This is a genomic window from Tatumella terrea, assembly GCF_039523755.1.
Classification (GTDB): domain Bacteria; phylum Pseudomonadota; class Gammaproteobacteria; order Enterobacterales; family Enterobacteriaceae; genus Tatumella; species Tatumella terrea.
On record NZ_BAAAFX010000002.1, the window covers coordinates 402,286 to 459,956 of the forward strand.

A 57,671-nucleotide genomic window follows, 5' to 3' on the forward strand; every position below is an offset into this window, starting at 1 on the left:
GTCAGCGTGAGAAACTGGGAGGTTATCTGCCAAGCCGTCAGGAGACGTTCACTGACAAACTGGAGATCCCGGCACTCGACGAATTTAAATCGTTGCTGGATGAGCAGAGCAAAGAAATTTCCACCACCATTGCCTTTGTGCGTGCGCTGAATGTGATGCTGAAAAATGCATCGATTAAAGATCGTCTGGTGCCGATCCTCGCCGATGAAGCGCGTACCTTTGGTATGGAAGGTCTGTTCCGTCAGATTGGTATCTACAGCCCGAACGGTCAGCAGTACACACCGCAGGACCGCGAGCAGGTGGCTTACTACAAAGAAGACGAGAAAGGCCAGATCCTGCAGGAAGGGATCAACGAACTGGGGGCCGGGGCATCCTGGTTAGCCGCGGCGACATCGTACAGTACTAACAACCTGCCGATGATCCCGTTCTATATCTATTACTCCATGTTTGGTTTCCAGCGTATCGGTGATCTCTGCTGGGCCGCCGGTGATCAGCAAGCCCGTGGCTTCCTGGTAGGCGGAACGTCCGGACGTACCACGCTTAACGGTGAAGGTCTGCAGCATGAAGATGGCCATAGCCATATTCAGTCACTGACTATTCCTAACTGTATCTCTTATGACCCGGCCTACGCGTATGAAGTCGCGGTAATTATGCATGACGGCCTGGAGCGGATGTACGGCGACGCTCAGGAAAATGTGTATTACTACATTACGACCCTGAACGAAAACTACCATATGCCGGCGATGCCGGAAGGTGCGGAAGAAGGTATCCGTAAAGGGATCTACAAACTGGATACCCTGCAAGGCAGCAAAGGTAAAGTCCAGTTACTGGGCTCCGGTTCTATCCTGCGCCATGTCCGTGAAGCCGCAGAGATCCTGTCCAAAGAGTACGGTGTTGGCTCCGATGTTTACAGTGTGACATCCTTTACCGAGCTGGCCCGTGATGGTCAGGACTGTGAGCGCTGGAACATGCTGCATCCTACCGAAGAGCCTCGCGTGCCTTATATTGCTCAGGTCATGAGTGAGGCCCCGGCCGTCGCGTCGACCGATTATATGAAACTGTTTGCTGAGCAGGTTCGTAACTATATCCCTGCCAGTGATTATCGTGTGCTGGGTACGGATGGCTTTGGTCGCTCTGACAGCCGTGAAAATCTGCGTCATCATTTTGAAGTCGATGCTTCGTATGTGGTGGTTGCTGCTCTGGGTGAACTGGCTAAACGCGGTGAGATTGATAAAAACGTGGTCGCTGAGGCGATACGTAAATTTGATATCCATGCTGATAAAGTCAATCCGCGTCTGGCGTAAGAGGTAATTATTGATGGCAATTGAAATCAACGTTCCGGATATCGGCACCGATGAAGTCGAAGTGACGGAAATCCTGGTCAAAGTGGGTGATAAGGTTGACGCCGAGCAGTCACTGATCACGGTTGAAGGGGACAAGGCATCGATGGAGGTGCCTTCACCTCAGGCCGGTGTTATCAAAGAAATTAAAATCGCCACCGGCGATAAAGTGGCTACCGGCTCGCTGATTATGATCTTCGAGGCGGCGGAAACCGAAGCCCCGGCCGCGAAAGCGGCGGACACTGCGCAGCCGCAAGCCGCAGCTGCCCCGGCAACCGGCACCCGTGAAGTCAATGTTCCGGATATCGGCGGTGATGAAGTGGAAGTCACCGAAATTCTGGTGAAAGCCGGAGACACGGTTGAGGCTGAGCAGTCTCTGCTGACTGTCGAAGGTGATAAGGCTTCCATGGAAGTGCCTGCACCTTTTGCCGGTAAAGTGAAAGAGATCAAAGTGACGACCGGCGATAAAGTCAGCACCGGGTCGCTTATCATGGTCTTTGAAACGTCGGAAGGCGACGCAGCGCCGGCAGCAGAAAATGCTGCCCCTGCTGCAGCTCCGGCAGCCCCGGCCAGTGAAGAGAAGACTCTGCAGGTGCCGGATATCGGCGGTGATGAAGTCGAAGTGACCGAAATCCTGGTGAAGGTCGGTGATAAGGTTGAAAACGAACAATCACTGATCACCGTTGAAGGTGATAAAGCCTCCATGGAAGTTCCGGCACCGTGTGCCGGTACGGTTAAATCCATCAGCATTTCCGTCGGCGATAAAGTCAGCACCGGCACACCGATGATGGTGTTTGAAATTGCCGGCAGTGCGCCGGCAGCTACCCCGGCGTCAGCGCCTCAGGCAGCCCCGGCCCCTGCCGCAGAAAAAGCTCCTGCACCGGCGCAGAATACGGCTAAGCCTGCGGCGACCCCGGCGAAGAGTGACTTTGCCGAAAATGAGGCGTATGTCCATGCCACCCCGGTGATCCGTCGTCTGGCCCGTGAGTTCGGGGTTAACCTGGCGAAAGTTAAAGGGACCGGCCGTAAAAACCGTATTCTGCGAGAAGATGTGCAGGCGTACGTGAAAGAGGCCGTGAAGCGTGCAGAGAACCCTGCCTCCGGTGCGACAGCGCTTCCGGGGATGCTGCCATGGCCGAAGGTAGACTTCAGCAAGTTTGGTGACATCGAAGAAGTCGAACTGGGACGTATTCAGAAACTGTCCGGCGCTAACCTGAGCCGTAACTGGATGATGATCCCGCACGTCACGCATTTCGATGAAGCAGATATCACTGAACTGGAAGCGTTCCGTAAGCAACAGAATGTGGATGCTGAAAAGCAGAAACTGGACGTAAAAATCACGCCGGTCGTGTTTATCATGAAAGCCGTGGCGAAAGCGCTGGAAGCCTTCCCGCGTTTCAATAGTTCGATTTCTGAAGATGCGCAACGTTTAACGCTGAAAAAATATATTAATATCGGGGTCGCGGTCGATACCCCTAACGGGCTGGTGGTTCCGGTATTCCGTGACGTGAACAAAAAAGGCATTATTGAGTTATCCCGCGAGCTGATGGATATCTCGAAAAAAGCCCGTAACGGAAAACTCACCTCCGGGGATATGCAGGGCGGATGCTTCACCATCTCCAGCCTTGGCGGACTGGGAACCACGTCGTTCACACCGATTGTGAATGCGCCGGAAGTGGCTATCCTGGGCGTTTCAAAATCGGCGATGAAACCGGTCTGGAACGGTAAGGAATTTGCACCGCGCCTGATGTTGCCGTTGTCGTTATCGTTTGACCATCGGGTGATCGATGGTGCCGATGGTGCGCGGTTTATCACTTATATTAATCAGGTACTGTCAGACATTCGTCGTCTGATTATGTAAGACAGGTGAGGCCGGTGATAACCGGCCTCATTCCTGTACCGAACGTATCAAGGTGTTTGCATTGGGCATGATGCATCCTGCCGGAAGAGAGTTTACGGCGTTAACGACCGTCACCGCAGGTGACATTGCCGGACACAAAGCCGTTTGCAGTTCGTTAACAATTATGTAAACTCTTGCGCTAAATACGTCGGGTGGTTTGCGGACGTTATCCATGATAACAACTGACGTCGGACTGCCGGACAGTCAAATAAGAGGTCATGATGAGTACAGAGATTAAAACCCAGGTCGTGGTACTTGGTGCAGGTCCTGCAGGCTACTCCGCCGCTTTTCGTTGTGCTGACTTAGGACTGGAAACGGTTCTGGTTGAACGCTACAGCACCCTCGGCGGTGTTTGTCTGAACGTAGGTTGTATCCCTTCCAAGGCGTTACTGCACGTCGCTAAAGTTATCGAAGAAGCTAAAGCCCTTGAAGCTCACGGTATCGTGTTCGGTCAGCCGAAAACAGATATCGACAAAGTCCGTACCTGGAAAGAGAAAGTCATCACTCAGCTGACCGGCGGACTTGCCGGAATGGCAAAAGGCCGTAACGTTAAAGTCGTGAACGGTTTCGGTAAATTTACCGGAGCGAATACGCTGCAGGTTGAAGGCGAAAACGGGACAACAACCATCAGTTTCGATAATGCTATTATTGCAGCAGGTTCCCGTCCGGTACAGTTACCGTTTATCCCGCATGAAGATCCCCGTGTCTGGGACTCTACCGATGCGCTGGCGTTGAAAGAAGTGCCTGAGCGTCTGCTGATCATGGGCGGAGGGATTATCGGTCTGGAAATGGGAACCGTGTATCATGCACTGGGCTCAAAGATTGATGTGGTCGAGATGTTTGATCAGGTGATTCCGGCGGCGGATAAAGATGTGGTCAAAGCCTTCACCCGTCGGATCAGTAAGCAGTTTACGCTGATGCTGGAAACCAAAGTGACCGCGGTTGAAGCCAAAGAAGATGGTATTTATGTCTCGATGGAAGGCAAAAATGCCCCTGCGGAAGCCCAGCGTTATGATGCCGTTCTGGTCGCCATCGGTCGTCTGCCTAACGGTAAGAGCCTGGATGCCGGTAAGGCCGGGGTTGAAGTGGATGATCGTGGCTTCATTCAGGTAGATAAGCAGCTGCGCACCAATGTGCCGCATATCTTCGCTATCGGGGATATCGTGGGTCAGCCAATGCTGGCACACAAGGGTGTCCATGAAGGGCATGTGGCGGCTGAAGTGATCTCCGGGAAGAAACACTATTTCGATCCTAAGGTGATCCCGTCTATCGCGTATACCGAACCGGAAGTTGCCTGGGTTGGTCTGACCGAAAAAGAAGCCAAAGAAAAAGGCATCAGTTACGAAGTCTCTACCTTCCCATGGGCGGCTTCAGGCAGGGCCATTGCGTCTGACTGTGCAGACGGGATGACCAAGCTGATTTTCGATAAAGAATCACACCGTATTATCGGTGGTGCAATTGTCGGCACCAATGGCGGTGAATTGCTGGGCGAAATCGGCCTGGCGATTGAGATGGGATGTGATGCGGAAGATATTGCGCTGACCATTCATGCTCACCCGACCTTACATGAGTCTGTCGGCCTGGCCGCTGAGATTTATGAAGGCAGTATCACCGACTTACCTAACCCTAAAGCGAAGAAAAAGTAACAGGGAAAGGCAGTAAAAAACGGCTCCTCAGGAGCCGTTTTTTTATGGAGTCATACCGTTACCGGGTTAAAACCACTGACCAAAACGGCGGCAGTAAAACTGTTTCACCGACTGACTCAGCAGGCAGTACCCGATCAGGATCAGCAATAACCAGGGGAAATAGCTGAGGGGTAAAGGCTGTAACCTGAAGGTGGCTGCCAGCGGTGAATACGGCAGGGCGATCCCGGCCACCACCACGGCCAGTGTACTTAACAGTACCGGCCAGCGGGCACAGCTCTGCAGGAACGGGATTTTGCGGGTCCGCAGCATATGCACGACCAGGGTCTGTGACAGCAGACCTTCCACAAACCAGCCGGACTGGAACAACGATTGTGCGGCTTCACTGTGTGCAGAAAAGACGTACCACATGACTGCAAAGGTAGCCACATCAAATACCGATGAAATGGGGCCCATCACCAGCATAAAACGCCCGATATTTCCGGCATCCCATTTCCGGGGTTGGGCGACAAACTCTTCATCCATGCTATCCCAGGGTAACAGCATCTGAGACACGTCATAGATCAGGTTCTGCAGCAGCAACTGAATGGCCAGCATGGGCATAAACGGAATAAAGGCGCTGGCAATCAGGACCGAGAAGACGTTGCCGAAATTAGAACTGGCCGTGATATTCAGATACTTAATGATATTCCCAAAGGTCTGGCGACCGATACGGACGCCGTGTTCCAGCACCTGCAGGTCTTTTTCCAGCAAAATAATATCCGCTGCATTCTGTGCAATCTGAGTCGCATTATCCACGGAGATCCCGACATCGGCGGCATGCAGGGCCGCGGCATCATTGATACCATCACCGAGAAAGCCGACGGTATGACCGGACTGTTGCAGCAGTGTCACTATCCGTGTTTTATCCGACGGAGTCAGCCGCGCAAAAATAGTGTGGCTGGCCAGTTGCTGTTTCAGTGACTCATCGTCCAGGGCCGCGATATCCGGTCCCTGTAACGGGACACCGGCAGACAGACGCAGGTCACGGCAAATTTTTGCGGTCACTTCGGCATTATCGCCGGTCAGAACTTTGACCTGAACCCCGCGGGCTTTCAGTGAAGCCAAAGCGCTTTCCGCTCCCTGTTTCACCGGGTCAAGGAAACACAGGATCCCGCACAGTGTCAGATCACATTCATCGTCGTGCCGTAAACGCCGCAGGGAATTTTCTGCAGACAGGGTTTTACTGCCCATCAGAAGCACGCGATAACCCTGGCGGTTTTTCTCTGCCACATATTCCCGGTAATGCTGCAGATGCTCAGAGGTAAGGCTGACCTCTTCTTTACCGGAAAGGACGCGTGTGCAGCGGGCAAGCATCTCTTCGCTGGCCCCTTTGCAGATGAGCTGCTGTCTGCCATGGTCGTCGTAAACCGACACAGAAAGACAACGGCGGGTAAAGTCGAACGGTAATTCATCGGCTTTACGAATATGCAGCAACCGGCGTGCTATCCCCTGCTGAGTGGCATAGTCATTGATGGCACGATCCATCGGATTATTGATGCCCTGCTGCAGGTAACTGTTCAGCCATGCCATTTCAGCCACGCGGATATCGTCGAAGCCATCCGCGGTGAGCGCACCGGCAAGGATAATATTGTCATCGGTCAGGGTGCCGGTTTTATCGGTGCAAAGAATATCCATAGCCCCCAGGTTCTGAATGGCATTGATACGTTTCACCACGACTTTTCTGGACGCCAGAGCCATGGCACCCTTGGCCAGATTCGTACTGACGATCATCGGCAGCATTTCGGGGGTCAGGCCAACGGCTACGGCCAGGGAAAAGAACAGCGCCTCTGTCCATTCACCTTTGGTCAGCCCGTTAATCAGAAAGACAACCGGCACCATCAACAGCATAAAGCGGATCAGCAACCAACTGACACTGTTGACCCCTTTATCAAAGGCCGTTTTCGGGGCCGCACCGGAAATCTTCCCGGCCAGTGATCCGTACCAGGTGTCTTCACCCGTGGCGACGACGACGGCGGTGGCGGAACCGCTGAGAACACTGGTACTCATCAGGGCTATCGCTGGCTGATGCAGGAGTGCCTGTTCGCTGATCTCAGCCTGTGACGCTTCGGCATGAACCCGGGCGTGTTTTTCAACCGGGAGCGTTTCACCGGTCAGGACGGACTGATTCAGTTGCAGTGAACTGCTTTCCAGCAAACGCAGATCAGCCGGAACGATGTCCCCGGCGCTAAGCATGACGATGTCGCCGGGCACGATTTCGTGGCGGGGCACAGACAGTACGACAGCGTGATGCTGCTCATCCTGCCGGCGGACATTCACCGTCACTTCTACCAGAGAATTCAGTGCATCTGCCGCTTTGTTGGTCCGGAATTCCTGTACGAAACGGAGCAGGGTACTGAACAGGATCATGCAACTCATAATAATGACGCTGGTCAGATCCGGTTTTTCACCGGCACGAACAGGGATCCAGTAATCCGTGACAAAGCTGACGATAGCCAGCGCCAGCAGCACATAAATAAAAGGATTGTTGAAGGCCTGCAGCCATTGAATAAGGGCCGGCGGTGCTTTTTTTACCGCAATTTCGTTTGGACCAAACTGTGCCTGACGGTCAGCCACCTGTTCAGCGGTTAATCCCTGACTGCCGGCATCGAGTGACGCCAGTGTGGCTTCTGTGCTGGTCGTAATATGGTGGCTGATCAGCCATTCCGGGGTCTGCGGCTGCGGTTTTTCCTGCAGCAGCGGGCGGGTATTTATAATCTGTGTCATCTCAATAGTATCCGCTTTGTGGCTGCCGGCGCGGGGTTACCGGGCGCAGGACAGCAAAAAAAGTGAGATACGTTGCAGCATTGAGGGTCAGGCAGGCGTCCCCCTGCAACGTATATAACGTTGCCTGGTCGGGTCATCGTCCATCTGTGGCTCCTTCATTCAAGAATCCAGGGAAAATCTCTGTGCAAACCGGCACAGTGACGGCTGATACGATTAAAGGGGTAAACCCGGAGGAAAGAGTGCGTGGGTGAACATTTCTGATACCTCGTCTGCGATAAAATAAAGACAGGCGTGGCTCTTCGCGCGCTGTCTGCCAAAGGGGCAGACAAGCAATCTATCTGCCCTTGTACGTTCGGTAACTGTTCAAGGGATAATCCTGTATAAAAAAGGCAGATAAAATATAAGGTTTTTAGCGGATAAGGTAAACCCGCAACTTAAACCACAGTTCAACCGGCGATTTTTATATTGCCTGGAAGGGGCCTGAACCGGCGGCCAGCGTCGGGAAAGGGGTGATTTTTTTTCTTTATGTTTCAGTATGAAGAGTGATAGTTTAATTAATGTATTAGATTTCAGTCGATTAGCATTATGTACGGGCAGTCCTGTTGATTTACAAGAATGTTGACTTTTTGTAAACAGATTAACAACGGATCAGGATACTGATATGCTGCCCAAGCGGACCCGCGCTTTTAATCTCTGCGATAATACTTTTTACATGCAGAGCCATAGTGCCGGAAGCCAATACAATGTGAGTGAGGAGAACGTCGTGCTAGATGAATACCGTAAGCACGTTGCCGAACGTGCTGCTATGGGCATTGTCCCTAAGCCATTAGATGCGCCCCAGACCGCAGCACTGGTTGAACTGCTGAAAACTCCGCCGCAAGGTGAAGAAGAATTTCTGATAGATCTGCTGATAAATCGTGTTCCCCCTGGTGTTGATGAAGCCGCCTATGTAAAAGCCGGGTTCCTCGCGGCTATCGTTAAGGGGGAAGCCACTTCCCCGCTGGTTACGCCTGAAAAAGCGGTAGAGCTGCTGGGCACCATGCAGGGTGGATATAATATCCATCCGTTAATCGATGCGCTGGATGATGACACACTGGCGGCCGGTGCGGCAAAAGCCCTGTCCCATACCCTGCTGATGTTCGATAATTTTTACGATGTTGAAGAAAAAGCCAAAGCAGGCAATCCCTTTGCACAGCAGGTACTGAAGTCGTGGGCGGATGCCGAATGGTTCCTGTCACGTCCTGAGCTGGCGGAGAAGATCACGCTGACCGTGTTTAAAGTGACCGGTGAAACCAATACCGATGATCTTTCTCCGGCGCCGGATGCCTGGTCTCGTCCTGATATTCCGTTGCATGCGCTGGCGATGCTGAAAATTGCCCGTGACGGCATTACCCCGGACGATGCCGGAAATGTCGGCCCGATTAAACAAATTGAAGCATTACAGGCTAAAGGCTTTCCGCTGGTCTATACCGGGGATGTGGTCGGTACCGGTTCTTCCCGTAAATCAGCCACCAACTCTGTCCTGTGGTTTATGGGGGAAGATATCCCTTATGTGCCGAATAAGAAGGGCGGCGGTGTGGTTCTGGGCGGAAAAATTGCGCCGATTTTCTTTAATACCATGGAAGATGCCGGTGCCTTACCGATAGAAGTGGATGTCAGTAACCTGAATATGGGGGATGTCATCGATATTTATCCTTATAAGGGAGAAGTCCGCCGCCATGAGGATAATGAACTACTGGAAACCTTTGCGCTGAAAACCGATGTCCTGCTGGATGAGGTTCGCGCCGGCGGACGTATCCCGCTGATCATTGGCCGTGGTCTGACGGCCCGCGCCCGTGAGGCACTTGCTTTGCCGCACAGCGATGTCTTCCGTAAAGCGAAAGATGTGGTGAAAAGTGAGCGTGGTTTCTCGCTGGCCCAGAAAATGGTTGGCCGGGCCTGTGGCGTCGCCGGTATTCGCCCTGGTGAATACTGTGAGCCAAAAATGACCTCTGTCGGTTCTCAGGACACGACCGGGCCGATGACCCGTGATGAACTGAAGGATCTTGCCTGCCTCGGCTTCTCTGCGGATTTAGTGATGCAGTCATTTTGTCATACGGCGGCCTATCCTAAACCGGTGGACGTACAGATGCAGCACACGCTCCCGGACTTCATTATGAACCGTGGCGGGGTCTCTCTGCGCCCGGGCGACGGTATCATCCACAGCTGGCTGAACCGTATGCTGTTACCGGATACGGTCGGTACCGGCGGGGACTCTCATACCCGCTTCCCTATCGGTATTTCCTTCCCGGCCGGGTCCGGACTGGTCGCATTTGCCGCGGCCACCGGCGTGATGCCGCTGGATATGCCGGAATCTGTGCTGGTGCGGTTCAGCGGTAAGATGCAGCCCGGGATCACCCTGCGTGATCTGGTACATGCCATCCCGTTGTATGCGATCAAACAGGGGCTGCTGACGGTCGAGAAGAAAGGTAAAAAGAATATCTTCTCCGGCCGTATTCTGGAGATCGAAGGCTTACCGGATCTGAAAGCGGAACAGGCTTTCGAACTTTCGGATGCTTCAGCGGAGCGTTCTGCGGCAGGTTGTACGATCAAACTGGATAAAGCGCCGATCATTGAATATCTCAATTCCAATATTGTGCTGCTGAAATGGATGATTGCGGAAGGCTATGGCGATCGTCGTACCCTCGAACGCCGTATTCAGGGCATGGAAAAATGGCTGGCGGATCCGCAGTTACTCGAAGCGGACGCGGATGCAGAATATGCGGCGGTGATCGATATCCCATTGCATGAGATCACTCAGCCTATCCTGTGTGCGCCGAATGATCCGGATGATGCCCGCTGGTTATCAGATGTGCAGGGCGAGGAAATTGATGAGGTCTTTATCGGATCCTGTATGACCAATATCGGCCACTTCCGTGCCGCCGGTAAATTACTGGATAGCCATAAAGGACAGTTGCCTACCCGATTGTGGGTAGCGCCGCCAACCAAAATGGATGCCGCTCAGCTGACGGAAGAAGGCTATTACAGTGTCTTTGGTAAGAGTGGTGCCAGGGTTGAAATTCCGGGATGTTCGCTCTGTATGGGGAACCAGGCCCGTGTGGCCGACGGCGTGACGGTAGTATCGACGTCGACCCGTAACTTCCCGAACCGCTTAGGCAATGGTGCGAACGTTTATCTGGCTTCTGCTGAGCTCGCCGCTGTGGCCGCTCTGACAGGCAAACTGCCCACGCCGGAGGAATATCAGCATTTCATGGCAGAGGTGGATAAAACCGCCAGCGATACCTACCGTTACCTGAATTTTGACCACCTGCCCGAATATACTGACAAAGCGAAAGACGTTATTTTTCAGACCAGCGTCTGATTACTGTTAATATAGTCTCAGGCAAAAAAGCACAGCGCAGGCTGTGCTTTTTTTATCCCTGTTCCGTGGCCGTGCTGGCATGGACTACGGAACAGGAGGTCTGTGTCATAGTCTGCCTGCGGCAGCGATAGGTGTTAACAGCAGTGATCTGATGACCTGCTCATCAGAATCGTCAGGAGTCAGTTATGGAATACCAGTTTGTTCATGATGTTACCGGCAATGTGATTGTGCGCATGTCGATGGACCATGAGGCGGTCGGTCACTGGTTTAATGATGAAGTCCGGGGAGACCTGGCTTTACTCGACGAGGTCCGTGAAGGTGCCCGTTCGGTGAAAGGGACCACCCGTCAATGGAGCCGCACAGGAAAAGAATACACGTTGTGGATTGATGATGAAGAAGTGATGATCAGTGCCAATATGCTGTCTTTCGATACCGATGAACCGGAAGAAGGGATGAGCTATTACGACCAGGAATCACTGGCCTTTTGTGGCGTTGAAGACTTCTTCCTGCTGGTGGATGCCTACCAGAAGTTTATTGAGCGCCGTTAACCGGTCTCAGGCCCGGGGCCGCGACCCGGCAGGGCGTTATCACACGGGCGTTCAGGTATCAGGACTGTTACAGGCAGGGCGTTACCACACGGGCGTCCGGGGCACAGAACCTGTTACAGGCAGGGCGTTGCCGTACGGTCATCCGGGTCACAGAACCTGTTACCGGCAGGGCGTTATCACACGGGCGTTCAGGTATCAGGACGGTTACAGGCAGGGCGTTACCGCACGGGCGTCCGGGGCACAGAACCTGTTACAGCAGGGCGTTGCCGTACGGTCATCCGGGTCACAGAACCTGTTACAGGCAGGGCGTTACCACACGGTCGTCCGGGTCACCGGAAGACGACAGGCAGGAGTGCAGGAAAAGACCGGCAATAGTGTGCCGGTCAGTGAGCGTTTATTTCTGATTTACCGCCGGAATATTGCGGCCATAATAAATTTCACGCATCTCTTTCCATAACAGTTCAGTGATCCGCTGGTGTTCTCCGGGGGCTAAATCTTCCGGGCGGGTATTGAACAGGTAGTGTTTCAGGTCAAACTCTTTCAGCAGCATTTTGGTATGAAAGATGTTTTCCTGATAGACATTCACATCCATCATGTCGTACATCGATTTCATATTGCCTGACATAAAATTCTGAATCGAATTGATTTCATGGTCGATGAAATGTTTTACCCCGTTAATATCGCGGGTGAATCCCCGGACACGGTAGTCGATGGTGACGATATCGGATTCCAGTTGGTGGATCAGGTAGTTCAGGGCATTCAGCGGGGAAATCACACCACAGGTCGACACCTCAATATCCGCGCGGAAAGTGCAGAGACCGCCTTCGGGATGGCTTTCCGGGTAGGTGTGTACGCAGATATGACTTTTATCGAGATGTGCCACTATCGCGTCCGGTAGCGGGCCGGGATGCTCTGAAGTGTCGATATCGTCAGGATTAACCGGTTCTTCACTCACCAGGATAGTGACGCTGGCCCCCTGGGGCTCATAGTCCTGGCGGGCGATGTTCAGGACATTCGCCCCGATAATCGAACAGGTTTCCGTCAGAATTTCGGTCAGTCGGTTAGCATTATATTGCTCGTCGATATATGCGATGTAGCCGTCACGTTCTTCTTTTGTGTTCGCGTAGCAAATATCATAGATACAAAAACTCAGGCTTTTCGTCAGATTGTTGAAGCCATGTAGTTTTAGCTTTTGCAATTTAGTCCACCTCCTTTAGGGATCGTTGCGGATCACTCTGCTGCCAGAGCATCCAGTAAATACTGTGGTAAGGCAAAACTGCCCTGATGGATCGCCGGCGTATAATAACGGCAGGTGATGCCGGACTCCTCAATGCGCTGAGTGAGCGTCTCATGAGTAAGCGTGCGCAGTGACTCGTTATTACTCGCCCAGGCAAAGGTCATAATCCCGCCGTAATAGGTCGGAACTGCGGCCTGGTAAAAGCTGACATCAGAGAAATAAGGGCGCAGGCGACGATGACTGTTGACCGCTTCTTCCTGCTGCAGGAAACAGACGCCGTTCTGCGCGACGAAGATCCCGCCTTCATTCAGGCAACGCTGGCAGCCTTCGTAGAAATCGGAGGTGAAGAGGCTTTCACCGGGACCTATCGGATCCGTACAGTCAGAAATGATCACATCAAACTTCTGGTCCGTCTGATTCACGAAGTTAACACCGTCGTCGATCACCAGCGTAAAGCGGGGATCATCGTAGGCACCCGCACTGTGATTCGGCAGATACTCACGGCAGAAGGTCACGACCCCGGCATCAATTTCGACCATAGTGATACGTTCCACGCCAGGATGACGGGCGACCTCACGTAACATTCCGCCATCACCGCCGCCGATAATCAGCACACTGCGGGCTTCGCCATGGGCGAACAGCGGGACATGGGTCAGCATCTCATGGTAGATAAACTCATCACGTTCGGTGGTTTGTACCACACCATCCAGCGCCATAACTCTGCCGAAGGCACTGTTTTCAAAAATCACTAAATCCTGGTGTTCGGTCTTATCCCGATAAAGTTCTTTATCGACGGTAAAGTATTGCCCGAACCCGTCATGCAATGTTTCATGCCATTTATCGTGCTGTGACACGTGATAACTCCCCTCTGGTACCGGATGATAAAAATGAACGGGTGATGATAACGAAGTCCCGGCAGTGATGCACGGCATCAGCCTCCGGATTACTTATTCACATAAGCGAGCAGACTGAGTGATTTATCGGCCAGCGATTGGCATTTCTGAGTCCGGGGCACGGCAATCCCACTCAGGTCTTCATAGCTTGATTCGCCACGTTGCTGCATATTCATCTGATTATAGTTAGTTAAATCCCAGCGATTCTGGCGGGCGAAAAAAATAAGGGCATTTCTGATCTGATTATCGGGAATATCCTGATAGCCACAGTCATTTTTCAGGTAAATAAAGACGGCCGTTAAGTCAGCCATATCTTCTGCCTGAGATTCATCGAGTGCAAAGCTGGTGCCGGTGACACTCAGTAAAGCGGTCAGCAGCAGCAGCCTGAAGATTTTAGTCATTGGGGTTCTCTGGTCGCTATCATGTCATCCACGTTAGCATAGTTGCTGTCAGTATGACGATTATTTTGACCGGCCCGAAAGGGCGTGAGCCTTGACCTTCCCGCAGGGATAAGGTTTATGCTTATCAAATGCTTTTTTCGTCTAAGGAAATTCCGTTATGCAGCGTCGAGATTTTCTGAAGCTGACTACCGCGTGTGCAGCGGCAGGCTTACTCCCGGTCTGGAGCCGTTCTCTGATGGCTGCAACCAGACCTCTGTTGCCCGTCCCCCCCCAACTGACCCCGGATATCCGCCAGCGGATACGGTTAACGGCGATGACCGGGATGACCCGCTGGCAGGGCCGGGAAGTCCCTACCTGGGGCTATAATGGCAGCCTGCTGGGCCCGGTACTGCGTCTGCGCCGTCAGCAGCAGGTCACTATCGACATTAATAACACGTTACCGATGGCTACCACCCTCCACTGGCATGGACTGAAAGTCGGAGGCGAGGTGGATGGCGGACCGCAGGAAGTGATCCCGGCGGGAGGGCGGCGGGAAGTGACCTTTACGCCGGACCAGCAAGCCGCAACCTGCTGGTATCATCCGCATTACCACGGTCATACCGGTTTTCAGGTCGCGAAAGGACTGGCAGGAATGCTTATCATTGACGATGATGAAATTGACCTGTTACGTCTGCCGATTGAGTGGGGAGTGGATGATATTCCGCTGATATTCCAGGACAAACAACTGACGGTCGAGGGTACGCAGATTGACTATCAGCTGGATATTATGCGGGCTGCGGTCGGCTGGTTTGGCAATATGATGCTGACTAACGGGGTCAGCTACCCGCAGCATGCGGTGCCTCGTGGCTGGGTACGTTTCAGGATGCTTAACGGCTGTAACGCGCGCAGCCTTATTCTCAGTACCAGTGATCAACGTCCACTCTATGTTATCGCCAGCGATGGGGGATTACTGGCTCAGCCCGTCAAGGTGGATAGCCTGGAGATGATCCCGGGCGAACGCTTTGAAGTGATGGTCGATACCAGTGACGGTAAAGCGTTTGACTTAGTGACGTTGCCGACAGAGCAGGCTGGCATGGTCCTTGCCCCGTTTGACCAGCCGTTACCGGTGCTGAATGTGTTGCCGATACGCATCGCTGGTAGCAGCACGCTACCGGATACCCTCTCGGTGATGCCATCGCTGCCCGCGCAGGAGAGTCTGGCAGGAATGACTAAAAGAACCTTGCAGTTATCCATGGATAAGCAGCTGGACCAGCAGGGGATGGCGGCACTGATTAACCGCTACGGGCATAAAGCGATGGGCGGCATGTCGATGGGGGAAACCACGTCGCCAGACAACAGTATGGCGGGGATGGCGATGCCACATCAGTCGATGTCTTCTCAGGCGACAGGCAGCGGGATGGATAAGATGCCGGGAATGTCGGGTATGACGATGGAGGCACATCCTGCGAAAAGTTCCGGTAAAGCGTATGATTTTCATCAGGGAAATAAAATCAATGGTAAAGCCTTTGATATGAATCACCCGGCTTTTGATGTGCCGCTTCAGACGACAGAGGTCTGGCGTATCAGTGGACAGGGCGACATGATGCTGCATCCTTTCCATGTCCATGGCACTCAGTTCAGGATCCTGTCGGAAAACGGACTGCCGGTCGCGGCACATCGTCAGGGATGGAAGGATATTGTCCGGGTGGAGGGGGGCGTCAGTGAAATTCTGGTGAACTTTACCCATACGGCCAGCCAGAACCAGGCCTATATGGCCCACTGTCATCTGCTGGAACATGAAGATACCGGCATGATGCTCGGCTTCACGGTCAGCCGGACCTGATATCCATAGCCGCAGTGTCCCTCAGCCCCGCCGGCCCCGGCGGGGCTGAGGGCGGCCACCGGCCTGATTTCAGGGACTTAATCGGTTCTCAGGCTATCGTGTGGTGGCAGGTCTGTGCGATAATCCCCGCCATGATCTGCGGATCATGACTGTATTAATCCCCGCCATTGATGAGGTTAAGCTGAGTAAAATCAGTGAGATATATATTATGAAACACACCGTAGAAGTGATGATTTCTGAAGAGGAAATCAGACAGCGTATTACAGCTCTGGGCCAGCAAATCTCTGCAGATTACCGTGATCGCGGCAATGATATTGTGCTGGTCGGACTGTTACGTGGATCATTTATGTTTATGGCCGATTTGTGCCGGGCAATAGACGTTTCTCACGAAGTCGATTTTATTACGGCCTCAAGTTATGGCAATGGTATGTCGAGTACCCGGGATGTCAAAATCATTAAAGATCTTGATGAAGATATCCGGGGCAAAGATGTACTGATTGTTGAAGATATTATCGATTCCGGTAACACCCTGAGCAAAGTGCGTGAGATTTTACGCCTGTGTGAGCCAAAATCTCTGGCTATCTGTACGCTGCTGGATAAGCCTGAGCGCCGGGAAGTGAATGTGGATGTCGAGTATGTCGGCTTCGCTATCCCGGACGAGTTTGTTGTGGGCTACGGTATTGATTACGCTCAGCGTTATCGTCATCTGCCTTATGTCGGCAAAGTGGTGATTCTGGAACCCTGAATCCGGCGTATCAATAGCACGATCTTTCAGGCCGGTTAATCCGGCCTGATTTATACTAAGCACACTTTATCACCGATGCTGTCGTTACTGACAAGGCGTAACCGATCTGTCTGCGTTTATCAGGGACTTTGCCGGTCTTCACCGTCTTTCAGACAGCCACTGCCGTCATCCGCCAGATTCGCACGGTTTAGCCGGTCTTAACGGACGGTTCAGATCTCAGGCGTCAGCAGTCATTCGCGGAACCCCCGACGAAATCGCGGTAAAAATTAACTTTAATTCCTTTATTATCTCAGGATGGAACAGGTATGACGTATGCACTGGAAATCTCCGGGCTGACTAAAACCTATGGTGAGGCGGTCCATGCCCTGAAAGGGCTGGATCTGACTGTCAGGGCCGGAGATTTTTACGCCTTACTGGGCCCGAACGGTGCCGGTAAATCAACCACGATTGGTATCATCAGTTCCCTGGTGAACAAAACCTCCGGACAGGTGAAAGTGTTTGGCTATGACCTGGAAAATGACAAGGTCAACGCCAAGCGCCAGTTAGGCCTGGTACCGCAGGAGTTCAATTTTAACCCTTTCGAAACCGTGCTGCGGATTGTTGTCAGCCAGGCAGGGTATTATGGTGTTGAACGTAAAGAGGCGCTGAACCGGGCGGAGAAATACCTGCGTCAGCTGGACCTTTGGGAAAAACGTGATCAGCGGGCAAGAATGTTGTCCGGCGGAATGAAGCGTCGCCTGATGATAGCCCGTGCGCTGATGCATGAGCCTAAGCTCTTAATTCTTGATGAGCCGACGGCCGGGGTCGATATCGAGCTTCGTCGTTCCATGTGGACCTTTCTGAAAACGCTGAACGAGCAGGGGACGACGATTATTCTGACGACCCACTACCTTGAAGAGGCCGAGATGCTATGCCGCAATATCGGCATTATTCAGCGGGGAGAGCTGGTAGAAAATACGTCGATGAAAGCCCTGCTCGGCAAGCTGAAGTCAGAAACCTTTATTCTTGACCTTTCGCCGGACAGTCCGCGTCCGGTCCTTGACGGATTCACTGCTCAGCTGGTGGATGCCTCGACCCTGGAAGTCGAAGTATTGCGGGAGCAGGGGCTGAATGATGTCTTCAGTCAGCTGACATCTCAGGGGATTTCGGTATTGAGTATGCGTAATAAAGCCAACCGTCTGGAAGAGCTCTTCGTCAGTCTGGTTAATGGTTCTGCGGAGGGAAGTTCATGACGCATTTATATTGGGTCGCGTTAAAGAGTATCTGGGGCAAAGAGATCCATCGTTTTATGCGGATCTGGATACAGACACTGGTGCCACCGGTGATCACCATGACGCTCTATTTTATTATTTTCGGAAACCTGATTGGTTCCCGAATCGGTGATATGCATGGCTTCAGTTATATGCAGTTCATCGTGCCGGGACTGATTATGATGTCGGTGATCACCAACTCCTATTCCAATGTGGCCTCTTCTTTTTTCAGTGCAAAATTTCAGCGCAATATTGAAGAATTGCTGGTCGCGCCGGTGCCGACTCATATCATTATTGCCGGCTATGTCGGTGGCGGCGTGGCGCGGGGGATCTGTGTCGGGATTCTGGTCACGGCGATTTCACTGTGCTTTGTCCCGTTCCATGTCTATTTCTGGCCGATGGTCGCGTTAACCATCGTCCTGACATCGGTACTGTTTTCGCTGGCCGGGCTGCTGAATGCGGTCTTTGCCCGTTCGTTCGATGATATCAGCCTGATCCCGACGTTCGTGCTGACACCGCTGACCTATCTGGGCGGCGTGTTTTATTCGCTGTCTCTGCTGCCGCCGGTCTGGCAGGTGATTTCCAAACTGAACCCTATCGTCTACATGATCAGCGGGTTCCGTTATGGCTTCCTGGGGATCAGTGACGTTCCGGTCGCGTTAACCATTACTATTCTGCTGGTCTTTATCGCGGCGTTCTATACCCTGGTCTGGACACTGATCCAGCGCGGCAGAGGCTTACGTAGCTGATCTCCGCACCCCGCCACCGGTCGGTGGCGGGGAAACTTTCCCGCCTGTCACGTCACCCTAAACCTCAAGCCTGCGATAAAGCCACACATTGATTATCAATCAGTCTGGCATGACCCAGCCAGGCGGCCATCAGGATCACCGCATTGCGGCTTTCAGATGTCAGCGGATGCAGCGTCTCGCTGTCGCAAATCGCAATATTATCCGGGGTAAACCCATAGTCACGGAGCTGTGATCCCGCCTCCGCGATAAGTGTGCTGATATCGCTCTCTCCGGCCGTCAGCCGGTCAGCGAGAGTGTTCATCACCCGGCTCAGGTAAGGGGCTGTCTTACGCTCTTTCGGGGTCAGATAGCCATTACGTGAACTTAACGCCAGGTTATCCGCGGCACGTACGGTAGGCACGCCGATAATCTCTATCGGATAGCCCAGGTCCGCCACCATTTTACGGATGACGAGTAACTGCTGAAAATCTTTCTCACCGAAACAGGCGATATCCGGCCGCACCATATTAAACAGCTTACTGACAATGGTCGTGACGCCCCTGAAATGGCCAGGCCGGCTGGCCCCTTCAAGCAAACCGGAAAGCCCGGGGACCTCGACAAAGGTCTGCTCGCCGGTCCCCTGAGGATAAATAGCACTGACCCCGGGCACAAACAGAATATCGGTCTGGTATTGTTCCAGCTTTTCGCTGTCTTCACGCAAGGTCCGTGGATAACGGGACAAATCCTCAGGCCGATCAAATTGCATCGGGTTCACAAAAATGGAGGCGACGACGATATCGGCCTGTGCTCTGGCGGTTGAGATCAGCTGCAAATGCCCGTCATGCAGGTTTCCCATCGTCGGCACCAGGGCAATGCGCAGATTTTTTCGTCGCAGACGGCTGATTTCTTCCTGTAAGGCTGCCGGTGTTTCAATAATAAGCACGCTATTCTTCCTTTCTTATTGAAATAATTACTGGAAACAATGTTCCGTTGCGGGATAACGGCCTTCCGCGACCTGACGTTTGTAAAGCGCAACGGCAGTGCGGATATCCCCGGTGTCGGCAAGGAAGTTTTTGCTGAATTTCGGGGGCTTACCGGCGGTGATCCCTAAGGCATCATGCATGACCAGAATCTGTCCGTCGGTGCCGGGGCCGGCGCCGATCCCGATCACCGGGATGGATAATTCTCCGGTGATCTGCCGGGCCAGCGATGCCGGTACGCATTCGAGCACCAGCAGTTGCGCGCCAGCCCGTTCCAGTGCCAGTGCATCACTGAGCAACGTGTCTGCGGCCGCCTGCTCGCGGCCCTGAACCTTGTAGCCGCCAAAAATATTTACCGATTGGGGCGTCAGTCCCAGATGTCCACAGACCGGCACTGCCCGCTCGGTCAGACAGCGTACGGTCTCACTCAGCCAGGCGCCTCCTTCCAGTTTCACCATATTCGCCCCGGCGCGCATCAGCTGAGAGGCGTTCTCACAGGATTGTTGCGGGGTGGCATAGCTCATAAAGGGAAGGTCTGACATCAGCAGCGCCGCGGGGGCGCCTTTACGCACCATCGCGGTGTGATAAGCAATATCAGCCACGGTGACAGGTAATGTTGAATCATGTCCCTGAAGGGTCATTCCCAGAGAATCCCCGACCAGCAGAACAGGGATCGCCTGTTCCGCGAAAAGGTGAGCAAAGCTATAGTCGTAGGCTGTCAGTGCGGCAAATTTCTCTCCTGACTGCTTCCATTTTCTGAGATCCTGAATGGTAACAGATTGCAAAGTAACCTCTTGTCATCATTTTTTTGATGAGTGAGTTTACCGTAATGCCGTGAGAGGGGGAATGCCCCCTGCAGGGATAAGTTACCAGAGGGTAATGTCGCGGGTGTCCAGCGGGGTCAGTAACTCACTGACCAGACGGCCATCAGGAAGACGGCAGTCCGGGGCGATTTCGTTCAGAGGAAGCAGCATAAATGCTCGCCGGTGCATATCATAATGCGGAACCGTTAAACGCGGAGTATCGATAACCTGCTGACCAAATAATAAGATATCGAGGTCCAGCGTGCGTGGCCCCCAGCGCTCATCTTTGCGGACACGACCTTGTTCCAGCTCAATACGCTGGGTGTGATCAAGTAAACCGGCAGCGTCCAGAGAGGTCTCAAGGGCAATCACGGCATTCAGATAATCCGGCTGATCGGCGGGCCCGTAAGGCGGAGTACGGTACAGGGAGGAGGTCGCGACACGCCGGCTGCCGGGAATGGCATCCAGCGCGTTCAGTGCGGCCTGCACCTGGTGCAGAGGGTCCGCAAGATTACTACCCAGCGCAATGTAGACCCGTGTCATGATTCAGCTCTTCCGTGCGGCAGGCTGACGGCGGCGGGAGCGGTTATGCCGGCGGCGCTGCGTAGGATCCGTGCCCAGATTCTGGATCATAGAGGCCTGACGCGGAGGCGGAGCCGACTGGAACTCACCCCACCACTGGGCCAGACGTTCCAGCTCAGCATTGTTTTCGACTTCAGCCCGCAGCAGCAGTAAATCGTAAGCGGCGCGGAATTTCGGATGCTCCATCAGCTTCCAGGCGCGCTTGCCGTGCCTGCGGGGTAAACGGAGCTGCAGTGACCAGATATCACGGATCAGGCTGGTAATGCGTTTCGGGATGGCGATAGCGCGGCACGCTTCATCCAGCGTATCGTTCATGGCCAGGGCAAAGGCCTCGTACCATGGCAAACCACTTTCCTGAGCAATCTGTTGCGCCCGTTCAGACTGCGGATACCAGAGCATGGCCGCAAACAGGAATGCCGGATTGACCCGCATATCATTATGAATGCGCGTATCGGTATTTTTCAGCACCTGAACGATCATACGTTCCATTGCACTGTCTTCCTGAGCGGTCAGATACTGTGTAATGGTCGGGAACAGGGGCTGGAAGAGCTGGTATTGTTTGAGCAGAGCATAGGTCTGCTCGCCATAACCGGCCTGCAGCAGCTTCAGAGACTCTTCAAATAGCCGTGCGGAAGGAATATCTTTCAGCAGGATCGCCAGTCGCGTAATCGGCTCTGCGGTCTGCGGGTCGATAGACATATTCAGTTTCGCCGCGAAACGGACCACGCGAAGCATGCGCACCGGGTCTTCGCGATAACGGGTTTCCGGATCGCCAATCAGGCGGATAATGCCCTGCTGCAAATCCTGCAGGCCGCCGACATAATCACGGACCGTGAAGTCGGCCACGCTGTAGTAGAGGCTATTGATGGTCAGGTCACGGCGCTGGGCATCATCTTCAATCGAGCCAAAAATATTGTCCCGCAGCAGCATCCCGTTCTGACCGCGCTGAGACTGGTTACGATCCTCTGTGGTATCGGTCGCGGTTTCCAGCGCATGATGGCCGCGGAAGGTGGCAACCTCGATAACCTCAGGGCCGAACATGACATGAGCCAGACGGAAGCGTCTGCCGACCAGGCGGCAGTTACGGAACAGCTTGCGCATCTGCTCAGGGGTGGCATTGGTGGTAATGTCGAAATCTTTCGGTTTTTTACCCAGCAGAAGATCCCGGACACCGCCGCCAACCAGATAGGCTTCAAAGCCTGCTTTGTTTAAGCGATACAATACCTTCAGCGCATTTTCGCTGATGTCGCGACGGGAGATATTGTGCTGATCGCGTGGAATGACAGTCATCAGATTTTGGTCTTTTTTCTCTGCGGGCGCGTCTTCTTCACGAAGGAGAACTTTCCGGCAGAAATTCGCTACTCGGGTAAAAATGGTACACCTCGACAGTGGCATAAATTAAGTGGTGCTCAAAACAGCGGCTAATCATAGCCTGTTGTGAGCTGTTTGAGAATGCTGTTCGGTTATCCGGCCGGGATTAAAACATCATTCACCGGAATTTTCTCTGGATCCCATTGTATTATTGCCTGTTTTAACAGCTCATCCCGCGAAAGATCCCGCCAGGGCTGAGCTAACGGCTGCCCTAAAAACTGTAAAGCGCGGGCTAATACCGGCCGCGGATCGTCTGCCGGTAACGACGGCGCATGGTTCTGCTTGGATAATTTTCCTCCGTCAGGCGAGATAACCAGTGGCAGATGCATATAATCGGGCACCGGCCAGCCCAGTTGTTGATACAAACTGATTTGCCTGACGGTCGGTTCAATCAGGTCTGCGCCCCGTACGATTTCTGTCACGCCCTGATAGTGGTCATCCACTACCACGGCGAGGTTATAGGCAAATAACCCGTCACGCCGATGAATAATAAAGTCTTCGGCGGCCAGTGACGGATGCGCAACAATGTCGCCCCGCAGACGGTCGGTAAAAGAGAAAACCGGGTGTTGCTGAAAAAAACGCAGGGCGGCCTGCCCGGCAGGCAGATTCAGGTGGCGGCAATGTCCGTCATAATAGCCTCCGTTCTGACGGATTCGGCGGCGGCTGCAGTGACAGAAATAACTTTGGTGGTGTGAAATGAGCTGCTGAAGAATATCAAGATACGCCTCTGTCCGGCGGGATTGCCAGAGTACGTCGCCGTCCCAGTGCAGACCATAATGGTCGAGTTGCTTCAGGATGGTATCGGCGGCCCCTTCCGTTTCACGGGGGGGATCAATGTCTTCGATACGTACCCACCAGGTGCCGTGTTGTGCACGGGCGCTAAGATAGCTGCCGAGGGCGGCAATCAGCGAGCCGAAATGCAAGGGGCCGGAAGGTGAGGGGGCAAAGCGCCCGATACAGGAATTTTTCAACATCATCAGCAGGAATGACCGGGCAACACTTCCGCAATGGCGGTGCCGCCCGGCTGAGTAAGCTCAGGACCGGAATTAACCAGCCATTTGCTTTTCACGGATTTCGGCCAGCGTCTTACAATCGATACATAAATCGGCTGTCGGACGGGCCTCAAGACGACGGATGCCAATCTCTACACCGCAGGATTCACAGTAACCGAAATCGTCATCTTCGACTTTTTTCAGTGTCTTCTCGATTTTTTTAATCAGTTTACGTTCACGGTCACGGTTACGCAGTTCCAGACTGAACTCTTCTTCCTGAGCGGCCCGGTCAACCGGATCCGGGAAGTTCGCCGCTTCGTCCTGCATATGTGTGACAGTACGGTCGACTTCATCCCTGAGTTGATTACGCCAGGCTTCAAGAATTTTTCTGAAGTGAGTCAGCTGGGCTTCGTTCATATACTCTTCGCCCGGTTTCCCTTGATATGGCTCCACCCCAGCGATGGCGAGGATACTCAGGGACGATGTTTTACGGTTTTGCCCTTCTTGCATGCTGTTTCTCCTGGATAACACGCACTATCGATTCCCATTGAGGGAAAAAAACAGGCCGCTATAAATAGCAGAAGCTATCCCTATTGGCAATTACTGATATTGTGTCTTGTTACTCACTTGTCAATAAGTTTGACATCAAAACACAGAATTATCTTTGCAATACACACGATTGCAGCCTTTTACTGTCCGAAAGCGATAGAAAATTCTATTTTAGTATCGGCAGATGTCAGCGATGCTTTATAGACCAGAATTTCAACCCCGGCTACCCTGGCTTGATCAAGAAGTGCTGCATAGCGGGGATCAATGTGTCGTGCGACGTTTATTTGCTCAATTCCGCTATGTAAGACAGCAAAAAAAAGGACGGCCCGCTGACCTGAAGCCGCAATTGCCATTAATTCGCGTAAATGCTTTTGTCCGCGAACCGTGACGGCATCGGGAAAATATCCTTTTCCCTCCTCCAGCAGCGTGACCGATTTTACCTCAACGTAGCAATCCGCGACCCCCGGTGCCCGGAGCAGGAAATCTATCCGGCTACCTTCTGCGCCGTATTTCACTTCACGTTTACAGTCACGGTAACCCGCCAGTTCAGAGATCACGCCGCCGGTAAAGGCTTCGTAAAAAAGGGAATTAGCCCGCAATGTGTTGACGCAAATCCAATCGCCGGCAGCGGTTTCGGTCAGTTCCCAGCTATGAGGATACTTCCGGGTTTTGCTGTCGGAGGTGGAATACCATACGGTATCTCCGGGCGTTGCACAGCCGGTCATTGCGCCGGTATTGGCACAGTGAAGCGTAAACACGTCTCCTTGCGGGGTCTCCACATCGGCCAGAAAACGTTTATAACGCTTAATTAAACGGGCAGATTTCAGTGCGGGAATGAACTGCATAATGAAAATCTCTTTATGGAATAGTATCGGTCAGTAAAGGAAAACGAGCCACACAACGTGCAGCCCGCTTCCGGCCGCTGCCGGGGATGGCCATCAGGGAGAAGTCTGTTATCCGGGTGTGCCACGAAAATCCCGGCGCAGGCAGTTTCACCGGCTGAAAAGCCTGATGGATGAGCCGCACATGCGGATGAAAAGGCAGGGACGGCTGCGGGCACCCCTGGCGAGCCGCCCGTGCACGCAGCAGGGCCGCCAGCTGTAATAGTCCTGAGGGGGCGGAACGGCTCCCCAGCCAGATATGCCCTGACCGGGGCCAGTGGCCGGCATCGTTTAGCGTCAGGGTAAAGGCAGGTTGCCGGATACGGGCGGCCTGCTGTTGCAGATGTTCAACGGAGGACTCACTGATCTCCCCGAGCCAGGCCAGTGTCATCATCAGCCCGGCCGCAGGCAGCGGACGCCCGTAATCCGCCGGAAAATGCTCTGCCCGCCAGGCGACCAGAGAACGTTGCAGCCCCGCGGGCAACGTGAGGGCAAAAAAATATTGGGGTCCGGTCATCTCTGCGCCCTCAGAAAGAACAGCTAAGTTGCTGCTCACCGTCAGCATCGCTGACGGTGAGCAGGCGGGCAAAGGTGAGGATGATTTCGTTGAGTGTTATCATGCCGGCAATATTACCATAGCTTGTGCGGAGTTTTCGTTGCAGTCATTACCGGTCAGTGAAGTACTGGATGAATTGTCTGAAGCGCTGGAGCGCGCGCCTCAGGTCTTACTGATAGCGCCGCCAGGCGCGGGGAAGTCGACCTGGTTACCCCTGCAACTGCTTGAGAAAGTGCAGGGCGAAGGGCGGATTATTCTGCTGGAACCCCGTCGTCTGGCGGCCAGGAGTGTCGCCCGTCGTCTGGCAGAGACGCTGGGTGAAGTTCCCGGCCAGACCATTGGTTACCGCATGCGCGGGGAAAGCAGGACAGGGCCGCAGACACGACTGGAGGTGGTGACCGAGGGTATTCTGACGCGCATGTTACAGCAGGATCCCGAGCTGAATGGGGTGTCGCTGGTGATCCTTGACGAATTCCATGAACGCAGCTTGCAGGCTGACCTGTCATTAGCATTATTGCTGGATGTGCAGCAGAGCCTGCGGGATGACCTGAAAATCTTATTAATGTCTGCCACGCTCGACCATCAGCGACTGACCGGGTTGCTCCCCGACGCCCCGGTCATTATTTCCGGCGGACGGAGTTTTCCTGTAGAGCGGCGATTTATTTCATTGTCTGCCAGACTGCCTTTTGCACAGGCCGTTGCCCGCGAGACCGCACAGATAATGAACGAACATCCGGGGTCGTTATTGCTGTTTCTGCCGGGAGAAAAAGAGATTCTGGCAGTAAAGGAAGCGCTGAGTGGCCGTCTGAGTGATGACACCGGCCTCTTTCCTTTATATGGCGCGATGGGGCTGGCCGCTCAGCAGCAAGCAATCGCCCCGTCAGCCCCGGGGCTACGGAAAGTGGTGCTGGCGACCAATATTGCCGAGACCAGCCTGACCATTGAAGGGATTACCCTGGTCGTTGATTCGTGCCTGGAACGATCCGTCCGCTTCGACAGTAAAAGCGGACTGAGTATTTTACAAACACAGCGCATCAGTCAGTCCTCCATGGTGCAGCGGGCCGGACGTGCAGGCCGGCTGGCGCCAGGCATTTGCTGGCATTTAATCAGTCAGGAACAGGCGGAACGGGCGGCTGCGACCGCAGATGCGGAAATTCTGCACAGTGACCTTAGCGGACTGATGCTGGATGTACTGACCTGGGGGTGTTCGCAGGTCTCTCAGCTGCAATGGCTGGATTGCCCGCCGGAAAAACACGGTCAGGCAGCACTGCAGGTACTGGAACAGCTGGGGGCGGTCAATGACCGGCATCAGTTAACTGCCCGCGGGCGGCAGATGGCGGGGGCCGGGACCGACCCGCGACTGGCGGCTTTGCTCAGCGCAGGGATGCACTCGCCGGAGGCGATGGCAACAGCCAGTCTGCTGGTAGCGATTCTGGAAGATCCTCCCCGACGGCATGACGGGGATCTTATGTCGCTCTTTCTGCACCCGCAGGAGAGCTGGCGCCTTCGTGCAAAAGCGTTACAGAAAAAAAGCGGGCTGGCCGCAGCGCAGCCAGAAGATGGCAGAGTCGCGGAGTTACTGATGGCCGGGTTTGCCGACCAGTTAGCACGGCAGCGAGGTCAGAGCGGACGCTACCTGCTGGCCAAAGGTATCGGGGCCAGCACCCTGAACGACTCTCCGCTGGTCAGGCATGAATGGCTTATCGTTTTACATTTATCGCTGAATGCACAGGCATCAGAGGCCCGTATCCGTCTGGCGCTGCCGGTGGATATTACCGCGTTACAGGCCAGCTATCCCGGGCTTGCAAAAGAGCGGGATGAAGTGGAATGGGATGAAGAAAAAGGGATATTGCGGGTGCACCGCCGGAAGGCTATCGGGGCGTTGATCCTGAGCTCCAGGCCCGGGGAACGTCCGGAGGCGGCACTGCTTCATCAGGCGATGCTGCGCTGGGTCAGAGCGAAAGGGCTGAAGGTATTACCCTGGTCACCGGCGTCTGAACAGTTGCGGGCCAGGCTGGCCTGTGCAGCAGAATGGTTGCCACAGGAGGACTGGCCGGCAATGGAAGACGAAGCATTGCTGGATAGCCTGGAAACCTGGCTGTTGCCGGAAATGAGTGCAGTGACCGATGCCCGTTCGTTTAATACTATTAATATTTCATCAGCTTTATTACATTTAATCACATGGTCACAACGTCAGCGACTGGATAGTGAGCTACCAACTCATTACACTGTGCCGACGGGGAGTCGGTTATTGATCCGCTATACTGTCGGGCAATCACCGGTACTGGCTGTCCGCATACAGGAAATGTATGGTGAAGCTACCACCCCGGTGATCGCCGGAGGCCGTATACCTCTGGTGCTGGAACTGTTATCACCCGCAATGCGTCCGTTGCAAATTACCCGGGATTTAGCGGGGTTCTGGCAGGGAGCCTGGCGTGAAGTGCAGAAGGAAATGAAAGGGCGTTATCCGAAACACCCGTGGCCGGACGATCCGGCGACGGCGATGCCGACGCGACGGAGTAAAAAGTTTTCCCCCGGTCATTGATGATCCGGTCTCTCTTTCAGAGGGTTCCGGCATGTAATCCGCCGGGATCGGGATTAAAGTAACGCGCATGCTAAGGCTATGCCTGGAGAGTAAAATTCATGTCTGGGAACGATCGCGAACCGATCGGGCGAAAAGGAAAAACGCCTCGTCAACCGGAAAAAAAACGCCCTCGTGCGAAAAGTAAAAATTCAAAAGCGTATGATGATCATGAGATCAGTGGTTACGAGGAGGAAGTGGCTTTGGCACGTAAAGGAAAGAAGAAACCACCGATGAAGAAAAGGCGCTGGCTGGGATGGCTGATTAAGCTGTTCCTGTTAGGTGCCATTGTGCTTGCCGCCTGGGGCGTCTATCTCGATTCTGAAATCCGTCATCGTGTCGATGGCCAGGTTTGGCAGCTGCCGGCGGCCGTGTACGGACGGGTGGTCAGCCTTGAACCGGGAATGAGTTTTGACCGTAAAGGCATGCTCGAACTACTGGAAGGGACGCAGTACCGTCAGGTCACGCGCATTACCCGGCCGGGTGAGTTTACGGTAAAAGGAAATACCATCGACTTACTGCGCCGTCCTTTTGATTTCCCGGACGGGAAAGAAGGGCAGATCAACGCACAAATGACGTTCAGTAACGGTGAGCTGAGCGAAATCAAAAACCTGGATACCGGGCGTGATTTCGGGTATTTCCGGCTGGATCCGCGTCTGATTACCATGCTGCAATCCCCGAACGGTGAACAGCGGTTATTTGTGCCGCGCTCAGGGTTCCCGAATCAGCTGGTGGATACACTGATTGCGACGGAAGATCGTCACTTCTATGAACATGATGGTATCAGTCTGTATTCGATTGGTCGTGCATTTGTCGCCAACATCACTGCCGGTCGTGCCGTCCAGGGCGGAAGTACACTGACTCAGCAGCTGGTGAAAAACCTGTTCCTGACCAACAAACGCACCCTGTGGCGTAAAGTCCGTGAAGCCTATATGGCAATCATTATGGATTCACGTTACAGCAAAGATCGTATTCTGGAACTGTACCTGAATGAAGTGTATCTCGGACAGGCCGGTAACGATCAGATCCGTGGTTTCCCGCTGGCGAGCCTCTATTACTTTGGGCGCCCGGTTGATGAACTGAGCCTGGATCAGCAGGCACTGCTGGTCGGCATGGTGAAAGGTGCGTCACTGTACAACCCGTGGCGTAATCCGAAACTGGCGCTGGAGCGTCGAAATGTCGTCCTGCGTTTACTGCAGCAGCAAAAGTACATTGATGAAGATCTGTATAACAGTCTGTCAGCCCGTCCGCTCGGGGTACAACCGAAAGGGGGAGTCATTACACCTCAGCCGGCCTTTATGCAGATGGTCCGTAATGAACTGCAGCAAAAACTGGGCGATAAGGTTAAAGATCTTTCCGGCGTGAAGATTTTCACCACTCTGGACCCGATCTCGCAGGATGCGGCGGAAAAAGCGGTCATTGACGGGATCCCGCAGCTGAAAAAACTGCACGGATTGAAAGATCTGGAAACGGCGATGGTGGTGGTTGACCGGAACACCGGTGAAGTCCGTGCCATGGTTGGCGGCGCTGATCCGCAGTTTGCCGGTTATAACCGTGCGATGCAGGCACGACGCTCTATAGGTTCTCTGGCCAAACCGGCGACGTATCTGACCGCCCTGGCTCAGCCTCAGACCTATCGTCTGAACAGCTGGATTGCTGACCAGCCACTGTCGCTGAAACAGCCGAACGGCCAGATCTGGAGTCCGGAAAACGATGACCACCGTTTCAGCGGTAAGGTGTTACTGGTCGATGCACTGACTCACTCCATGAACGTCCCGACCGTTAACCTCGGTATGTCTCTGGGGCTTGGTAATGTCGTGGATACCTGGGAGAAACTCGGGGTAGGTAAAGATCAGCTCACCGCGGTCCCGGCCATGTTGCTGGGTGCACTTAACCTGACACCGGTTGAAGTGGCACAGGCTTTCCAGTCCATCGCCAGTGGTGGTAACCGTGCAACACTGTCCGCAGTACGCTCTGTGATCTCTGAAGACGGGAAAGTGCTGTACCAGAGTTATCCTCAGGCACAGCGGGTGGAGCCACCGGAAGCGGCTTACCTGACGCTGTATGCGATGCAGCAGGTGGTTAACCGCGGCACCGCACATGCATTGGGTGCACAATACCCGACGATGCATCTGGCGGGTAAAACCGGGACGACCAACAACATGGTGGACAGCTGGTTTACCGGTATCGATGGTAAAGAAGTGACAGTGACCTGGGTCGGTCGCGATAACAACCAGCCAACGAAACTGTGGGGTTCCAGTGGGGCATTACAGATCTATCGTCGTTACCTGGCTAACCAGCCACCGACGCCGCTTGATCTGACACCGCCGGATGATGTGACCACGATGAATATTGACTCGGCGGGTAACTTCATCTGTGGCAGCGGCAGTACTACCTGGCGTTCACTGCCGGTCTGGGCCTCTGATCCGAATGCGCTATGTCAGCAACAGCAACAGCAGCAACAACAGCAGCAGCAGTTGCAGCAACAGCAGCAACAGGAACAGCAGGACAGCAGCGGTAACGGTGTTGCCGGCTGGATTAAGGATATGTTCGGGCAGTAACCGACAGTAGTTATGCACAAAAAGGCGCTCCGGCGCCTTTTTTTATGGGCCGATGATTGAGGCCTGTGCCGCGTCAGACAGTCCGTGACGGTAATCGCTGTCAGAAGGGATGCTAACCGCCACTGTGCTATCCGTGGCTGTGGTTCAGGATGTCACCTGATCACCTGCCCCTTAATTCTGGCGGGGTCGACGAGGCCCGTACTGAACCTTTCGCCGGCGCTCTGCGGCCATCCGGTAGTTGTTCGTCTTCAGCGAAATACCGCGGAAAGCCACCCCGGCAACCTTATCCCCGCTCCGGCCTGATCACCGCCCGTAATCACTGATATTCACCTGTCGCAGAGCAACAAAGCAATAGACACTGAGAGGAAAAGGGGGCCAGGGAAAATCCACCGGCGCTGAGGCCAGAATGTCCGGGAGGTGAGCGAAAGACTGGCGGAGGCGGTCGGGCGAACTCAACCCGGGACGGGGAGTCCCCTTCAGATCTTCAGCCAAACGCTCTCTCAAAGAGAGGAAGCCGGTCAGAACTACCTTTCAGGTAAGGCTACTGCCGGTCAGACCTTCTGGGAACCACTGCTCTGAGATAAAGAGAGGAAGCCGGTCAGGACTACTTTTCAGGCAAGGTTACTGCCGGTCAGACCGAAGGATTTCCGCTCAGAGTCCGGCAGCATCAGAGAATAAAAAAGGCGCACAGGCGCCTTTTCGTGTCCTGAAACGGATTACAACCGGGCAAAGCAACGACGGGCTGCATCGATGGTCTTCTGAATATCTTCCGGACTGTGTGCCAGAGACATAAACCCGGCTTCGAACGCTGACGGTGCAAAATAGATCCCTTCTTCCAGCATCAGATGGAAGAATTTCTTAAAGCGTTCAGTGTCACACTGGCAGACGTCCTGGTAACAGGTGACGGAAGGTAATGTAGTAAAGAAGATACCGAACATTCCGCCGACATGGTTGATCACCAGCGGGATATTTTCTTCCTGCGCGGCATGCAGCAGGCCTTCGGCCAGGCGATCGGTCAGTTCGGTGAGGGTAGAATGTGTCCCGGGTTGTGCCACCTGACTCAGACAGGCAAAACCGGCAGCCATCGCTAACGGGTTACCTGAAAGCGTTCCGGCCTGATATACCGGGCCGGTCGGTGCCAGCGCTTCCATCACTTCACGGCGTCCGCCAAAGGCACCGACAGGCATGCCACCACCGATAATCTTACCAAGACAGGTCAGGTCCGGTGTGACGTCATAATAAGCCTGCGCGCCACCCAGCGCGACCCTGAAACCGGTCATCACTTCATCGATGATCAGTAATGCGCCGTTCTCATCACAAATTTCCCGCAGCCCCTGCAGGAATCCTTCCGCAGGTGGAATACAGTTCATGTTCCCGGCCACCGGTTCGACGATAATGCAGGCGATTTCCTGCGGGTACTGCCGGAAGGCTTCCCTTACCGACTCCAGGTCGTTATAGGTACAGGTCAGGGTATGACGAGCGAAATCTGCAGGCACCCCCGGAGAATTCGGCTGTCCGAGCGTCAGCGCGCCCGACCCGGCTTTTACCAGCAGGTGGTCGGCATGACCATGGTAGCAGCCTTCAAACTTGACTATCTTATCGCGACCGGTATAGCCACGGGCCAGACGGATAGCACTCATGGTCGCTTCGGTGCCTGAGTTCACCATCCGGACCATATCCATCGATGGCACCAGTTCACAGACCAGTTCCGCCATCCGGACTTCCATTTCGGTCGGCGCACCAAAGCTCAGACCGCGGCCTGCAGCTTCAATCACCGCATTGCGGATACCGGGGTTGTTATGGCCCAGCACCATCGGCCCCCATGAACCGACGTAGTCGATGTAGGCTTTGCCGTCTGCGTCATATAAATAGGCCCCTTCGGCGTGTTCGATAAATAAAGGGGTGCCGCCAACGCCGGTAAATGCCCGCACAGGGGAATTTACGCCGCCCGGGATAAGACGTTGTGCCTCATGGTATAGGTGTTCAGACTTGCTCATCGCATCGGTTCCTGTTGTCGCTGAATAATTACAGCGGATAGTTTACGGGAACACCCTTGCGCCGCGAAAGTCCCGGGTATTGTATTGCTACATTTAAGCACCAAAAAAACGTATTAAACGGTATACTGCTGCGATGGTCGCTTATTCATCAGACGGATATGGACAATATACCTTCTTCAACTGAGCAATTACCGGTTATCCCCTTACGCAGAATCGATTATTTACGACTGCTGTTACGTAAAGACAAGACTCCCGTTGCCATACTTATCCTTGCCGCACTGGTCGGGATCCTCGCGGGCCTGGTCGGAGTCGCCTTCGATAAAGCCATCAGTGCGGTACAGCACTATCGTCTGGAAACTCTCCGTGAGCTTCCGTGGGGGATCTCGTTTATTGCCTCGGTGGTGATTTCGGCGTTGCTGGCGATATGGGGGTTCTGGCTGGTCAAACGCTTTGCGCCTGAAGCGGGCGGGTCAGGGATCCCGGAAATCGAAGGGGCGATGGAAGAATTACGGCCGGTGCGCTGGTGGCGGGTCGTCCCGGTGAAATTTCTCGGCGGTATGGGGACCTTAGGGGCCGGTATGGTTCTGGGCCGGGAAGGACCGACAGTACAAATGGGCGGTAATCTCGGGCGGATGGTACTGGATATCTTCCGTATGAAAGGGAATGAAGCCCGGCACACATTGCTGGCGACCGGTGCCGCCGCGGGGCTGACCGCTGCTTTTAACGCCCCGCTGGCGGGAATTTTGTTTATTCTCGAAGAGATGAGACTGCAGTTCCGCTACAGTCTGATTTCGATAAAAGCCGTTTTTATCGGGGTGATCATGGCCTGTATCATCTTCCGTATTTTTAATGGCGAGAGTGCGGTATTGAACGTCGGCAGGCTGACGAATGCTCCCCTCAATACCCTCTGGCTCTATCTGATCGCCGGTATCATTTTTGGTATTCTGGGGGTTATTTTCAATCAGCTTATCTTCACCCTGCAGGACATGTTTGCCCGTCTGCACGGAGGAGAAATGAAAAATATTCTTCTGATGGGGGCGATTATCGGGGGTTCCTGCGGCTTACTGACGCTTTGTTTCCCCGCCATGACCGGAGGAGGACTGACGCTGATCCCCCAGGCCTTCAGCGGGCATTATGGCTATGCCATGCTGTTAACTATCTTTTTATTACGGATGGCGACAACGCTGATCAGTTTCTGCTCCGGGGCTCCCGGGGGGATTTTTGCACCGATGCTGTCTCTGGGCACCTTATTGGGCACCGTTCTGGGCATGACCGCCGCTGCATTATTCCCGGAATATCATCTGCAGACAGGGACCTTTGCCATCGCCGGGATGGGAGCCTTGTTTGCGGCTTCTGTCAGGGCACCATTAACCGGCATCGTGCTGGTGCTGGAGATGACCGGTAATTATCAGCTGATCTTACCGATGATTATCACTTGTCTGGGGGCCACCCTGATCGCTCAGTTTCTGGGAGGTAAGCCCATTTATTCGACACTTCTGGCGAGAACACTGACCCGCCAGTCAGCAGAGCATGGACAGGCTTCGGCACAGACGGTCAAGCAGAGTGCTTGATTGCAGAAATTTGCTGACAGATAATGGGGACATTGCGGCCTTTTCCGGCCCTGAAGTTTACTGGAGTAAGATATGAGCGATGCTATTGCAGCAGTACCGTTAGAATTTACCGAAGCTGCGGCGAATAAAGTGAAATTTTTGATCGCTGACGAAGACAATCCGGAACTCAAATTACGGGTGTATATTACCGGTGGTGGTTGCAGCGGATTTCAGTATGGTTTTACCTTCGATGATAAAATCAACGACGGCGATATGACCATCGAAAAACAGGGCGTTTCACTGGTGGTTGACCCGATGAGCCTGCAATATCTGGTCGGGGGATGTGTGGATTATACCGAGGGGCTGGAAGGTTCCCGGTTCATCGTGACTAACCCGAATGCTAAAACCACCTGTGGTTGTGGTTCGTCTTTCAGTATCTGATCCAAAATTCCGCGGGAGCCATAGTCTCCTGCGGTTTAGCCCGCCTGCACCGCCATTACTGCCTTCACAGACTCGCTGCCATTATTACCTTCATTGCCTTCACAGCCTTCACCCCGGGTCTTTCCGAGACACGCTCTAATCGCCGGAAGGGACAAAAGCCTCCCATGCTAATGCCGGGGTTATTTCCAAAGGAAAGGATAACGCTGTCAGTTTTTTCTGTGAAAGATGAGTTTTTGTAAAGTTTTTGGCCCGTGAGACGACGAGCGTATGGACTGAAACAGGTCACTGCGGGATGTCCGCTGCTTCAGAAAAAAAGACCGGATGAGGCATAAACAGAACCGGCAGCGGTTGCCGGTTCATGGACGCTATCAGCCGTTTGCGGCCAGACGTGCCACCAGGTCTTCCACCATCAGAGAAGACTGTTGTGCGGCGACATTCAGGAACTCGTCAAAGCTGAGGTGAGATTCCTGATCAGCTACATCAGAAATGGCCCGAACCACAACGAACGGCACATTAAACTGATGGCAGACATGACCAATAGCCGTGGCTTCCATTTCAACGCCGATAGCGTTCGGGAATGTCTCACGGATATATGCCAGCGGTTCAGCACCATTAATAAACGCATCGCCACTGACAATCAGCCCACTGACAGCGTGCAGTTTCAGCGCAGCGATACTCTGTTCGGCCGCGGCTCTCAGGCCGGCATCAGCGATGAAACCTTCAGGACAACCTGCCATCTGACCCGGCGCGTAACCAAAAGCAGTCACATCGACGTCATGGTAGCGAACTTCATCGGAAACGACGATATCACCGACCTTCAGAGACGGCGCCAGGCCGCCCGCAGAACCGGTATTGATGACGACATCTGGCTGGCATAACTGCAGAAGCAGAGTGGTGCCCAGGGCGGCTGACGTTTTACCGATACCGGATTTCAGCAAAGCCACTTCGTTACCGTTCAGCGTCCCTGTATAGATTTCGCAGCCTGCGATAGAGAGGGTTTTTCTGTCTTCAATTTTATCACGCAGCAGAGTCACTTCCTGCTCCATGGCGCCAATAATTCCTACTTTCATAGCCTGTCTCACCAATGTTATAGAATTCATCTTCATGAATGGCGTAGTCTATCATGGCATTACAGGGAAATATTATCGAATCGTACCGGAGCTGAAATGGAGATTAACTTTAAGCGCAGGATCAGTGTCAGCAGGCCCTATATGGCAGGTCATCCTCCGGAAGGGGAGGTGCAGATCACCCGATTTTTTGAGAGTGACCGGGGGCGGATTATCCATTCGGCGGCTTTGCGACGATTACAGCAGAAGACCCAGGTATTTCCTCTGGAACGCAATGCCGCGGTACGCTCAAGGCTGACGCACTCTCTGGAAGTCCAGCAGACCGGGCGCTACATCGTGCGGGAAATTCTGCAGCGTCTGAAGCAACAACCCGGGGGGCTAAGTGCCTGCGGATTGGATGAATTTGAGCGGGGATGTGAAAGCCTGGTCGAGATGGCTTGCCTGCTGCACGATGTCGGTAACCCCCCTTTCGGGCATTTCGGGGAAGCCGCAATCAATGACTGGTTCAATGCCCATCTGACGGAAATTCTTGGGGGAGCATTGCCCGCCGGCGACGGATTATCGCCGGACACAGAGCGCCTGCAACAGGATATCCATCAGGATCTGGCTCATTTTGAAGGGAATGCCCAGGCCATCCGTCTGGTACATACTTTGCTGCAACTGAACCTCAGTTACTCGCAGGTGGCCTGTATTCTGAAATACACCGCCCCGGCATGGTGGCACGGAGAGAAACCTGACGCTTTTTCCGTGCTGATGAAGAAGCCGGGGTTTTATCTGTCAGAGCAGAAGTATGTCTCTGAATTACGCGCAGCCACCGGTATGGACGAGTATCACCGATTTCCTCTGACATACATCATGGAAGCGGCGGATGACATTTCCTACTGTATTGCTGACCTGGATGATGCGGTTGAAAAGGCTATTTTCAGTGTCGATAATCTGTACCGCTATCTGCAGGAGGCCTGGGGCGAGGTTCAGCCGGACGATCTCTTCAGCCGCACCATTGGTGATGCCTGGAACGTTGCACACTCAGGCAAACGTCGCAGTCAGAGTGACCAGTTTTTTATGTCTCTGCGGGTCAATGTGCACCGGGTGCTGGTTTCTCTGGCCGTGAAGCGATTTATTACGCATCTGCCTGCGATTTTTAACGGCAATTTTAATCATGCCTTGCTGGAAGATGGGGGTGAAGCCGGACGTCTGCTCGCTGTGTTCAAACAGGTGGCCCGTAAGCATGTCTTTAATCATTCTGAAGTCGAACAACTGGAATTACAGGGCTACCGTGTGATTCAGGGGCTGCTCGATGCTTATAAATCGATGATGCTGCTCAGTGCCGATAATTTTACTCAGCTGGCGGAAAATGATGAATTACCGGGGCATCCGATAGAAACCCGGTTATTTCATCGCCTTTCCGATAAGCATATTAAAGCGTATCTGAACCATATGGCGTCACTTTCCGGGGTTTCAGCGCAGGAGTGGCAGTTATGGGAGCTATATTACCGGTTACGTCTGGTACAGGATTATATCAGCGGGATGACCGATCTTTTTGCCTGGGAAGAGTACCGCCGTTTAATGGCCGTTGATTTTGTCTGAGTTTTGTAAATCGCGGGAATATTTATTTACTTTTAACAAATGCTTTCCGATGAACTTACGGGTAAATAATAACTCTCAACAGATGACTACAGCAATGGTCCGAATAGCAAATACTACAGAGAGCCAGAACATGAAAAAAACCACTTTAGCATTAAGTGCACTCGCATTGAGCCTTGGAATGGCATTTGCGCCCATGACTGCTTCTGCGGCGGAATCTGCATCTTCATCCAGTCAGCAACTCCCGAGTCTGGCTCCGATGCTTCAGAAGGTGATGCCTTCGGTAGTCAGCATCAGTGTTGAGGGAACAGCACCGGTGAAAGCTTCCCAAAACAGTCAGCAGCTTCAGCAATTTTTTGGTGATATGTCACCGTTCTGTCAGGACGGTTCACCCTTCCAGAATTCACCGATTTGTCAGGCACCAGGTGCCGGCGGGGGGACCCCTCAGGAACAGCAGTTCCGTGCACTGGGTTCCGGTGTCATTATCAATGCCGATAAAGGCTATGTCGTCACCAACAATCACGTAGTGGAAAATGCTTCATCTATCCAGGTTCAGCTGAGCGATGGCCGTCGTTTTGAGGCTAAAGTGATTGGCAAAGATCCCCGCACGGATATTGCCCTGATTCAGTTGAAAGATGCTAAAAATCTGACGGCGATTAAGATTGCCGACTCCGATAATCTGCAGGTCGGTGATTATACCGTTGCTATCGGTAACCCTTACGGTCTGGGTGAAACCGTGACCTCCGGGATTGTCTCTGCACTGGGCCGGAGTGGTCTGAACGTCGAAAACTATGAAAACTTTATTCAGACGGATGCCGCCATTAACCGGGGGAACTCCGGTGGGGCATTGGTTAACCTGAACGGTGAACTGATCGGAATTAATACCGCGATCCTGGCGCCGGACGGAGGCAATATCGGTATCGGCTTTGCCATTCCTTCAAACATGGTGAAAAACCTGACGTCACAGATGATCGAGTACGGTCAGGTTAAGCGTGGCGAACTGGGGATCATGGGTACCGAGCTGAACTCTGAAATCGCGCAGGCGATGAAAGTGAATGCGCAACGCGGTGCCTTTGTCAGCCAGGTACTGCCAAACACCTCGGCGGCGAAAGCTGGTATTAAAGCCGGAGATGTGATTATTTCTCTGAATGGCAAACCGCTGACCAGTTTTGCCGCCCTGCGGGCCGATGTCGGCACGATGCCGGTGGGCAGTAAAGTGGAACTGGGTATATTACGCGATGGCAAACCTGTTTCTGTCAGCGTGGTCATTCAGCAGAGTACTCAGGATAAAGTCCCGTCAGCCACTATCTATACCGGCATTGAAGGGGCGGAACTGAGCAATTATGACGCTGCGGGACAAAAAGGTGTCCGTATCGACAGTGTGAAACCAGGCACCCATGCGGCAGCGATCGGGCTGAAAAAAGGCGATATTATTCTGGGTGTGAATCAGCAGAATATCAGTAACCTCGGCGAACTGCGTAAAATTCTGGACAGTAAACCGGCGGTACTGGCGCTGAACGTGAAACGCGGTGACAACAACCTGTACTTACTGGCACAGTAAGCGGTCATCCGCAGGTAAAAAAAGCCGGTCAGCGTCCTGACCGGCTTTTTTATGCCTTAACCCGGCCAATTATTTACGGGTCAGTTTTTCCAGATCGGCTTCAATCTCAGAAATTTTATTTGATACCACCAGTTCCAGATGACGTAAGTCATCAAGAATTTTCACCTTCAGGTCGATATCTTCCTGTTCCTGATGGCAGATCTGATCCAGTTCGTCGATAACGTATCTCAGGTTAGGGCTGATTTCCTGAACTTCCCTGAAGCCCTGTGCCGTCTGATCAGAAACGATAGTTTTTCGCTGGCGCGGGTATTTAAACTTAACGCTCTTGGCAAAAAACTCGCCTTTATCCTTACGGAAATAGATCTTCAGGATGTCGTTATTCGCCTCCTGACGAAGGCTGTAACGGTCAACTTCTTCAGGATGGGTGATCCCCAGACTCTTCAGATTATCGTACATAGCAGTTTTCCTCTTCAGGGGACGTTGCCCGCTCAACGCAGGCATTATTAGCGCGACATCGCCGTCTCATCATGACACTGTCTGAAACCGTCAGGATGGCAGTCCTGCACCGTCTGCCGGTAGCCTTATGTACATGTCACTCCGCACACAGCATAGGGAAGATGACCGGCAGCCCCGGGATCCCCGCGGCTGCCGGTCAGGCGATTAGTCGATGGTACGCAGTAATTCGTTAATACCGACTTTGCCCAGGGTTTTCGCATCCACTTTCTTCACGATAACCGCGCAGTAAAGGCTGTATTTACCATCTTTAGACGGCAGGTTACCGGAAACAACGACGGAACCGGCCGGTACGCGACCGTAGTGAACTTCGCCGGTTTCACGGTCATAGATTTTGGTGCTCTGACCAATGTAGACGCCCATAGAAATGACCGCGCCTTCTTCGACGATAACACCTTCAACGATCTCTGAGCGGGCGCCGATAAAGCAGTTATCTTCGATGATGGTCGGGTTTGCCTGCAGGGGTTCGAGGACACCACCGATACCGACGCCACCGGACAGGTGCACGTTTTTACCGATCTGCGCGCAGGAGCCTACGGTCGCCCAGGTATCCACCATCGTACCTTCATCGACGTATGCACCGATGTTGACGTAGGATGGCATCAGTACGGTGTTACGGGCGATAAATGCTCCCTGGCGAACGGCCGCCGGAGGAACAACACGGAACCCTTCCTGACGGAAACGGGCTTCGTCATAACCTGCAAATTTCATCGGGACTTTATCGTAGAAGCGGGTTTCCGCGCCTTCAATAACTTCGTTATCGTGAATACGGAACGATAACAGGACTGCTTTTTTCAGCCATTGATGAGTGACCCATTCACCGTTAATTTTCTCGGCAACACGTACTTTACCACTGTCAATCAGGGAGATGACCTCGGTGATCGCATCGCGGGTTTCAGCATCTACGCTGGCCGGAGTAATTTCGGTACGCCGTTCAAATGCGGCTTCGATGATTTTCTGTAAATGTTGCATTCTTTTTTCCTGCATCAATGGTTTGGTAAAAACTAACTGCCCGATGATTTCCGGTTACACGTTGTTTCTGTAACCCGTTAAGACCATAGGGGAAAAGGGCAGTCCGAAGGTTCGCTGCCCTCAGGGTGAATTACCCTTTATCGTTTGGATTCAGTGCTTCTGTCAACCGTTGTTGTAAACTATCGCGCATTTTATCATTCAGTGCCCGGCGTTCATCGTTGGCCAGGATGAATAAATCTTCGACCCTTTCACCGATGGTACTGATCCTTGCGCCATGCAACGAAATCCCCAAATCGGCGAACACGCCCCCGATTTGTGCCAGTAACCCGGGATAATCAAGAGCGACCAGCTCCAGGTAGGTGCGCTGGTTGGTATGCGCCGCCAGGAAGCGTATTTCGGTGTCGACCGTAAAGTGACGCAAGCGGGGGGACAGACGACGCGGGCGGGGCGGCGTCCATTCCGGCTGAGAAAGCGCCTGAACCAGTCCATGAATGATAGCCTCATGGCGATCGGGGGCCAGCGGACTGCCATCCGGCTCCAGAACGATAAACGTATCCATCGCCATGCCATCACGGTTAGTAAAGATCTGCGCGTCATGCACACTCAGGTTTCGCCGGTCCAGTTCCCCGGCGACGGTCGCAAAGAGATAAGCACGATCCGGGCTCCAGATGAAAATCTCGGTGCCCCCGCGGGAAGCCTGTGGATGGATCAGGACCAGAGGCTGGTCCAGCGTATGCTTTAGCAGATGGCGGGCATGCCAGGCCAGCTGCTGGGCGGTATGACGCAGAAAGTAGTCAGCCCGGCAGCGGTTCCAGATTTTATGCAGGCGGGTTTCATCAATATTGTCCATACGTAAAAGCGCCAACGCCTGCAGGCGATTATGGCGTACCCGTTCCCGTAAGTCCGGACTGCTGTCCATGCCACGATGGAGCTGTTTCTCGGTGGCAAAGTAAAGCTCCCGCAACAGACTCTGTTTCCAGCTGTTCCAGAGGCTTTCGTTGGTGGCGCAGATATCCGCGACCGTCAGACAGATAAGCAACCGTAGTTGTTTTTCATTCTGCATTACCGAGGCAAATTCCCGTATCACCGCGGGGTCCTGAATATCTCTGCGCTGTGCAGTGACTGACATCAGCAGATGGTGCCTGACCAGCCAGGAAATCAGCTGGGCATCACGGGAATTTAAGCCGTGTAACCTGGCAAATTCAATGACATCTTCGGCCCCGAGGATGGAGTGATCTCCCCCGCGTCCCTTTGCGATATCATGAAACAGCGCTGCAATTAACAGGATTTCCGGGTGGATCAGGCGCTGCCAGATATCCACACACAGGGGATGCTTTTCACGGGTCGATTCGCTGGCAAAACTTTCCAGCTTTTGTAATACACGCAGGGTGTGCTCATCGACGGTGTAGGCGTGAAACAGGTCAAACTGCATCTGGCCGACTATTAGGTTCCATTGAGGTAAATAGGCGGTCAGTACACCGTGATGGTGCATCGGCACTAAGGCCCGGCTGACCGCACCCGGATGACGTAAAATATCCATAAACCGCTGCCGTGCTTCCGGGATCTCACATAATGAATAATCCAGAGACTGCAGTGCGTGCCGTAATAAACGCAATGTGGCGGAATAAATGCCGTGGATATTTTTATTGCGAACGATAACGCTGAACAAGCGAATAATGGAGGCGGGCTGTGTGATAAACAGTTCATCATCACGGAGATCGATCAGATGGCCGCGCAACTGAAAGTCATCATCGAGGGGGAGCGGTTTCCCGGTGGCGGGCAGAGCCAGAATAGCCTCATCGAATAACTGCAGGAGCATTTCATTCAGCTCACCGATGTGGCGGGTGACGCGGTAGAAATCTTTCATCATTTTTTCTACCGGCACATTGCCTTCGCCCTGATAATTCAGACGTTGTGCGACTGCCAGCTGTCGGTCAAACAGCAGACGGTTATCATACCGGGGAAGGGTCAGATGCAAGGCAAAGCGGATACGCCATAAAAAATCCTGACACTGATTCAGTTCATCGCGCTCTTCCGCGGTGAGAAACCCGAATCCCACCATTTCGTCCAGCGAGGTGGCACCGAAATGACGACGGGCAACCCATAACAGGGTATGGATATCACGCAGGCCGCCCGGGCTGCTTTTAATATCCGGCTCCAGATTATAGCTGGTGCCGTGATAGCGAAGGTGCCTTGCCTTCTGTTCTTCGGTCTTTGCCGCAAAAAAGTCGGCAGAAGGCCAGAACCCTTCGCTGAAAATATTTTTTTGTAATTCCAGGAACAGAGAAACATCCCCGGTGAGCATCCGTGACTCGATCAGATTGGTCGCCACCGTCAGGTCAGACAGCCCTTCCAGCAGACACTCTTCCAGTGTTCTGACACTTTGACCGACTTCCAGCTTTAAATCCCAGAGCAGTGTCAGTAACTCACTGACCCGGTGTGCGCCCTGTTCGTCCAGAGGATGACGGCTGAGGATAAGCACATCAATATCGGAAAGCGGATGCAGCTCCTGACGACCATAACCTCCGACCGCGACCAGCGCAGTATCTTTTACGCCGTGGAAGCCGAAATACCGCCAGAGACGGGTGAGCAGATGATCGATAAACCGGGTGCGTGCTTCTATCAGTTCACTGACGGGGGTACCGGCATCGAAAGCATCGCCGAGGGCTGACTGGAACATATCGAGGCGGGATTTCAGCGCCTCGCGGGTTAATTGATCATCAGACCAATGCAGCGGGGCATCCGTACTGCTTGTGTCGATTACATCTGGCAGGTGGCTTCGCATTATCACTACTCATTGGATAAAAAAGCCGGCAATAGCCGGCTTTCAGGGAGTCAAATGTCAGTCTTAACCTTCATTCACCAGTACCGCAGGGAGCGTCTCTTCCTGGCGAAGGGTCAGGATCTCACAGCCATTATCTGTCACCACAATAGTATGTTCATATTGTGCCGACAAGCTGCGATCTTTGGTTTTCACGGTCCAGCCATCTTTCATGCTGCGGATACGGTAATCCCCGGCGTTGACCATCGGTTCAATGGTAAAGGTCATCCCCTTTTGTAAGACCACGCCGCTGTCATCGGCATCGTAGTGCAGAACCTGGGGTTCTTCATGGAATCCTTTACCGATACCATGGCCGCAGTATTCGCGAACGACGGAAAAATCGTTGGCTTCCACGAACTTCTGAATTTCACGACCCAGCGTACGCAGACGGATGCCTGGTTTCACCATTTTTAATGCCAGGTAAAGGCTTTCCTGAGTGATGCGGCACAGACGCTCGCCGAGGATGGTCGGTTTACCGACGATAAACATTTTTGAAGTATCACCGTGGTATTCATCTTTGATGACTGTGACATCGATGTTGACGATATCGCCGTCTTTCAGAAGACGGTCATCGCTCGGGATACCGTGACAGACCACTTCGTTGACAGAAATACATACCGATTTCGGGAAACCATGGTAACCGAGGCAAGCCGAGACGGCCTGTTGTTCACCGGTAATGTAGTCAGCGCAAATCCGGTCCAGTTCTCCGGTAGAAATACCCGGTTTTACATGGGCTGCGATCATTTCCAGCACTTCAGCGGCCAGACGGCCGGCGACCCGCATTTTTTCGATTTCTTCAGGAGTTTTAATTGAGATAGCCATTGAATCAGTCCAGTTGCAGCCAGTCAGTACCGGCAAACGAAAGAATTTATACGTGCACTATGTTAACAGTCAGCAAAACTGCTGCCAACGTTAATCACCGGTCGCCGGTTTTATGCAGGGCGCAGAAAATTTAACCGTTGCCGGTAACAATGATTGCCGCTGAGGGGGGATTTGTGGTATAAAACGCGCCGACGAATCCAGGCTCACCCGCTACGGGGGGCCGGATAGTTTCATTCTCATTATGTGAAAAGGCAGAGTACAGGGGAACGCATTGCGTGACCGGTACAGACTGACCAAAACACACATGTATCGACACATACTCCGGGGTGCCTTAACAGGTCGGTGGTATGGGATACATGGAGGCTCAACCCCAACATCTATTTTTAGAGGTAATCATGGCTACTGTTTCCATGCGCGATATGCTTAAGGCCGGTGTTCACTTTGGTCACCAGACCCGTTACTGGAACCCAAAAATGAAACCTTTCATCTTTGGTGCTCGTAACAAAGTTCACATCATCAACCTTGAGCAGACTGTACCAATGTTTAACGACGCTCTGGCTGAGTTAAGCAAGATCTCTTCCCGTAAAGGTAAGATCCTGTTCGTTGGTACCAAACGCGCTGCAAGCGAAGCTATCAAAGAATCTGCGCTGAACTGCGATCAGTTCTTTGTTAACCACCGTTGGTTAGGCGGTATGCTGACTAACTGGAAAACTGTTCGTCAGTCAATCAAACGTCTGAAAGATCTGGAATCTCAGTCTCAGGACGGTACTTTTGATAAACTGACCAAGAAAGAAGCTCTGATGCGTAGCCGTGAACTGGCTAAGCTGGAAAACAGCCTGGGCGGTATCAAAGACATGGGCGGTCTGCCTGATGCTCTGTTCGTCATCGATGCTGACCACGAGCACATCGCAATCAAAGAAGCAAACAACCTGGGTATCCCGGTATTTGCTATCGTTGATACTAACTCTGATCCGGATGGCGTTGATTTCGTTATCCCTGGTAACGACGATGCGATCCGTGCAGTAAGCCTGTACCTGAATGCAGCTGCAGCAGCTGTCCGCGAAGGTCGTTCTCAGGACCTGGCTGAACAGGCTGAAGAAGTGTCTTTAGAAAACGTCTGATAAGGACTGCTCTGTCAAAGAGCCCTTAGCGTCAGATGTGATCTGCAAGGGGCCGCTTCAGGCCCCTTTTATTATTTTAAAATTCGTTGAGCGTGAATCTGTTCGGCTTGACGAAGTAAAATATCCTGCGAAATGATGCTGTTTAAACTTACCTGCGGGTAGGAATGAACAGATCACAGTTAACCGAGGACTTAAGAATGGCTGACATTACCGCTGCTCTGGTAAAAGAACTGCGCGAGCGTACTGGCGCTGGCATGATGGAATGTAAAAAAGCACTGGTTGAAGCTAACGGTGACATCGAACTGGCTATCGACAACATGCGTAAAAATGGTCAGGCGAAAGCGGCGAAGAAATCTGGTCGCGTTGCTGCTGAAGGTGTAATCCTGACTCACGTTGAAGGTAACGCCGGGATCATCGTTGAGCTGAACTGCGAAACTGACTTCGTTGCTAAAGATGCTGGCTTCCTGGCATTCGGTCAGGACGTTCTGGCTGCCGCTGTTGCTGACAAAATCACTGACGTTGATGTTCTGAAAGCGAAATTTGAAGAGCAGCGTACTGCGCTGGTTGCCAAAATCGGTGAAAACATCAATATCCGTCGTGTTGCCCGCCTGGAAGGTGACGTTGTAGGTTCATACCTGCACGGTGCACGTATCGGTGTTCTGGTTTCTGCTACCGGTGCTGATGAAGAGCTGGTTAAGCACATTGCAATGCACGTTGCTGCAAGCAAGCCGGAATATGTGAAGCCTGAAGATGTTCCTGCGGACGTTGTTGCTCGTGAGCACCAGATCCAGCTGGACATTGCGATGCAGTCCGGTAAGCCGCGTGAAATCGCAGAAAAAATGGTTTCTGGTCGCATGAACAAGTTCACCGGTGAAGTGTCACTGACTGGCCAGAACTTTGTTATGGATCCATCAAAAACTGTCGGTCAGCTGCTGAAAGAAAAAGGTGCTGACGTCATTAACTTTATCCGCTTTGAAGTGGGTGAAGGTATCGAGAAAGTTGAGTCTGATTTTGCTGCTGAAGTTGCAGCAATGTCCAAACAGTCTTAATGCTCTACAGGAACCGCCAGAACGGCGGTTCTTTTTTGCCTGCTGATGTAACCCCGGCGGGCAAATTTTCAGCCTCATCCCTATAGTATTTCGAGAAAACAGAGCGGATTATAGACGCGATTTCTCTCTTCTTTATTCACTCATGCTCCAGGAATTAATGATCATGGCGACCAACGCAAAACCGGTATATCAACGTATCCTTCTGAAACTGAGCGGCGAAGCCCTGCAGGGTGCTGAAGGTTTTGGCATTGATGCCAGCATTCTTGACCGTATGGCGCAGGAAGTAAAAGAGCTGGTTGAGTTGGGCATACAGGTCGGCGTCGTGATTGGCGGCGGTAACCTGTTTCGGGGTGCCGGACTGGCAAAAGCCGGTATGAACCGTGTTGTTGGTGACCATATGGGGATGTTAGCCACAGTGATGAACGGTCTGGCGATGCGTGATGCATTACACCGTGCCTATGTGAATGCCCGTCTGATGTCGGCCATTCCTCTGAATGGTGTCTGTGATAACTATAGCTGGGCAGAGGCTATCAGTCTGCTACGTAATAACCGTGTGGTTATCTTCTCTGCCGGAACCGGTAACCCGTTCTTTACCACGGATTCTGCAGCTTGTCTGCGCGGTATTGAAATCGAGGCAGATGTGGTATTAAAAGCCACGAAAGTTGACGGCGTATACTCTGCAGACCCGGTGACCAACCCTGATGCCACGTTACACGAAAAATTAAGCTATCAGGATGTGCTTGAGCGTGAATTAAAGGTGATGGACCTTGCCGCCTTTACTCTGGCTCGCGATCATAACTTACCTATCCGTGTATTCAATATGAATAAGCCGGGTGCATTACGTCGCGTGGTGATGGGTGAGAAAGAAGGCACTCTGATCGGGCAGTAAACCCTGTCGGCATAATTTAAAATAAGGTATATTCTGACCAACGCTGGTGATTTATCGGCGAAGTCTGGCTGATGATGACAGGCCCCGTTCTGCTCAAACCAGGAGCAGAAACATCAGGTCAAAACGAATCCAAGGGTTTTTATTGTGATTAACGATATTAAAAAAGATGCTGAAGTACGCATGGAAAAATGCGTAGAAGCCTTTAAAAATACGATCGGCAAAGTGCGTACCGGACGTGCCTCTCCTTCACTGCTGGATGGCATTGTTGTCGAGTATTATGGTACGCCAACGCCTTTACGCCAGCTGGCTAACGTAACGGTTGAAGACTCACGCACACTGAAACTTAACGTGTTTGATCGTTCTTTAGGTCCTGCGGTAGAAAAAGCGATCATGGCCTCAGACTTAGGATTAAACCCAAGTTCAGCCGGTACGGATATTCGTGTCCCTCTGCCTCCTCTGACCGAAGAACGCCGTAAAGATCTGATTAAAATCGTTCGCGGTGAAGCAGAGCAGGGGCGTGTGTCGGTACGTAATGTCCGTCGTGATGCGAACGATAAAGTTAAAGCATTACTGAAAGACAAAGAAATCAGTGAAGATGATGAGCGTCGTGCACAGGATGACATCCAGAAGATGACCGATGCTTCAATCAAAAAAGTGGACGCTGCATTAACTGAGAAAGAAACGGAGTTAATGGAGTTTTAATCTCAGTGCTGTTGCCGGTAAACGCCGCGGAGAAAGACATCATCATGGCTTTCTTTCGCGGCGTTTTACATTGCTAAACGCGCCGCCCGAAATCCTGTTTTACCCCTTAATTTTTTGATGGATATATTGATGAAGCGTCTGACGTTACTCGGGTCGACCGGTTCTATCGGAACCAGTACCTTGTCGGTGGTACGGGAAAACCCTGAACAATATCAGGTGACTGCCCTTGTTGCGGGAAATAATGCCGCGTTAATGGCGACCCAGTGCAGTGAATTCAGGCCAGCTTATGCCGCAATGGCGACGGAAGAAGCCGCCTGTGAATTGCGTGAACGACTGAAAGCATTGAAGGTTGATACTGAAGTGCTCTCCGGCGTTCAGGCTGCCTGTGAACTGGCGGCATTGCCGGAAGTGGATCAGGTGATGGCAGCCATTGTCGGTGCCTCTGGTTTGTTGCCGACACTTTCTGCCATACGTGCCGGAAAAAGGGTATTGCTGGCGAATAAAGAATCGCTGGTGACTTGTGGCCGGTTATTTATGGAGGAAGTCCGGCGTTCCGGGGCTTGCCTGATGCCGGTCGACAGTGAACACAATGCCATTTTTCAGAGTTTGCCTGCTGTTATACAACAGCAATTAGGGTACGCTGACCTGCGTAATAGTGGTGTTGATTCCGTTATTCTGACCGGCTCCGGTGGCCCGTTTCGTGATGTGCCGCTGACCGGATTATCCGCAATGACCCCGGCGCAGGCATGTGCCCATCCGAACTGGTCAATGGGCAGAAAAATATCGGTTGATTCGGCCACTATGATGAATAAAGGTCTTGAATACATTGAAGCTCGCTGGCTTTTCAATGCGACTGATTCGCAAATGGAAGTGGTTATTCACCCGCAGTCTGTTATCCATTCAATGGTACGTTATTGTGATGGCAGTGTACTGGCCCAGTTAGGTTCTCCTGATATGCGCACACCTATCGCACATTCTATGGCATGGCCTGACAGAATACCGACCCCGGTGGAACCCCTGGATTTCACCAGCATCGGAGCCCTGACATTCCTGGCGCCGGACTACCAACGTTATCCTTGCCTGAAGCTGGCAATAGACGCGTGTGCTGCAGGTCAGGCATCGACCACGGCGCTGAATGCGGCCAATGAGATAGCTGTCGAGGCATTCCTTAACGGGCATATCCGCTTTACAGATATTGCCGTCCTCAACCATCAGGTGCTGGAGACCGTACAGTTTACGGACCCTGACTGCGTGGAGGCGGTTATGGAGATCGATAAGCAGGCCCGGCGGATTGCGGGCAATCTGCTGGCGACGTTGTAATCACCGGTTTGTTTAGCTGCTATTTGTCCGAATCAGGCGAAAATGGTATAGTCACACGCTGATATTTAAGATGCGTGTGAGGGCTTTTACCCGTTTCCCAGGGTGAAAGATTTTTGCGGGCAGAAAGTATTCAGAGATATCTGGCTCTCTGATGAAAGGAATTTAATACGCATTATGTCGTCCCTATATCAACAAAACACTCCTGACACATACAGGGCGCTGCCGCGGCATGTTGCTATCATCATGGATGGCAACGGGCGCTGGGCGAAAAACCAGGGAAAGTTACGTATATCGGGACACCGGGCCGGTGCGAAAGCTGTCAGGCGCGCAGTAAAATTTGCTGTCACCTGTGAGATGGAAGCACTGACCCTGTATGCATTCAGTAGTGAAAACTGGAACCGTCCTGAGCCGGAGGTTTCTGCATTAATGGAACTCTTCGTCTGGGCGCTCGACAGCGAAGTGAAAAGCCTGCATAAAAACAACGTTCGCCTGAAAATCATCGGTGATATGCAACGTTTTAGTCCGCGAATTCAGGAGCGTATCCGTAATGCGGAGTCACTGACCGCTCAGAATACCGGTCTGACGCTGAATATTGCTGCAAACTATGGCGGCCGCTGGGATATTATTGACGGTGTCCGGCAACTGGCGAGCAGAGTACAGCAGGGGCAGTTATGCCCTGAAGATATCACGGAAGAAATGCTGGGAGAGCAGCTCTGCTTATGCCATCTGTCTCCGGTTGATTTAGTGATAAGGACTGGGGGAGAGCATCGGATTAGTAATTTTCTGCTGTGGCAGGTTGCTTACGCAGAGTTTTATTTTAGTGATGTTCTCTGGCCCGATTTCGATGAACAAGTATTTCAGGGTGCGCTGGATGCCTTCTCTCAACGAGAGCGCCGTTTTGGCGGCGCAGCACCCGATGGCGCATAAATGGACCGGGGGTAACCTTTGTTAAAGTCACGTTTGATTACCGCGATGATACTGATACCGCTGGTAATCATTGCATTATTTTGGTTACCGCCGATCGGTTTCAAAATTATCGTTCTGGTTATCTGCATGCTGGCCGCCTGGGAATGGGCGCAGTTTGCAGGGTTTAAGCAAACCGGACCACGGGTATGGGTTGCCGTACTGTTTGGTCTGCTGCTTTCATTGATGATATTTTCTCTGCCATCTTACCAGAGTGACATCTATCAACCTCCGGTGGCGCTCTCCCTCTGGGTTTCTCTGAGCTGGTGGACCGTTGCCCTGGTGCTGGTTCTGTTCTATCCGGCCTCCGCTTCTCTGTGGCGGCAATCCCGATTTCTGCGACTGGCTTTCGGTGCGCTGACGCTGGTTCCTTTCTTTTGGGGAATGGTCGCGCTACGGCAGTATCACTATAACAGTGATCACTTCGCCGGGGCCTGGTGGCTGTTGTTTGTCATGTTACTGGTCTGGGGAGCGGATTCCGGGGCTTACATGTTCGGGAAACTCTTTGGTCGTCATAAACTGGCACCGAAAGTGTCTCCCGGGAAAACCTGGGAAGGCTTTGCCGGTGGCCTGATTTCTTCTGCGGTGATTGCCTGGGTATTTTCCCTGCTGGCTCCCCTGACGGTAGATAGTCGTACTTTGCTGATTTGCGCCATTATTGCTACGCTGGCGTCTGTGCTGGGTGATCTCACCGAAAGCATGTTTAAGCGTGAAGCCGGCATCAAAGACAGCGGTAATCTGATCCCGGGGCATGGCGGCATCCTTGACAGAATCGACAGCCTGACCGCCGCGATCCCTGTTTTTGCCTGTTTATTGCTTTTGGTTTTCCATGTAGCTTAAGGATGTGTCGTGATGGGCAGCATACTCTGGAGTCTTGGCGCATTCGTAGTGGCACTGGGGATTTTGATTACCGTCCACGAATTCGGCCATTTTTGGGTGGCACGGCGTTGTGGTGTCTGGGTCGAGCGTTTCTCTATCGGCTTTGGCCCTGCCCTATGGCGTAAAAAAGATAAACAGGGCACGGAGTATGTACTCGCGCTAATCCCGCTCGGGGGATACGTTAAAATGCTGGATGAGCGGGCAGGGGAGGTTCCTGCCGCCAGGCTGCATGAAGCATTTACCCGCAAAACTCTCTCTCAGCGAGCGGCCATCGTGGCTGCTGGCCCTGTCGCTAACTTTATCTTCGCGCTGTTTGCCTACTGGCTGGTTTTTATGCACGGTGTGCCAGGCATAAAACCGGTCACTGGCGAAATAATCAACAATTCGATTGCTCAACACGCTCAAATTCAGCCCGGAATGGAACTTAAAGCGATAGATGGTATCGAAACGCCTGACTGGGATGCTGTCCGTATGGCATTGATGGGGAAAATTGGCGACAGTGGCGTCAATGTTACCCTCGAAACATTCGGGCAATCCGTCACCGTTGAAAAACATCTGGACCTGCATCACTGGGTCTTTGACCCGGAAAAGCAGGATCCCGTGTTATCTTTAGGGATTGTCCCTAAAGGTCCGGTGATTGAAACCACCCTTGCAGAGGTGCAAAAAAATTCACCTGCGGCACAGGCAGGTTTGCAAGCCGGAGACAGGATCGTTAAAGTCGACGGTGAGCCTGTGGTGAACTGGCAAAGGTTTGTGGCCGGGGTCAGAGATAATCCCGGAAAACCTTTAGCGTTAGACGTTGAACGTGAAGGGCGGCTCCGGACGTTAATACTGACACCGTCGGTGAAAACAGTGGGTCAGAAAGAAGAAGGATTCGCCGGGGTTATCCCGCGCGTTCAGCCTCTTGCTGATCAATATAAGACCTTACGGCAATACGGACCTGTCGTCGCCATAGGCGAAGCAGGGGTAAAAACCTGGCAGCTGGTGAAACTGACAGCGTCGATGCTGGGGAAATTAGTAACCGGTGATATTAAGCTGAAAAATCTCAGCGGGCCGATTTCTATAGCGCAAGGCGCAGGGATATCGGCAGAATACGGAATGATATACTATTTGATGTTTTTGGCGTTGATTAGTGTCAATCTGGGGATAATTAACCTTGTCCCGTTACCGGTGTTAGATGGTGGGCATTTGCTTTTCCTGTTGATTGAAAAGATCAAAGGTGGACCAGTGTCTGAGCGAGTTCAGGACTTCAGTTATCGCATTGGCTCGATTGCGCTGGTGTTATTAATGGGTCTTGCACTTTTCAATGATTTCTCACGTTTGTAGATAACCGAATTCTGCGAACGGGGATGTGTTAGGAACACGCATAATAACGATGGCGATGAAAAAGTTGCTCATAGCGTCGCTGCTGTTCAGCAGCGCCACCGTGTACGGTGCAGACAATTTCGTGGTGAAAGATATTCATTTCGAAGGGCTGCAGCGAGTTGCCGTCGGGGCGGCCTTGCTTAGCATGCCTGTTCGTGTTGGCGATACGGTGAATGATGATGATATCAGAAATACTATCCGTTCACTTTTCGCAACCGGTAACTTCGACGATGTTCAGGTGCTGCGTGAAGGCGGTGATCTGATTGTTCAGGTGAAAGAACGTCCGACGATTGCCAGTATCACTTTCTCCGGAAATAAATCGGTAAAAGACGATCAGCTGAAACAGAACCTGGAAGCCTCCGGCGTCCGTGTAGGTGATGCGCTGGATCGTACTACCATCTCCTCAATCGAAAAGGGTCTGGAAGATTTCTACTACAGCGTGGGTAAATACTCCGCCAGTGTGAAAGCGATAGTCACGCCTCTGCCACGTAACCGTGTTGATCTGAAACTGGTCTTTACGGAAGGGGTGTCGGCGAAGATTCAGCAAATTAACATTGTCGGTAATAAAGCCTTCAGTTCTGATGAGTTGATCTCCCGCTTCCAGTTACGTGATGAAGTGCCATGGTGGAACGTGGTCGCGGATCGTAAGTATCAGAAGCAGAAGCTGGCCGGTGATTTGGAAACCTTACGGAGTTTCTATCTGGACCGTGGCTATGCCCGCTTTAATATTGATTCGACCCAGGTCAGCCTGACGCCGGACAAAAAAGGCATTTACATTACGGTGAACATCACCGAAGGCAGTCAGTACAAGATTGCCGGTGTGGTCGTGAACGGTGATATGGCAGGACATTCTGCCGAGATCGAAAATCTGGCGAAGATCCCGCCGGGTGAGTTATACAGTGGCGCGAAGGTCACGGCTATCGAAGACAGCATTAAGAAGCTGTTAGGTAACTATGGTTACGCGTATCCGCGGGTGATGACTCAACCGGAAATCAACGATAAAGATAAGACGGTAAAACTGCACGTCAGTGTGGATGCCGGAAATCGTTATTATGTCCGTAAGATTATTTTCCGCGGCAATGATACGTCCAAAGATTCTGTCCTGCGCCGTGAAATGCGTCAGATGGAAGGGGCGTGGCTGGGCAGTAACCTGGTCGATCAGGGCAAAGAACGTCTGAACCGTACCGGTTATTTCGAGAGCGTGGATGTCGATACACAGCGTGTCCCTGGCTCACCGGATCAGGTTGATGTTATTTATAACGTCAAAGAGCGCAATACCGGTACCTTTAATATCGGTGTGGGCTACGGTACTGAAAGTGGTGTCAGCTTCCAGGTCGGTGTCACCCAGGATAACTGGATGGGGACAGGGAATACGGTCGGGATCAGTGGTACCAAAAACGATTACCAGACCTACGCCGAACTTTCGATGACCGACCCGTACTTTACCGTGGATGGCGTCAGCCTCGGCGGACGTGTGTTCTATAACGACTTTAAGGCTGATGATGCCGACCTGTCCGATTATACGAACCGCAGTTATGGTACAGACGGCACACTGGGCTTCCCGGTAAATGAGAATAATACCCTTCGTGTTGGTTTAGGTTATGTGCACAATGACCTGTCTGACATGCAGCCTCAGGTGGCGATGTGGCGTTATTTTGACTCCATGGGTAAACATCTGCCAACGGATAACGATGACAGTAATTATTCAACGGACGATTTCACCTTTAACTATGGCTGGACCTATAACACCCTGGATCGCGGATTCTTCCCGACCGCCGGTAACCGGACCAACCTGAACGGTAAAATCACGATCCCGGGCTCAGATAACAGCTACTACAAAATGACGCTGGACTCTCAGCAGTACGTACCACTGAACCAGGATCGTACCTGGGTGGTATTAGGCAGGGGGCGTCTGGGCTATGGTGATGGTCTGGGCGGGAAAGAAATGCCGTTCTATGAGAACTTCTATGCCGGCGGCTCAAGTACCGTGCGTGGTTTCCGCTCGAATACCATCGGGCCGAAAGCCATCTACTATAAATACGGTACGGATTCGAACTGCGGAACGTCTTCCGGCAAAGTCTGTTCATCTGATGATGCGGTTGGCGGTAACGCGATGGCCGTTGCCAGCCTTGAGCTGATTACGCCAACGCCGTTTGTCAGTGAGAAATATGCGAATTCTCTGCGGACTTCCGTGTTTGTTGATGCGGGTACGGTATGGGATACTAACTGGCAAAATACGTCAGAAACCGAAGCATTAGGGATCCCTGATTACAGCAAGCCTGGCGATATACGTGTATCCAGCGGTGTTTCACTGCAGTGGATGTCACCTCTGGGGCCACTGGTGTTCTCATATGCCCAGCCAGTTAAGAAATATACCGGTGACAAGGCAGAGCAGTTCCAGTTCAATATCGGTAATACATGGTAACGGGTGACCCGGACCAGGTAAAAAAGTTGCAAGACAGGGGTGTTTAACACCCCTGTCGTTAGCAAAAACAGTGTCTTGAAGACACAAACGGTGATGGTAAGGAGTTTATAGTGAAAAAGTTGTTATGTGCCGCAGGTCTTGGTCTCGCTCTGGCTGCTTCTTCTGTAGCAGCGCAGGCCGCTGACAAAATTGCAGTAGTCAACGTGTCCAGCATTTTCCAGCAAATGCCACAGCGTGCCACTGTTGCCCGCCAGCTGGAAAACGAGTTCAAGGGTCGTGCAACTGATTTGCAGACTCAGGAACGCGCGCTGCAGGCTCAGATGCAGAACTTTCAGCGTAATGCCTCGACGATGAAAGCGAGCGATCGTGCCCGTACCGAAAAAGATCTTATGGCTCAGCGTGAAAGCTTCTCTGAAAAAGCTCAGGCTTTTGAACAGGACAATCGTCGTCGCCAGACTGAAGAGCGTAATAAATTACTGAGCCGTATTCAGGATGCAGTGAAGAAAGTCGCTGGCAGTGAAGGGTATGACGTTGTGATTGACTCTAACGCTGTAGCGTATGCTGCAGATGCTAAAGACATTACTGCTGACGTGCTGAAACAGGTTAAATAATTGATGTCATCTATTCGACTGGCTGATTTAGCGCAGCAGTTAGATGCAGAATTGCACGGAGATGGCGATATCGCCATCTCCGGCATTGCTTCTATGCAGTCCGCCACAGGCGGCAAAATAACTTTCCTGGCCAACAGTCGTTACCGCGAGCAGCTCGCGCATTGTAAAGCCGATGCTGTGGTGCTGACGGAAGCGGATCTGGAGTGGTGCCCAAGCGCAGCACTGGTCGTGAAAGACCCCTACCTTACCTATGCGCGGATGGCGCAGATTCTGGATACGACACCTTCGCCTGCCGAGAATATTGGCCCGGGCGCCGTGGTCTCTCCACAGGCCCGTCTGGGGACTAATGTGGCTATCGGGGCGAATGCTGTTATCGAATCCGGTGCAGAACTGGGTGATAATGTCGTGATCGGGGCAGGTTGTTTTGTCGGTAAAAAGACGCGGATCGGGGCAGGTACGCGCCTGTGGGCTAACGTTTCTGTTTATCATGAAGTGGTTATCGGCGAAAATTGTCTGGTGCAGTCAGGAACGGTGATCGGTGCTGATGGCTTCGGTTATGCCAATGATCGTGGCAATTGGGTGAAGATCCCGCAACTGGGCTCGGTGATCATCGGCGACCGCGTAGAGATTGGTGCCTGTACGACGATTGACCGCGGCGCGCTGGATAATACCCAAATTGGTAACGGAGTTATCATCGATAACCAATGCCAGATTGCGCACAATGTCATAATTGGCGACAATACGGCGGTTGCTGGTGGTGTGATTATGGCGGGAAGCCTGAAAATTGGCCGTTACTGTATGATTGGTGGCGCCAGTGTAATCAATGGTCATATGGAAATTTGTGATAAAGTAACGGTCACCGGAATGGGGATGGTCATGCGACCTATCACTGAACCGGGCGTCTATTCTTCAGGGATACCGCTGCAGGCAAATAAAGCCTGGCGTAAGACCGCGGCCCTGGTCATGAATATCGATGATATGAACAAACGCCTGAAAGCTATCGAGCGTAAAACCGGTAAAGATAACTAACCATAACTTAACCGGTAAGCGTCACGGAATCTCCCGGAGTTACTCCCCGGGTTTCATGGTTCTTCGCGCTGGCCCGACACTTTTTATATTTGCGACCTGCGATGTATCAATTGAACATGCAGGTCGTGTTATTATTGATCACAGATTTTTAGGACAGGAAGAGTATTTTGACTACTGAAATACATACTCTGCAAATTGAAGAGATTCTGGAACTGCTGCCACACCGCTATCCGTTTTTGCTGGTTGATCGTGTTCTGGATTTTGAACCACACAAATATTTGCGGGCCGTTAAAAACGTGACTGTGAATGAGCCTTTTTTCCAGGGGCATTTCCCGGGTAAGCCAATTTTTCCTGGTGTGTTAATTCTGGAAGCGATGGCTCAGGCCACCGGTATCCTGGCGTTCAAAAGCGTAGGAAAACTGGAACCCGGCGAGCTGTACTACTTCGCAGGTATCGATAACGCACGTTTCAAGCGTCCTGTCGTCCCGGGAGACCAGATGGTGATGGAAGTGACTTTTGAAAAAACCCGTCGTGGTTTGACGCGCTTCAGCGGCGTTGCTACTGTAGATGGCAAGGTTGTTTGTGAAGCAACAATGATGTGTGCCCGTAGCCGGGAGTCATAACGTGATTGATAAAACCGCCAGCATCCATCCTTCTTCTGTCATTGAAGAAGGCGCAATTATCGGACCCGGGGTTCGCATCGGACCGTTCTGCGTCATCGGACCCAATGTTGAGATTGGTGAAGGCACTGTCCTGAACTCTCATATTGTCATTAACGGACATACCCGCATTGGTAAAGAGAACGAGATCTATCAGTTTGCCTCTATTGGTGAAGTGAACCAGGATCTGAAATACGCGAAAGAAGAGACCCGGGTTGTCATCGGCGATCGCAACCGTATTCGTGAGAGTGTGACCATTCATCGCGGAACGGCTCAGGGTGGCGGTGTGACGGTTGTCGGCAGCGATAACCTGTTGATGGTGAATACTCACATCGCTCATGACTGTCAGATTGGTAACCGCTGTATCTTTGCGAACAATGCAACACTTGCCGGGCATGTGACGGTTGATGATTTTGCGATTATTGGCGGGATGACGGCAGTCCATCAGTGGTGCACTATCGGTGCGCATGTCATGGTCGGCGGTTGTTCCGGAGTGGCTCAGGATGTTCCTCCTTATGTGATTGCACAGGGGAACCACGCCACACCGTTCGGTATCAATATTGAAGGTCTGAAACGCCGTGGTTTTAGTAAAGAAGCTCTGCACGCTATTCGTAATGCTTACAAGCTTCTGTATCGCAGTGGCAAGACCCTGGATGAAGTGAAGCCAGAGATTGAAGCCCTTGCGAAGGCCCATACTGAAGTCCAGCCTTTCTATGATTTCTTCGCCCGTTCTACCCGTGGGCTTATCCGGTAACGAATGGCGATGCGTCCACTGACTGTTGCACTTATCGCCGGGGAAACCTCCGGCGATATTCTTGGTGCAGGCCTTATCCGGGCTCTT

The 57,671-nt window shown here is 52.7% G+C and carries 47 protein-coding genes (2 of these 47 only partly in view); 29 read left to right on the forward strand and 18 right to left on the reverse strand.

Annotated features, from left to right (window positions below; translation table 11 throughout):
- The 3 genes from aceE to lpdA all read left to right on the forward strand — a co-directional run.
- A protein-coding gene (gene aceE / locus ABD035_RS01845) for a pyruvate dehydrogenase (acetyl-transferring), homodimeric type (RefSeq protein ID WP_343867205.1) crosses the window boundary here: on the forward strand, positions 1 to 1,304 show its end. It extends 1,360 nt beyond the left edge of the window; 1,304 of the gene's 2,664 nt are visible here — the last part of the coding sequence; the start codon falls outside the window, past its left edge; its stop codon occupies positions 1,302 to 1,304.
- Positions 1,305 to 1,317: 13 nt separating this feature from the next.
- A complete protein-coding gene (gene aceF, locus ABD035_RS01850) occupies positions 1,318 to 3,201 on the forward strand; it encodes a pyruvate dehydrogenase complex dihydrolipoyllysine-residue acetyltransferase (RefSeq protein ID WP_343867207.1) in 1,884 nt (627 codons plus the stop codon).
- A gap of 260 nt (positions 3,202 to 3,461) precedes the next feature.
- Entirely contained in the window at positions 3,462 to 4,886 is a 1,425-nt protein-coding gene (gene lpdA, locus ABD035_RS01855; RefSeq protein WP_212713214.1) for a dihydrolipoyl dehydrogenase, read from the forward strand.
- Between the two features lie 66 nt (positions 4,887 to 4,952).
- On the opposite strand, the gene mgtA is transcribed toward lpdA, so the two are convergent.
- Entirely contained in the window at positions 4,953 to 7,649 is a 2,697-nt protein-coding gene (gene mgtA, locus ABD035_RS01860) for a magnesium-translocating P-type ATPase (RefSeq protein ID WP_343867209.1), read from the reverse strand.
- A gap of 763 nt (positions 7,650 to 8,412) precedes the next feature.
- Between mgtA and acnB the strand changes: the two genes are divergently transcribed.
- Together acnB and ABD035_RS01870 are read left to right on the forward strand one after the other, a co-directional pair.
- Positions 8,413 to 11,010 (forward strand): bifunctional aconitate hydratase 2/2-methylisocitrate dehydratase, encoded by a 2,598-nt coding sequence (gene acnB, locus ABD035_RS01865; RefSeq protein WP_343867211.1) that lies wholly within the window; start codon positions 8,413 to 8,415, stop codon positions 11,008 to 11,010.
- Between the two features lie 185 nt (positions 11,011 to 11,195).
- Positions 11,196 to 11,558 (forward strand): YacL family protein, encoded by a 363-nt coding sequence (locus ABD035_RS01870; protein WP_025901260.1) that lies wholly within the window; start codon positions 11,196 to 11,198, stop codon positions 11,556 to 11,558.
- Positions 11,559 to 11,952: 394 nt separating this feature from the next.
- On the opposite strand, the gene speD is transcribed toward ABD035_RS01870, so the two are convergent.
- The 3 genes from speD to ABD035_RS01885 all read right to left on the reverse strand — a co-directional run bounded on the left by speD (position 11,953) and on the right by ABD035_RS01885 (position 14,089).
- Positions 11,953 to 12,756, reverse strand: coding sequence for an adenosylmethionine decarboxylase (gene speD, locus ABD035_RS01875; protein ID WP_212713027.1), 804 nt, complete (start codon positions 12,754 to 12,756; stop codon positions 11,953 to 11,955).
- 32 nt (positions 12,757 to 12,788) lie between these two features.
- A complete protein-coding gene (gene speE / locus ABD035_RS01880; RefSeq protein WP_343867214.1) occupies positions 12,789 to 13,649 on the reverse strand; it encodes a polyamine aminopropyltransferase in 861 nt (286 codons plus the stop codon).
- Between the two features lie 89 nt (positions 13,650 to 13,738).
- Entirely contained in the window at positions 13,739 to 14,089 is a 351-nt protein-coding gene (locus ABD035_RS01885; RefSeq protein WP_212713025.1) for a YacC family pilotin-like protein, read from the reverse strand.
- 157 nt (positions 14,090 to 14,246) lie between these two features.
- Here ABD035_RS01885 and cueO point away from each other — a divergent pair, with 157 nt between their 5' ends.
- The 4 genes from cueO to ABD035_RS01905 all read left to right on the forward strand — a co-directional run bounded on the left by cueO (position 14,247) and on the right by ABD035_RS01905 (position 18,655).
- The gene (gene cueO, locus ABD035_RS01890; protein WP_343867216.1) at positions 14,247 to 15,911 is read left to right on the forward strand and encodes a multicopper oxidase CueO; all 1,665 of its coding nucleotides are present in this window, start codon (positions 14,247 to 14,249) and stop codon (positions 15,909 to 15,911) included.
- A 208-nt stretch (positions 15,912 to 16,119) separates the two neighbouring features.
- A complete protein-coding gene (gene hpt / locus ABD035_RS01895; RefSeq protein WP_343867218.1) occupies positions 16,120 to 16,656 on the forward strand; it encodes a hypoxanthine phosphoribosyltransferase in 537 nt (178 codons plus the stop codon).
- Between the two features lie 305 nt (positions 16,657 to 16,961).
- Positions 16,962 to 17,888 (forward strand): ABC transporter ATP-binding protein, encoded by a 927-nt coding sequence (locus ABD035_RS01900; RefSeq protein WP_343867220.1) that lies wholly within the window; start codon positions 16,962 to 16,964, stop codon positions 17,886 to 17,888.
- Positions 17,885 to 18,655 carry an ABC transporter permease gene (locus ABD035_RS01905; protein WP_025901267.1) on the forward strand — a complete coding sequence of 257 codons (771 nt, stop codon included), beginning with the start codon at positions 17,885 to 17,887 and terminating at the stop codon, positions 18,653 to 18,655. The genes ABD035_RS01900 and ABD035_RS01905 overlap by 4 nt, the downstream gene beginning before the upstream one ends.
- Positions 18,656 to 18,719: 64 nt before the next feature.
- Here the strand turns inward: ABD035_RS01905 and panC are convergent, their stop codons facing one another.
- The 8 genes from panC to thpR all read right to left on the reverse strand — a co-directional run bounded on the left by panC (position 18,720) and on the right by thpR (position 25,309).
- Positions 18,720 to 19,577 carry a pantoate--beta-alanine ligase gene (panC, locus tag ABD035_RS01910; protein WP_343867224.1) on the reverse strand — a complete coding sequence of 286 codons (858 nt, stop codon included), beginning with the start codon at positions 19,575 to 19,577 and terminating at the stop codon, positions 18,720 to 18,722.
- A gap of 27 nt (positions 19,578 to 19,604) precedes the next feature.
- On the reverse strand, positions 19,605 to 20,399 hold the full coding sequence (gene panB / locus ABD035_RS01915) for a 3-methyl-2-oxobutanoate hydroxymethyltransferase (protein WP_343867226.1): 795 nt from the start codon (positions 20,397 to 20,399) through the stop codon (positions 19,605 to 19,607).
- An 81-nt stretch (positions 20,400 to 20,480) separates the two neighbouring features.
- Positions 20,481 to 20,960, reverse strand: a complete 480-nt coding sequence (gene folK / locus ABD035_RS01920) for a 2-amino-4-hydroxy-6-hydroxymethyldihydropteridine diphosphokinase (protein WP_343867228.1) — start codon at positions 20,958 to 20,960, stop codon at positions 20,481 to 20,483.
- A gap of 3 nt (positions 20,961 to 20,963) precedes the next feature.
- A complete protein-coding gene (gene pcnB, locus ABD035_RS01925; RefSeq protein ID WP_212713212.1) occupies positions 20,964 to 22,373 on the reverse strand; it encodes a polynucleotide adenylyltransferase PcnB in 1,410 nt (469 codons plus the stop codon).
- An 89-nt stretch (positions 22,374 to 22,462) separates the two neighbouring features.
- Positions 22,463 to 23,344 (reverse strand): tRNA glutamyl-Q(34) synthetase GluQRS, encoded by an 882-nt coding sequence (gluQRS, locus tag ABD035_RS01930; protein ID WP_343867309.1) that lies wholly within the window; start codon positions 23,342 to 23,344, stop codon positions 22,463 to 22,465.
- A gap of 72 nt (positions 23,345 to 23,416) precedes the next feature.
- Positions 23,417 to 23,872 (reverse strand): RNA polymerase-binding protein DksA, encoded by a 456-nt coding sequence (gene dksA / locus ABD035_RS01935; protein WP_025901272.1) that lies wholly within the window; start codon positions 23,870 to 23,872, stop codon positions 23,417 to 23,419.
- Between the two features lie 179 nt (positions 23,873 to 24,051).
- Positions 24,052 to 24,756 carry a DNA/RNA nuclease SfsA gene (gene sfsA, locus ABD035_RS01940; RefSeq protein WP_343867230.1) on the reverse strand — a complete coding sequence of 235 codons (705 nt, stop codon included), beginning with the start codon at positions 24,754 to 24,756 and terminating at the stop codon, positions 24,052 to 24,054.
- 13 nt (positions 24,757 to 24,769) lie between these two features.
- Positions 24,770 to 25,309: an RNA 2',3'-cyclic phosphodiesterase gene (gene thpR, locus ABD035_RS01945; RefSeq protein WP_343867232.1), complete on the reverse strand. Its 540-nt coding sequence runs from the start codon at positions 25,307 to 25,309 to the stop codon at positions 24,770 to 24,772.
- Positions 25,310 to 25,448: 139 nt separating this feature from the next.
- On the opposite strand from thpR, the gene hrpB reads away from it, so the two are divergent.
- Together hrpB and mrcB are read left to right on the forward strand one after the other, a co-directional pair.
- Positions 25,449 to 27,893, forward strand: a complete 2,445-nt coding sequence (gene hrpB / locus ABD035_RS01950; protein ID WP_343867311.1) for an ATP-dependent helicase HrpB — start codon at positions 25,449 to 25,451, stop codon at positions 27,891 to 27,893.
- Between the two features lie 98 nt (positions 27,894 to 27,991).
- Complete coding sequence (mrcB, locus tag ABD035_RS01955; RefSeq protein WP_212713017.1) at positions 27,992 to 30,490, forward strand: bifunctional glycosyl transferase/transpeptidase; 2,499 nt, start codon at positions 27,992 to 27,994, stop codon at positions 30,488 to 30,490.
- Between the two features lie 716 nt (positions 30,491 to 31,206).
- On the opposite strand, the gene hemL is transcribed toward mrcB, so the two are convergent.
- Positions 31,207 to 32,487: a glutamate-1-semialdehyde 2,1-aminomutase gene (gene hemL, locus ABD035_RS01960; protein ID WP_212713016.1), complete on the reverse strand. Its 1,281-nt coding sequence runs from the start codon at positions 32,485 to 32,487 to the stop codon at positions 31,207 to 31,209.
- 158 nt (positions 32,488 to 32,645) lie between these two features.
- Between hemL and clcA the strand changes: the two genes are divergently transcribed.
- Both clcA and erpA read left to right on the forward strand, forming a co-directional pair.
- The gene (gene clcA / locus ABD035_RS01965; RefSeq protein WP_343867235.1) at positions 32,646 to 34,058 is read left to right on the forward strand and encodes a H(+)/Cl(-) exchange transporter ClcA; all 1,413 of its coding nucleotides are present in this window, start codon (positions 32,646 to 32,648) and stop codon (positions 34,056 to 34,058) included.
- A gap of 72 nt (positions 34,059 to 34,130) precedes the next feature.
- A complete protein-coding gene (gene erpA / locus ABD035_RS01970) occupies positions 34,131 to 34,478 on the forward strand; it encodes an iron-sulfur cluster insertion protein ErpA (RefSeq protein ID WP_212713014.1) in 348 nt (115 codons plus the stop codon).
- A 368-nt stretch (positions 34,479 to 34,846) separates the two neighbouring features.
- Here erpA and mtnN read toward each other — a convergent pair whose 3' ends face one another.
- Positions 34,847 to 35,548 carry a 5'-methylthioadenosine/S-adenosylhomocysteine nucleosidase gene (gene mtnN, locus ABD035_RS01975; protein WP_212713013.1) on the reverse strand — a complete coding sequence of 234 codons (702 nt, stop codon included), beginning with the start codon at positions 35,546 to 35,548 and terminating at the stop codon, positions 34,847 to 34,849.
- 96 nt (positions 35,549 to 35,644) lie between these two features.
- On the opposite strand from mtnN, the gene dgt reads away from it, so the two are divergent.
- On the forward strand, positions 35,645 to 37,132 hold the full coding sequence (dgt, locus tag ABD035_RS01980) for a dGTPase (protein WP_343867238.1): 1,488 nt from the start codon (positions 35,645 to 35,647) through the stop codon (positions 37,130 to 37,132).
- Between the two features lie 130 nt (positions 37,133 to 37,262).
- Positions 37,263 to 38,690, forward strand: coding sequence for a serine endoprotease DegP (degP, locus tag ABD035_RS01985; RefSeq protein ID WP_343867240.1), 1,428 nt, complete (start codon positions 37,263 to 37,265; stop codon positions 38,688 to 38,690).
- 69 nt (positions 38,691 to 38,759) lie between these two features.
- On the opposite strand, the gene ABD035_RS01990 is transcribed toward degP, so the two are convergent.
- The 4 genes from ABD035_RS01990 to map all read right to left on the reverse strand — a co-directional run bounded on the left by ABD035_RS01990 (position 38,760) and on the right by map (position 43,818).
- On the reverse strand, positions 38,760 to 39,146 hold the full coding sequence (locus ABD035_RS01990; RefSeq protein ID WP_212713010.1) for a DUF3461 family protein: 387 nt from the start codon (positions 39,144 to 39,146) through the stop codon (positions 38,760 to 38,762).
- Positions 39,147 to 39,350: 204 nt separating this feature from the next.
- Positions 39,351 to 40,175: a 2,3,4,5-tetrahydropyridine-2,6-dicarboxylate N-succinyltransferase gene (dapD, locus tag ABD035_RS01995; RefSeq protein WP_025901284.1), complete on the reverse strand. Its 825-nt coding sequence runs from the start codon at positions 40,173 to 40,175 to the stop codon at positions 39,351 to 39,353.
- A 130-nt stretch (positions 40,176 to 40,305) separates the two neighbouring features.
- Positions 40,306 to 42,960, reverse strand: coding sequence for a bifunctional uridylyltransferase/uridylyl-removing protein GlnD (glnD, locus tag ABD035_RS02000; protein WP_212713009.1), 2,655 nt, complete (start codon positions 42,958 to 42,960; stop codon positions 40,306 to 40,308).
- A gap of 63 nt (positions 42,961 to 43,023) precedes the next feature.
- Positions 43,024 to 43,818 carry a type I methionyl aminopeptidase gene (map, locus tag ABD035_RS02005; protein ID WP_212713008.1) on the reverse strand — a complete coding sequence of 265 codons (795 nt, stop codon included), beginning with the start codon at positions 43,816 to 43,818 and terminating at the stop codon, positions 43,024 to 43,026.
- Between the two features lie 395 nt (positions 43,819 to 44,213).
- Between map and rpsB the strand changes: the two genes are divergently transcribed.
- The 14 genes from rpsB to lpxB form a co-directional block, all read left to right on the forward strand.
- A complete protein-coding gene (gene rpsB / locus ABD035_RS02010) occupies positions 44,214 to 44,939 on the forward strand; it encodes a 30S ribosomal protein S2 (RefSeq protein ID WP_212713007.1) in 726 nt (241 codons plus the stop codon).
- A gap of 197 nt (positions 44,940 to 45,136) precedes the next feature.
- The gene (gene tsf / locus ABD035_RS02015) at positions 45,137 to 45,988 is read left to right on the forward strand and encodes a translation elongation factor Ts (protein WP_212713006.1); all 852 of its coding nucleotides are present in this window, start codon (positions 45,137 to 45,139) and stop codon (positions 45,986 to 45,988) included.
- A 163-nt stretch (positions 45,989 to 46,151) separates the two neighbouring features.
- Entirely contained in the window at positions 46,152 to 46,877 is a 726-nt protein-coding gene (gene pyrH, locus ABD035_RS02020; protein WP_025901289.1) for a UMP kinase, read from the forward strand.
- 144 nt (positions 46,878 to 47,021) lie between these two features.
- Positions 47,022 to 47,579: a ribosome recycling factor gene (gene frr, locus ABD035_RS02025; RefSeq protein ID WP_212713005.1), complete on the forward strand. Its 558-nt coding sequence runs from the start codon at positions 47,022 to 47,024 to the stop codon at positions 47,577 to 47,579.
- A gap of 129 nt (positions 47,580 to 47,708) precedes the next feature.
- Complete coding sequence (ispC, locus tag ABD035_RS02030; RefSeq protein WP_212713004.1) at positions 47,709 to 48,899, forward strand: 1-deoxy-D-xylulose-5-phosphate reductoisomerase; 1,191 nt, start codon at positions 47,709 to 47,711, stop codon at positions 48,897 to 48,899.
- 174 nt (positions 48,900 to 49,073) lie between these two features.
- A complete protein-coding gene (gene ispU, locus ABD035_RS02035; protein ID WP_343867247.1) occupies positions 49,074 to 49,826 on the forward strand; it encodes a (2E,6E)-farnesyl-diphosphate-specific ditrans,polycis-undecaprenyl-diphosphate synthase in 753 nt (250 codons plus the stop codon).
- An 18-nt stretch (positions 49,827 to 49,844) separates the two neighbouring features.
- Positions 49,845 to 50,702, forward strand: a complete 858-nt coding sequence (cdsA, locus tag ABD035_RS02040; RefSeq protein WP_212713002.1) for a phosphatidate cytidylyltransferase — start codon at positions 49,845 to 49,847, stop codon at positions 50,700 to 50,702.
- 12 nt (positions 50,703 to 50,714) lie between these two features.
- A complete protein-coding gene (gene rseP, locus ABD035_RS02045) occupies positions 50,715 to 52,067 on the forward strand; it encodes a sigma E protease regulator RseP (protein WP_343867250.1) in 1,353 nt (450 codons plus the stop codon).
- Between the two features lie 49 nt (positions 52,068 to 52,116).
- Positions 52,117 to 54,531: an outer membrane protein assembly factor BamA gene (gene bamA / locus ABD035_RS02050; protein ID WP_343867252.1), complete on the forward strand. Its 2,415-nt coding sequence runs from the start codon at positions 52,117 to 52,119 to the stop codon at positions 54,529 to 54,531.
- Positions 54,532 to 54,641: 110 nt separating this feature from the next.
- A complete protein-coding gene (gene skp, locus ABD035_RS02055) occupies positions 54,642 to 55,142 on the forward strand; it encodes a molecular chaperone Skp (protein WP_212712999.1) in 501 nt (166 codons plus the stop codon).
- A 3-nt stretch (positions 55,143 to 55,145) separates the two neighbouring features.
- On the forward strand, positions 55,146 to 56,171 hold the full coding sequence (gene lpxD, locus ABD035_RS02060) for a UDP-3-O-(3-hydroxymyristoyl)glucosamine N-acyltransferase (protein WP_212712998.1): 1,026 nt from the start codon (positions 55,146 to 55,148) through the stop codon (positions 56,169 to 56,171).
- A 167-nt stretch (positions 56,172 to 56,338) separates the two neighbouring features.
- Positions 56,339 to 56,794 (forward strand): 3-hydroxyacyl-ACP dehydratase FabZ, encoded by a 456-nt coding sequence (gene fabZ / locus ABD035_RS02065; RefSeq protein ID WP_212712997.1) that lies wholly within the window; start codon positions 56,339 to 56,341, stop codon positions 56,792 to 56,794.
- Between the two features lies 1 nt (position 56,795).
- Positions 56,796 to 57,584: an acyl-ACP--UDP-N-acetylglucosamine O-acyltransferase gene (gene lpxA / locus ABD035_RS02070; protein ID WP_212712996.1), complete on the forward strand. Its 789-nt coding sequence runs from the start codon at positions 56,796 to 56,798 to the stop codon at positions 57,582 to 57,584.
- A gap of 3 nt (positions 57,585 to 57,587) precedes the next feature.
- Positions 57,588 to 57,671: the start of a lipid-A-disaccharide synthase gene (lpxB, locus tag ABD035_RS02075; protein WP_343867255.1), read on the forward strand. Its footprint extends 1,062 nt past the window's final position; the window shows 84 of its 1,146 coding nt (coding positions 1-84); it begins with the start codon at positions 57,588 to 57,590; the stop codon falls past the right edge of the window.

What these genes read in the sequence shown, in the direction of transcription:
- hpt (WP_343867218.1), top strand. Translation starts at nt 16,120, where the DNA reads ATGAAACACACCGTAGAAGTGATGATTTCTGAAGAGGAAATCAGACAG.
- lpdA (WP_212713214.1), top strand. Translation starts at nt 3,462, where the DNA reads ATGAGTACAGAGATTAAAACCCAGGTCGTGGTACTTGGTGCAGGTCCT.
- glnD (WP_212713009.1), bottom strand. Translation starts at nt 42,960, where the DNA reads ATGCGAAGCCACCTGCCAGATGTAATCGACACAAGCAGTACGGATGCC.
- dksA (WP_025901272.1), bottom strand. Translation starts at nt 23,872, where the DNA reads ATGCAAGAAGGGCAAAACCGTAAAACATCGTCCCTGAGTATCCTCGCC.
- rseP (WP_343867250.1), top strand. Translation starts at nt 50,715, where the DNA reads ATGGGCAGCATACTCTGGAGTCTTGGCGCATTCGTAGTGGCACTGGGG.
- degP (WP_343867240.1), top strand. Translation starts at nt 37,263, where the DNA reads ATGAAAAAAACCACTTTAGCATTAAGTGCACTCGCATTGAGCCTTGGA.
- dgt (WP_343867238.1), top strand. Translation starts at nt 35,645, where the DNA reads ATGGAGATTAACTTTAAGCGCAGGATCAGTGTCAGCAGGCCCTATATG.
- ABD035_RS01900 (WP_343867220.1), top strand. Translation starts at nt 16,962, where the DNA reads ATGACGTATGCACTGGAAATCTCCGGGCTGACTAAAACCTATGGTGAG.
- sfsA (WP_343867230.1), bottom strand. Translation starts at nt 24,756, where the DNA reads ATGCAGTTCATTCCCGCACTGAAATCTGCCCGTTTAATTAAGCGTTAT.
- ABD035_RS01990 (WP_212713010.1), bottom strand. Translation starts at nt 39,146, where the DNA reads ATGTACGATAATCTGAAGAGTCTGGGGATCACCCATCCTGAAGAAGTT.
- lpxD (WP_212712998.1), top strand. Translation starts at nt 55,146, where the DNA reads ATGTCATCTATTCGACTGGCTGATTTAGCGCAGCAGTTAGATGCAGAA.
- ispC (WP_212713004.1), top strand. Translation starts at nt 47,709, where the DNA reads ATGAAGCGTCTGACGTTACTCGGGTCGACCGGTTCTATCGGAACCAGT.
- rpsB (WP_212713007.1), top strand. Translation starts at nt 44,214, where the DNA reads ATGGCTACTGTTTCCATGCGCGATATGCTTAAGGCCGGTGTTCACTTT.
- gluQRS (WP_343867309.1), bottom strand. Translation starts at nt 23,344, where the DNA reads ATGTTGAAAAATTCCTGTATCGGGCGCTTTGCCCCCTCACCTTCCGGC.
- clcA (WP_343867235.1), top strand. Translation starts at nt 32,646, where the DNA reads ATGGACAATATACCTTCTTCAACTGAGCAATTACCGGTTATCCCCTTA.
- mrcB (WP_212713017.1), top strand. Translation starts at nt 27,992, where the DNA reads ATGTCTGGGAACGATCGCGAACCGATCGGGCGAAAAGGAAAAACGCCT.
- map (WP_212713008.1), bottom strand. Translation starts at nt 43,818, where the DNA reads ATGGCTATCTCAATTAAAACTCCTGAAGAAATCGAAAAAATGCGGGTC.
- folK (WP_343867228.1), bottom strand. Translation starts at nt 20,960, where the DNA reads ATGACACGGGTCTACATTGCGCTGGGTAGTAATCTTGCGGACCCTCTG.
- ABD035_RS01870 (WP_025901260.1), top strand. Translation starts at nt 11,196, where the DNA reads ATGGAATACCAGTTTGTTCATGATGTTACCGGCAATGTGATTGTGCGC.
- aceF (WP_343867207.1), top strand. Translation starts at nt 1,318, where the DNA reads ATGGCAATTGAAATCAACGTTCCGGATATCGGCACCGATGAAGTCGAA.
- mgtA (WP_343867209.1), bottom strand. Translation starts at nt 7,649, where the DNA reads ATGACACAGATTATAAATACCCGCCCGCTGCTGCAGGAAAAACCGCAG.
- bamA (WP_343867252.1), top strand. Translation starts at nt 52,117, where the DNA reads ATGGCGATGAAAAAGTTGCTCATAGCGTCGCTGCTGTTCAGCAGCGCC.
- hemL (WP_212713016.1), bottom strand. Translation starts at nt 32,487, where the DNA reads ATGAGCAAGTCTGAACACCTATACCATGAGGCACAACGTCTTATCCCG.
- thpR (WP_343867232.1), bottom strand. Translation starts at nt 25,309, where the DNA reads ATGACCGGACCCCAATATTTTTTTGCCCTCACGTTGCCCGCGGGGCTG.
- mtnN (WP_212713013.1), bottom strand. Translation starts at nt 35,548, where the DNA reads ATGAAAGTAGGAATTATTGGCGCCATGGAGCAGGAAGTGACTCTGCTG.
- cueO (WP_343867216.1), top strand. Translation starts at nt 14,247, where the DNA reads ATGCAGCGTCGAGATTTTCTGAAGCTGACTACCGCGTGTGCAGCGGCA.
- tsf (WP_212713006.1), top strand. Translation starts at nt 45,137, where the DNA reads ATGGCTGACATTACCGCTGCTCTGGTAAAAGAACTGCGCGAGCGTACT.
- ABD035_RS01905 (WP_025901267.1), top strand. Translation starts at nt 17,885, where the DNA reads ATGACGCATTTATATTGGGTCGCGTTAAAGAGTATCTGGGGCAAAGAG.
- erpA (WP_212713014.1), top strand. Translation starts at nt 34,131, where the DNA reads ATGAGCGATGCTATTGCAGCAGTACCGTTAGAATTTACCGAAGCTGCG.
- ispU (WP_343867247.1), top strand. Translation starts at nt 49,074, where the DNA reads ATGTCGTCCCTATATCAACAAAACACTCCTGACACATACAGGGCGCTG.
- ABD035_RS01885 (WP_212713025.1), bottom strand. Translation starts at nt 14,089, where the DNA reads ATGACTAAAATCTTCAGGCTGCTGCTGCTGACCGCTTTACTGAGTGTC.
- dapD (WP_025901284.1), bottom strand. Translation starts at nt 40,175, where the DNA reads ATGCAACATTTACAGAAAATCATCGAAGCCGCATTTGAACGGCGTACC.
- pyrH (WP_025901289.1), top strand. Translation starts at nt 46,152, where the DNA reads ATGGCGACCAACGCAAAACCGGTATATCAACGTATCCTTCTGAAACTG.